This is a genomic window from uncultured Bradyrhizobium sp., assembly GCF_964252615.1.
Taxonomy (GTDB): domain Bacteria; phylum Pseudomonadota; class Alphaproteobacteria; order Rhizobiales; family Xanthobacteraceae; genus Bradyrhizobium.
On sequence record NZ_CAXUNQ010000001.1, the window covers coordinates 166,288 to 222,531 of the forward strand.

At 60.8% G+C, this 56,244-nt stretch carries 55 protein-coding genes (1 of these 55 only partly in view); 26 read left to right on the forward strand and 29 right to left on the reverse strand.

Features of this window, described 5'->3' with window-relative positions; genetic code table 11:
* The 7 genes from ACFE72_RS00760 to ACFE72_RS00790 all read left to right on the forward strand — a co-directional run.
* A partial coding sequence (locus ACFE72_RS00760; protein WP_375411237.1) for a peroxidase-related enzyme occupies positions 1-568 on the forward strand: 568 nt, incomplete at its 5' end.
* 233 nt (positions 569-801) lie between these two features.
* Complete coding sequence (locus tag ACFE72_RS00765; protein ID WP_375411129.1) at positions 802-1,149, forward strand: hypothetical protein; 348 nt, start codon at positions 802-804, stop codon at positions 1,147-1,149.
* Positions 1,150-1,327: 178 nt separating this feature from the next.
* Positions 1,328-1,630 (forward strand): acyl carrier protein, encoded by a 303-nt coding sequence (locus tag ACFE72_RS00770; protein WP_375411130.1) that lies wholly within the window; start codon positions 1,328-1,330, stop codon positions 1,628-1,630.
* A complete protein-coding gene (locus ACFE72_RS00775; RefSeq protein ID WP_375411131.1) occupies positions 1,620-2,093 on the forward strand; it encodes a 3-hydroxyacyl-ACP dehydratase FabZ family protein in 474 nt (157 codons plus the stop codon). Before ACFE72_RS00770 ends, ACFE72_RS00775 begins: the two co-directional genes overlap by 11 nt.
* A complete protein-coding gene (locus tag ACFE72_RS00780) occupies positions 2,086-3,294 on the forward strand; it encodes a beta-ketoacyl-ACP synthase (RefSeq protein ID WP_375411132.1) in 1,209 nt (402 codons plus the stop codon). Before ACFE72_RS00775 ends, ACFE72_RS00780 begins: the two co-directional genes overlap by 8 nt.
* 24 nt (positions 3,295-3,318) lie before the next feature.
* Complete coding sequence (locus ACFE72_RS00785) at positions 3,319-4,596, forward strand: beta-ketoacyl-ACP synthase (RefSeq protein WP_375411133.1); 1,278 nt, start codon at positions 3,319-3,321, stop codon at positions 4,594-4,596.
* Between the two features lie 21 nt (positions 4,597-4,617).
* The gene (locus tag ACFE72_RS00790) at positions 4,618-5,550 is read left to right on the forward strand and encodes a lipid A biosynthesis lauroyl acyltransferase (protein WP_375411134.1); all 933 of its coding nucleotides are present in this window, start codon (positions 4,618-4,620) and stop codon (positions 5,548-5,550) included.
* Positions 5,551-5,663: 113 nt separating this feature from the next.
* Here the strand turns inward: ACFE72_RS00790 and ACFE72_RS00795 are convergent, their stop codons facing one another.
* The 11 genes from ACFE72_RS00795 to ACFE72_RS00845 all read right to left on the reverse strand — a co-directional run bounded on the left by ACFE72_RS00795 (position 5,664) and on the right by ACFE72_RS00845 (position 17,937).
* Entirely contained in the window at positions 5,664-6,803 is a 1,140-nt protein-coding gene (locus ACFE72_RS00795) for a polyamine ABC transporter substrate-binding protein (RefSeq protein ID WP_375411135.1), read from the reverse strand.
* Entirely contained in the window at positions 6,784-7,947 is a 1,164-nt protein-coding gene (locus ACFE72_RS00800; RefSeq protein ID WP_375411136.1) for an aminotransferase, read from the reverse strand. Before ACFE72_RS00800 ends, ACFE72_RS00795 begins: the two co-directional genes overlap by 20 nt.
* 7 nt (positions 7,948-7,954) lie before the next feature.
* Complete coding sequence (locus ACFE72_RS00805; protein WP_375411137.1) at positions 7,955-8,287, reverse strand: rhodanese-like domain-containing protein; 333 nt, start codon at positions 8,285-8,287, stop codon at positions 7,955-7,957.
* Positions 8,288-8,410: 123 nt separating this feature from the next.
* On the reverse strand, positions 8,411-10,312 hold the full coding sequence (locus tag ACFE72_RS00810) for a potassium transporter Kup (RefSeq protein ID WP_375411138.1): 1,902 nt from the start codon (positions 10,310-10,312) through the stop codon (positions 8,411-8,413).
* A 150-nt stretch (positions 10,313-10,462) separates the two neighbouring features.
* Complete coding sequence (locus tag ACFE72_RS00815; protein ID WP_375411139.1) at positions 10,463-11,293, reverse strand: flagellar motor protein MotB; 831 nt, start codon at positions 11,291-11,293, stop codon at positions 10,463-10,465.
* Positions 11,294-11,323: 30 nt separating this feature from the next.
* Positions 11,324-12,097 carry a motility protein A gene (locus ACFE72_RS00820; RefSeq protein ID WP_375411140.1) on the reverse strand — a complete coding sequence of 258 codons (774 nt, stop codon included), beginning with the start codon at positions 12,095-12,097 and terminating at the stop codon, positions 11,324-11,326.
* Between the two features lie 368 nt (positions 12,098-12,465).
* A complete protein-coding gene (locus ACFE72_RS00825) occupies positions 12,466-13,434 on the reverse strand; it encodes a Bug family tripartite tricarboxylate transporter substrate binding protein (RefSeq protein ID WP_375411141.1) in 969 nt (322 codons plus the stop codon).
* A 16-nt stretch (positions 13,435-13,450) separates the two neighbouring features.
* Positions 13,451-14,170 carry an RraA family protein gene (locus ACFE72_RS00830; RefSeq protein WP_375411142.1) on the reverse strand — a complete coding sequence of 240 codons (720 nt, stop codon included), beginning with the start codon at positions 14,168-14,170 and terminating at the stop codon, positions 13,451-13,453.
* Between the two features lie 117 nt (positions 14,171-14,287).
* Positions 14,288-15,166 (reverse strand): CDP-diacylglycerol--serine O-phosphatidyltransferase, encoded by an 879-nt coding sequence (gene pssA / locus ACFE72_RS00835; protein WP_375411143.1) that lies wholly within the window; start codon positions 15,164-15,166, stop codon positions 14,288-14,290.
* 72 nt (positions 15,167-15,238) lie between these two features.
* Positions 15,239-15,937, reverse strand: a complete 699-nt coding sequence (locus ACFE72_RS00840) for a phosphatidylserine decarboxylase (protein ID WP_375411144.1) — start codon at positions 15,935-15,937, stop codon at positions 15,239-15,241.
* A 47-nt stretch (positions 15,938-15,984) separates the two neighbouring features.
* On the reverse strand, positions 15,985-17,937 hold the full coding sequence (locus tag ACFE72_RS00845) for an ABCB family ABC transporter ATP-binding protein/permease (protein WP_375411145.1): 1,953 nt from the start codon (positions 17,935-17,937) through the stop codon (positions 15,985-15,987).
* 208 nt (positions 17,938-18,145) lie between these two features.
* Here ACFE72_RS00845 and ACFE72_RS00850 point away from each other — a divergent pair, with 208 nt between their 5' ends.
* Positions 18,146-18,751, forward strand: coding sequence for a TIGR00730 family Rossman fold protein (locus tag ACFE72_RS00850; protein ID WP_375411146.1), 606 nt, complete (start codon positions 18,146-18,148; stop codon positions 18,749-18,751).
* An 18-nt stretch (positions 18,752-18,769) separates the two neighbouring features.
* Here the strand turns inward: ACFE72_RS00850 and ACFE72_RS00855 are convergent, their stop codons facing one another.
* The 4 genes from ACFE72_RS00855 to cysS all read right to left on the reverse strand — a co-directional run bounded on the left by ACFE72_RS00855 (position 18,770) and on the right by cysS (position 23,011).
* Complete coding sequence (locus ACFE72_RS00855; RefSeq protein ID WP_375411147.1) at positions 18,770-19,147, reverse strand: VOC family protein; 378 nt, start codon at positions 19,145-19,147, stop codon at positions 18,770-18,772.
* Positions 19,148-19,159: 12 nt separating this feature from the next.
* Positions 19,160-20,758: a citramalate synthase gene (gene cimA / locus ACFE72_RS00860; protein WP_375411148.1), complete on the reverse strand. Its 1,599-nt coding sequence runs from the start codon at positions 20,756-20,758 to the stop codon at positions 19,160-19,162.
* On the reverse strand, positions 20,755-21,267 hold the full coding sequence (locus ACFE72_RS00865) for a GNAT family N-acetyltransferase (RefSeq protein WP_375411149.1): 513 nt from the start codon (positions 21,265-21,267) through the stop codon (positions 20,755-20,757). Before ACFE72_RS00865 ends, cimA begins: the two co-directional genes overlap by 4 nt.
* Positions 21,268-21,382: 115 nt before the next feature.
* Positions 21,383-23,011: a cysteine--tRNA ligase gene (gene cysS / locus ACFE72_RS00870; RefSeq protein ID WP_375411150.1), complete on the reverse strand. Its 1,629-nt coding sequence runs from the start codon at positions 23,009-23,011 to the stop codon at positions 21,383-21,385.
* A 278-nt stretch (positions 23,012-23,289) separates the two neighbouring features.
* Here cysS and ACFE72_RS00875 point away from each other — a divergent pair, with 278 nt between their 5' ends.
* Positions 23,290-23,598, forward strand: a complete 309-nt coding sequence (locus ACFE72_RS00875) for a hypothetical protein (protein WP_375411151.1) — start codon at positions 23,290-23,292, stop codon at positions 23,596-23,598.
* A gap of 133 nt (positions 23,599-23,731) precedes the next feature.
* On the forward strand, positions 23,732-24,874 hold the full coding sequence (locus tag ACFE72_RS00880; protein WP_375411238.1) for a DUF2865 domain-containing protein: 1,143 nt from the start codon (positions 23,732-23,734) through the stop codon (positions 24,872-24,874).
* Between the two features lie 15 nt (positions 24,875-24,889).
* Here the strand turns inward: ACFE72_RS00880 and ACFE72_RS00885 are convergent, their stop codons facing one another.
* The 3 genes from ACFE72_RS00885 to ACFE72_RS00895 are packed head-to-tail and all read right to left on the reverse strand — an operon-like array spanning position 24,890 to position 28,429.
* A complete protein-coding gene (locus ACFE72_RS00885) occupies positions 24,890-26,641 on the reverse strand; it encodes an NAD+ synthase (RefSeq protein ID WP_375411152.1) in 1,752 nt (583 codons plus the stop codon).
* A gap of 44 nt (positions 26,642-26,685) precedes the next feature.
* A complete protein-coding gene (locus ACFE72_RS00890) occupies positions 26,686-27,039 on the reverse strand; it encodes a diacylglycerol kinase (protein WP_375411153.1) in 354 nt (117 codons plus the stop codon).
* 1 nt (position 27,040) lies between these two features.
* Entirely contained in the window at positions 27,041-28,429 is a 1,389-nt protein-coding gene (locus ACFE72_RS00895; RefSeq protein WP_375411154.1) for a class II 3-deoxy-7-phosphoheptulonate synthase, read from the reverse strand.
* Between the two features lie 169 nt (positions 28,430-28,598).
* Here ACFE72_RS00895 and ACFE72_RS00900 point away from each other — a divergent pair, with 169 nt between their 5' ends.
* A complete protein-coding gene (locus tag ACFE72_RS00900; protein WP_375411155.1) occupies positions 28,599-29,504 on the forward strand; it encodes an alpha/beta fold hydrolase in 906 nt (301 codons plus the stop codon).
* 9 nt (positions 29,505-29,513) lie between these two features.
* Here the strand turns inward: ACFE72_RS00900 and gor are convergent, their stop codons facing one another.
* The 3 genes from gor to rpiA are packed head-to-tail and all read right to left on the reverse strand — an operon-like array spanning position 29,514 to position 32,212.
* A complete protein-coding gene (gene gor / locus ACFE72_RS00905; protein ID WP_375411156.1) occupies positions 29,514-30,908 on the reverse strand; it encodes a glutathione-disulfide reductase in 1,395 nt (464 codons plus the stop codon).
* A gap of 29 nt (positions 30,909-30,937) precedes the next feature.
* On the reverse strand, positions 30,938-31,489 hold the full coding sequence (locus ACFE72_RS00910) for a DUF2059 domain-containing protein (protein WP_375411157.1): 552 nt from the start codon (positions 31,487-31,489) through the stop codon (positions 30,938-30,940).
* A gap of 24 nt (positions 31,490-31,513) precedes the next feature.
* Positions 31,514-32,212, reverse strand: a complete 699-nt coding sequence (gene rpiA, locus ACFE72_RS00915) for a ribose-5-phosphate isomerase RpiA (RefSeq protein WP_375411158.1) — start codon at positions 32,210-32,212, stop codon at positions 31,514-31,516.
* A gap of 177 nt (positions 32,213-32,389) precedes the next feature.
* Between rpiA and ACFE72_RS00920 the strand changes: the two genes are divergently transcribed.
* The 6 genes from ACFE72_RS00920 (at position 32,390) to nhaD (ending at position 38,580) form a co-directional block, all read left to right on the forward strand.
* Positions 32,390-33,085 (forward strand): HAD-IA family hydrolase, encoded by a 696-nt coding sequence (locus ACFE72_RS00920; protein ID WP_375411159.1) that lies wholly within the window; start codon positions 32,390-32,392, stop codon positions 33,083-33,085.
* A gap of 143 nt (positions 33,086-33,228) precedes the next feature.
* A complete protein-coding gene (locus ACFE72_RS00925; RefSeq protein ID WP_375411160.1) occupies positions 33,229-33,687 on the forward strand; it encodes a hypothetical protein in 459 nt (152 codons plus the stop codon).
* A gap of 117 nt (positions 33,688-33,804) precedes the next feature.
* Positions 33,805-34,839: a GTP 3',8-cyclase MoaA gene (moaA, locus tag ACFE72_RS00930; protein ID WP_375411161.1), complete on the forward strand. Its 1,035-nt coding sequence runs from the start codon at positions 33,805-33,807 to the stop codon at positions 34,837-34,839.
* A 298-nt stretch (positions 34,840-35,137) separates the two neighbouring features.
* A complete protein-coding gene (locus ACFE72_RS00935) occupies positions 35,138-35,677 on the forward strand; it encodes a TRAP transporter small permease subunit (RefSeq protein WP_375411162.1) in 540 nt (179 codons plus the stop codon).
* Positions 35,674-37,278, forward strand: a complete 1,605-nt coding sequence (locus ACFE72_RS00940) for a TRAP transporter large permease subunit (RefSeq protein ID WP_375411163.1) — start codon at positions 35,674-35,676, stop codon at positions 37,276-37,278. Before ACFE72_RS00935 ends, ACFE72_RS00940 begins: the two co-directional genes overlap by 4 nt.
* A gap of 21 nt (positions 37,279-37,299) precedes the next feature.
* Positions 37,300-38,580, forward strand: a complete 1,281-nt coding sequence (nhaD, locus tag ACFE72_RS00945; protein ID WP_375411164.1) for a sodium:proton antiporter NhaD — start codon at positions 37,300-37,302, stop codon at positions 38,578-38,580.
* A gap of 58 nt (positions 38,581-38,638) precedes the next feature.
* On the opposite strand, the gene ACFE72_RS00950 is transcribed toward nhaD, so the two are convergent.
* The 4 genes from ACFE72_RS00950 to ACFE72_RS00965 all read right to left on the reverse strand — a co-directional run bounded on the left by ACFE72_RS00950 (position 38,639) and on the right by ACFE72_RS00965 (position 42,756).
* A complete protein-coding gene (locus tag ACFE72_RS00950) occupies positions 38,639-39,724 on the reverse strand; it encodes a TRAP transporter substrate-binding protein (protein WP_375411165.1) in 1,086 nt (361 codons plus the stop codon).
* Between the two features lie 168 nt (positions 39,725-39,892).
* Complete coding sequence (locus tag ACFE72_RS00955) at positions 39,893-40,981, reverse strand: TRAP transporter substrate-binding protein (protein ID WP_375411166.1); 1,089 nt, start codon at positions 40,979-40,981, stop codon at positions 39,893-39,895.
* Between the two features lie 191 nt (positions 40,982-41,172).
* The gene (locus ACFE72_RS00960; RefSeq protein WP_375411167.1) at positions 41,173-42,297 is read right to left on the reverse strand and encodes an Mrp/NBP35 family ATP-binding protein; all 1,125 of its coding nucleotides are present in this window, start codon (positions 42,295-42,297) and stop codon (positions 41,173-41,175) included.
* 69 nt (positions 42,298-42,366) lie between these two features.
* Positions 42,367-42,756, reverse strand: coding sequence for a VOC family protein (locus tag ACFE72_RS00965; protein ID WP_375411168.1), 390 nt, complete (start codon positions 42,754-42,756; stop codon positions 42,367-42,369).
* Between the two features lie 192 nt (positions 42,757-42,948).
* Here ACFE72_RS00965 and ACFE72_RS00970 point away from each other — a divergent pair, with 192 nt between their 5' ends.
* From ACFE72_RS00970 to ACFE72_RS00985, 4 genes are all read left to right on the forward strand, one after another.
* Positions 42,949-43,818: an NAD(P)-dependent oxidoreductase gene (locus tag ACFE72_RS00970; RefSeq protein WP_375411169.1), complete on the forward strand. Its 870-nt coding sequence runs from the start codon at positions 42,949-42,951 to the stop codon at positions 43,816-43,818.
* Positions 43,819-44,001: 183 nt separating this feature from the next.
* Positions 44,002-45,609, forward strand: a complete 1,608-nt coding sequence (locus ACFE72_RS00975) for a sensor histidine kinase (protein ID WP_375411170.1) — start codon at positions 44,002-44,004, stop codon at positions 45,607-45,609.
* 45 nt (positions 45,610-45,654) lie between these two features.
* On the forward strand, positions 45,655-45,861 hold the full coding sequence (locus tag ACFE72_RS00980) for a DUF1289 domain-containing protein (protein ID WP_375411171.1): 207 nt from the start codon (positions 45,655-45,657) through the stop codon (positions 45,859-45,861).
* 25 nt (positions 45,862-45,886) lie between these two features.
* Entirely contained in the window at positions 45,887-46,399 is a 513-nt protein-coding gene (locus ACFE72_RS00985) for a TIGR02281 family clan AA aspartic protease (protein WP_375411172.1), read from the forward strand.
* Here ACFE72_RS00985 and dusA read toward each other — a convergent pair.
* A complete protein-coding gene (gene dusA, locus ACFE72_RS00990; protein ID WP_375411173.1) occupies positions 46,396-47,394 on the reverse strand; it encodes a tRNA dihydrouridine(20/20a) synthase DusA in 999 nt (332 codons plus the stop codon). The genes ACFE72_RS00985 and dusA overlap by 4 nt on opposite strands.
* A gap of 227 nt (positions 47,395-47,621) precedes the next feature.
* Here dusA and ACFE72_RS00995 point away from each other — a divergent pair, with 227 nt between their 5' ends.
* Genes ACFE72_RS00995 through ACFE72_RS01010 form a run of 4 tightly spaced genes read left to right on the forward strand, consistent with a single transcriptional unit; the run spans position 47,622 to position 52,323 of the window.
* Entirely contained in the window at positions 47,622-48,659 is a 1,038-nt protein-coding gene (locus tag ACFE72_RS00995) for a branched-chain amino acid ABC transporter permease (RefSeq protein WP_375411174.1), read from the forward strand.
* Positions 48,656-50,428, forward strand: a complete 1,773-nt coding sequence (locus tag ACFE72_RS01000; RefSeq protein WP_375411175.1) for an ATP-binding cassette domain-containing protein — start codon at positions 48,656-48,658, stop codon at positions 50,426-50,428. Before ACFE72_RS00995 ends, ACFE72_RS01000 begins: the two co-directional genes overlap by 4 nt.
* Complete coding sequence (locus tag ACFE72_RS01005) at positions 50,425-51,150, forward strand: ABC transporter ATP-binding protein (RefSeq protein ID WP_375411176.1); 726 nt, start codon at positions 50,425-50,427, stop codon at positions 51,148-51,150. The genes ACFE72_RS01000 and ACFE72_RS01005 overlap by 4 nt, the downstream gene beginning before the upstream one ends.
* Before the next feature lie 30 nt (positions 51,151-51,180).
* Positions 51,181-52,323 carry an ABC transporter substrate-binding protein gene (locus tag ACFE72_RS01010; RefSeq protein ID WP_375411177.1) on the forward strand — a complete coding sequence of 381 codons (1,143 nt, stop codon included), beginning with the start codon at positions 51,181-51,183 and terminating at the stop codon, positions 52,321-52,323.
* A gap of 138 nt (positions 52,324-52,461) precedes the next feature.
* On the opposite strand, the gene ACFE72_RS01015 is transcribed toward ACFE72_RS01010, so the two are convergent.
* The 3 genes from ACFE72_RS01015 to ACFE72_RS01025 form a co-directional block, all read right to left on the reverse strand.
* A complete protein-coding gene (locus ACFE72_RS01015) occupies positions 52,462-53,511 on the reverse strand; it encodes a hydroxyacid dehydrogenase (RefSeq protein WP_375411178.1) in 1,050 nt (349 codons plus the stop codon).
* Between the two features lie 116 nt (positions 53,512-53,627).
* Positions 53,628-54,512 (reverse strand): amidohydrolase family protein, encoded by an 885-nt coding sequence (locus ACFE72_RS01020; protein ID WP_375411179.1) that lies wholly within the window; start codon positions 54,510-54,512, stop codon positions 53,628-53,630.
* Positions 54,513-54,528: 16 nt separating this feature from the next.
* Positions 54,529-55,497 (reverse strand): Bug family tripartite tricarboxylate transporter substrate binding protein, encoded by a 969-nt coding sequence (locus ACFE72_RS01025; protein ID WP_375411180.1) that lies wholly within the window; start codon positions 55,495-55,497, stop codon positions 54,529-54,531.
* Between the two features lie 220 nt (positions 55,498-55,717).
* Here ACFE72_RS01025 and ACFE72_RS01030 point away from each other — a divergent pair, with 220 nt between their 5' ends.
* Positions 55,718-56,244, forward strand: partial view of a thiamine pyrophosphate-binding protein gene (locus ACFE72_RS01030; protein ID WP_375411181.1) — the 5' portion only. It continues 28 nt past the right edge of the window; the window shows 527 of its 555 coding nt (coding positions 1-527); its start codon is at positions 55,718-55,720; its stop codon lies off the right edge, out of view.

Below are 56,244 nucleotides of genomic sequence, written 5' to 3' on the forward strand. Positions count from 1 at the left end.
CCCAGCCAAGCGCTTCCCAACCCCCGCCCTTGATAAGCTGCCGGAAGATATCCGCAGCCGCATTCTCGCGGTGCAGGAAAAGTCTGGCTTCGTTCCCAATGTCTTTCTCACGCTGGCGTACCGTCCCGACGAATTTCGCGCATTCTTTGCCTATCATGATGCCCTGATGGACAGGGACGGCGGCCTGACCAAGGCGGAACGGGAGATGATCGTGGTCGCTACTTCCAGCGCCAACCAGTGCCATTATTGCGTCGTCGCGCATGGCGCTATCCTGCGTGTCCGCGCCAAGAACCCGCAAATCGCCGATCAGATCGCCATCAATTACCGGAAAGCGGATCTCACGCCTCGCCAGACCGCAATGCTTGATTTCGCCATGAAGGTGAGTGTCGCGGCCGAGAAAATCTCCGAGCAGGATTTCAGCGATATTGCCAGCCACGGTTTCAGTAACGACGACATCTGGGATATCGCCGCGATCTCGGCGTTCTTTGCGCTGTCCAACCGGATGGCCAACGTCACCGGTATGCGCCCGAACGACGAATTTTATATGATGGGGCGTCTGCCGAAATAAAGCCGTCGCTCGGGGGATATCGCTCTGGCGATTATAGTTACGGTGCTGGCCGTCTCGCGGATGCCCTCCGAGCGAGCCGCGCTCGACCCGGCCGCGCCGGTCCGGCTGGTAGACGGCCTGTTTGCTTTTGGCGAGCGCCAGCGCCTATCGCATTCGTGCCATGACGACTTTGTTCGTGAGACCCGGCCTGAAAGTGGTACAACACGGTCTCGAACGTCGCGGATCGGGCAGCCATGAAAAGCCAGCGACCAGTTATCAATGAAGATGAGCATCGCGTGCTCAAGTTCCGGCCGCGCACCCTGGGCCGGGCCCCCGGCCAGCAGAGCGAGCCGCGCCGGGATGCATTGCAAAACGACGTCCGGCACGAAGCGGACGATCTATCGCGCTATGAACGCAGCCGTGAGGAACCCGACGATTTTCGCCATCGCATGTTGGCGAATTTGGCGGCCTTCGCCTTTACCGTGGCGCTGACCGCCATCGGGATCTGGCTTGCCATGAGCATTGCCGATCTGCGCAATACCCAGGATTGTGTGCTTATGGGCCGGCGGGATTGCGCGCACATTTCGACACCGCGGACCTAGCGTTTTCAGGATTGACCCGAAATCCGGCTAAACCGGCGTCTTCCGCCGCCATTGAACTCGGCGCGGCGCTCCGATATACGGGCACTCGACACCGTATGGGGGACGGGGCGCTCCGGGGTACCTACCCCCCTTCCCGCGCGCCATCTCACATTACCTTCAATATATCAAAGGCTTAATGATGTCTTCTACATTCGATAAGATCGCCGACATTATCGCGGAAACCTGCGATATTCCGCGGGACACGATAACTCCCGAGAGTCACGCGATCGACGATCTGGGGATCGACAGCCTGGACTTTCTCGACATCGCCTTTGCAATCGACAAGGCGTTCGGCATCAAGCTGCCGCTGGAAAAATGGACGCAGGAAGTCAACGATGGCAAGGCCACGACCGAGCAGTATTTCGTCCTGAAAAACCTCAGCGAGCGCATCGACGAACTGGTCGCCGCTAAGGGCGCAGCATCGCCCGACCATGCAACTTGAATATTTTCACCTGATCGATCGCATCACCGACCTTAATATCGGCGAGAAAACCATCGCGGTCGAAGCGCAGGTTCCCCAGCACAACACCATTTTTGAGGGGCACTTCCCCGGCTATCCGCTGCTACCTGGCGTACTGCTGATCGAATCGATGGCGCAGACCTCCGGCTGGCTACTGATTGCACTGATGAAGTTCGAACGCATGCCGTTTCTCGCGATGGTCAAGGAAGCCAAGCTGCGGAGCTTCGTCACGCCGGGCGAACTGCTCAATGTCGATGCCAGCGTGGTTCACGAGGGTTCGGGTTTTGCCATCACTGAAGCCAAGGTCAGCGTCGGCGGCAAGCCAAGATGCAACGCGACGCTGACGTTTCGCCACATTCCTTTCCCCAATCCGGACCTGCGTGGACACATGGACATGGTGGCCGAGCGCATCGGCTTTCCGCAGCACGCAATGCCCCATGACTGAGCTGAAATCATCGAACCCGGGTCTGGTGGAAGTCTGGATCACGGGCATTGGCATCGCCACGTCGCTTGGCGAAGGGCTCGACGCGCATTGGGATGCGCTCAATGCACGGCGCGTCAATGTCGACGAACAACGCTTCGCGCCCTATATCGTCCATCCGTGGGCGCCCATCAAGCTTGACGCGCAGATCCCGAAAAAGGGCGATCAGCGTCAGATGGAGGCCTGGCAGCGCATCGGCACCTACGCCGCCGGCTTGGCGCTCGATTCGGCCGGCGTCAAGGGCAACCCGGAAATCCTCGGGCGGATGGACATGATCATCGCCGCCGGCGGCGGTGAGCGCGATGTCCCCGTCGATTTGGCCATTCTCAACGGCTACGTAAAAGGCAACTCTTCGCCGGCCTTTCTCAACGAGCGGCTGATGAACGATTTACGGCCGACGCTTTTTCTGGCTCAGCTCTCGAACCTGCTCGCCGGCAATATCGCCATCGTCCATGGCGTATCGGGATCGTCGCGCACCTTCATGGGCGAAGAAGCTGCAAGCATCGACGCGGCACGTATCGCGCTGGCACGCATCGCCTCTGGTCAGAGCGACATCGCGTTGATTGGTGCTGCGCACAATGGCGAACGGTCAGACCTGCTGATTCTTTACGAGTTCGGCGACTTCAACCTCAAAGACAAATTTGCTCCGGTGTGGGCGCGGGATAAGAACGGCGGTTTTGCGCTCGGCTCGGCCGGTGCCTTCCTTGTCATTGAGTCCCGAGCGCACGCCGAAGCGCGCGGCGCCAAACCGTATGCGCGGCTGACTAAAGTTGTTTCCGATCGGGCGCAGCGCAAGCAACCCGGCGAAGTCACGAAGGCGCTGGAGCGGCTTTGGTCCAGGCTTGGCATACTTGACGACGATGGCAACCTTCTCACTGGCGCGACCGGTGCCGAACCTGTCACGTCGGAGGAACGGGCCTTCCTGAATCAGCATCCCGGTTATGCGGTGCGCGCGACGGGAACGATGTTCGGCCACACGTTGGAAACCCAGTTTCCGCTGGGGCTTGCGCTGGCAGCGCTCTCGATCTCGCGCGGCGCGCTGTTTCCGCCCAACGATCCTACAGGGCTGGAGGTTGAAACATCCAAGCCTCCGACCCAGATTGTTGTCGTCGGGGCCGGCCACTGGCGGGGCGAAGGCATGGCTTTGGTCGAGGCGGTCAAGTAAACGTGGCGCGATCGGCGGGGAATCATGACGGCATCACGCGATAAATTCGGCAGGCCCATCGTTGTCGTTACCGGCATGGGTATCGTGACGTCGCTTGCGGCCGGCAAGGAAGACAACTGGGCGAAGCTGACCGCCGGCGAATCCGGCATTCGCACCATCACGCGTTTTCCGATCGACGGCCTGAAGACGACCATGGCCGGAACGATCGATTTCGTGACGGTCGAGCCCGCCTCGTCAACGGCCCTTACCGAAAAACTAGCGGATATGGCCACCGAAGAAGCCGTCGCGCAGTCGGGCGTCGGAAGCAAGGGCGATTTTCCCGGTCCATTGTTTCTTGCGGTCGCGCCCATTGAAGTCGAATGGCCGCAACGGATTGAAGTGGGGCGCGCGGTCGGAAAGACCGAGATCACCATCGACGACGTCTTGCGCATCAGCGGCGGCGGAAGGTTTGCTCAATATCATCATCGTTTCATGTTCGGCTCGGTCGCGGGTCATCTCGCGGAGACGTTTGGCACCAAGGGGTCGCCGATTTCGCTGTCGACCGCGTGTGCATCCGGTGCGACCGCGATCCAGCTCGGGGTCGAGGCGATCCGGCGCGGCGAGGCCGATGCGGCGCTCTGTGTTGCGACCGATGGCTCGGTCAACCTGGAAGCTTTGGTGCGGTTTTCCCTGCTTTCGGCGCTGTCGACGCAGAACGACACGCCGCAAGCCGCATCCAAACCGTTCTCGAAGAACCGCGACGGCTTTGTCATGGCGGAAGGCGCCGGCGCGCTGGTGCTGGAAAGCTACGAGGCGGCAACCGCGCGCGGCGCCACGATTCTCGGCGTCCTTGCCGGCTGCGGCGAACTGACCGATTCGTTTCATCGCACCCGCTCGAGCCCGGACGGCAAGCCGATCATCGGATGCGTGCGCAACGTTCTTGCCGATGCCGGAATGACCCCGGAGCAGATCGACTATATCAACGCTCACGGAACGGCGACCCCTGAAAACGACAAGATGGAATACCTGAGCATTTCCGCCGTGTTCGGCGAGCGCACGTCGAAGATTCCGGTTTCGTCCAACAAATCCATGGTCGGTCACACCATTTCCGCAGCCGGAGCGGTGGAGGCAATTTTTTCTCTTCTGACGCTCGAGCATCAGCGTATTCCACCAACCATCAACTATGAGATTCCCGACCCTGCGATCCTGTTCGACGTCGTGCCGAACAAGGCCCGCGACGCGCGGGTCACCGCGGTGATGTCGAACTCGTTCGGTTTCGGCGGTCAAAACGCTTCCCTGGTTCTTACCCGTGAACCGATCTAGCAAGCCAACCATTTTACGCTAATGCGCCGTCTCCTGCTTCGCACCAAAGCCGGCATTCGCGATGCCGCAAAACCGGTGAGCGAAGCCGCGGTCGGCGCGCTGACCGTCGGCCTGCTGCGCACGACGCGCTATTTCGACCCCATCAAGACCGCAAACCTGTTCGGCCGCGTCTCGCGCTTCATCGGCTCCAAACTCAGCGAGAACAAGATTGGCCGCGCCAATCTCACCGCCGCCTTTCCGGAAAAATCGCCCGAAGAGATCGACAGCATTCTCGCCGGCGTGTGGGATAATCTCGGTCGCGTCGGCGCCGAATTCGCCCATCTCGACCATATCTGGCGGCACGATCCAGCGCACCCCGAACACAGCCGCATCGAAATCGAGCCACGCACTCACGATTTGTTTGCGCAATTGCGGCTCGACGGCAAGCCGGCGCTGATTTTTGCGAGCCACCTCGGCAACTGGGAATTGCCCGCATTGGCCGCGGTAGCGCATGGACTCGACGCCGCGATCCTGTACCGCCGGCCCAATAGCGCCGCCGCCGACCGGGCCATCGAGAAGTTGCGCGCTGTCAACATGGGAACGTTAATTCCGGCCGGCCGTGATGCGCCGCTCAAACTCGCAGAGGCGCTGCAGAAAGGCCAACATGTCGCGATGCTGGTCGATCAGTACCTCACCAATGGCGTCGACGTGACGTTCTTCGGACGAATGACCAAGGCCAACCCGATGATGGCTCGCCTGCTGCGACAGGTTGAATGTCCGATCCATGGCGTGCGCATCATCCGCCTTCCCGGCCATCGTTTTCGCGCCGAATTGTCAGAGGAGGTGAAGCCGGTGCGGGACGCCGACGGGAAAATCGATATTCAGGGCACGATGCAGGCGATCACCTCCGTGGTCGAGGGTTGGATTCGCGAATATCCCGACCAGTGGCTGTGGCTGCACCGCCGCTGGCGGTGATCGCCTCGTTAGGTCGTGCCGACCTGCGCCGGATGACAGGATCGGCGAAGCAATCCGAAGCTGCAGGAAAGACCTGGAATGCTTGGTCCGCTACGCTTCCCACAGCGGCGTACTTATCGCCCGATCTTCACCTTGGTCCACAACCGGTTGATGACGCGCTGCGCCGCCGGGTCCCGCGCGGTAATGACGAAGAGCCGAAGCAGCGTTGTCTGGTCCGGATAGATGGTCCTGTCACTCGTCACTTTAGGATTGATGAACTTCTGACTCGCGAGATTGCCGTTGGCATAAGACAGAAAATCCGAATTGCGGGCGGCGACCTCCGGTCTGTACAGGTAGTTGATTAGTTCGTGAGCCTCCGCAACATTCTTGGCGTCCGCCGGGATCGCCAGATTGTCGAAAAACATCTCGGCGCCCTCTTTCGGAATAATAAATCCGATTTCGACGCCATTCTTTGCCTCCTCCGCGCGGCTGCGTGCCTGGATAACGTCGCCGGACCAGCCTATCACCAAACAAATCTCTCCCGTTGCCATTGCGTTGAGGTATTCTGACGAATGAAACTTCCGGACGAAGGGCCGGACTTTCATGATGAGGTCGGCGGCCCTTTCGAAATCAGCCTGCTTGGTCGAATTTGGATCGATGCCAAGATAATTCAGTGCGGTCGGGAAGATGTCGTCCGCGGAATCCAGCATGTGTATGCCGCAATCTTTGAATTTCGCCAGGTTCTCCGGTTTGAAAACGATATCCCAACTGTCGATTTCGGCGTCGGCACCGAGAATTTGCCGCACGGTCTTGACATTATACCCAATGCCGGTGGTCCCCCACATGTAGTTAGCGCCGTATTGGTTATCCGGATCATAGATGGCTAGACGGTTGGTCACCGCATCCCACGCGTTGGCAAGATTGGGCAGCTTGGACTTGTCGAGTTTCTGGAAGATGTTCGCCGATGCCTGGCGCTGCAGGAAGTAGGCCGATGGAACGACGACGTCATAGCCCGATTTGCCCGCAAGCAACCGGGTCTCGAGTGTCTCGTTGCCGTCGAAGGTATCGTAGACGACCTTGATGCCGGTTTCTTTGGTGAAATCTTCCAGCACTCCCGGCGCAATATAGTTCGACCAGTTGTAGAAATTGACAACCCTTTCCTGCGCCCGGGCCTGCAATAACGGCGCGACGAGGGCGGCGGCAGCAATTGCAAATCCGACGATGCAAATCCTGAAGCGCATGGCTAGCTCCGCTTTACGTGCGATGCACCGCATCCGACAGCCGCTCCAGCGCAGCGTCGAGAGTTGCATCTTTCTTGGCGAAACAAAACCTCACCACCGAGGTCACCGCCCCTTCCTCGTAAAATGCCGACACCGGAATGGCCGCGACCTTGTAATCGGTCACGATGCGCCTGCAGAACGCTTCGTCGGTTTCATTAAGGCCGAGCGGTGAAAGATCGACTGTGAGAAAATAGGTTCCCTGCGACTTCAAAACCGGGAAACCGATGCTCTGAAGGCCTTTGGTGAGCCGGTCCCTGCTTCGCGCAAGGTCCTTGCGCATGTCGAGGAAGTACTCGGGCGCCTTGCCAAGGCCGTAGGCGACCGCGGCCTGAAGATTGGGCGCGGTGGTAAAGGTGAGAAACTGGTGCACCTTCGCCGCCACCCGCAGCAAGGGCGGCGCGGCGCAGACAAAACCGACCTTCCATCCCGTCAGCGAAAAAATCTTGCCCGCCGAGCCCACCTTGATGGTGCGATCGCGCATGCCCGGAATCGTGATCAGCGGGATGTGCTCGCGGTCGTCGAAGATGACGTGCTCCCAGACTTCGTCGCAAATAGCAACGCTATCGAACTCCTGACAGAACCGCGCCAGCAATTCGAGGTCTTCACGCGGATACACCACCGCAGCGGGATTGAGCGGGTTGTTGAAGAGAACAGCCTTGGTCCTGTGATTGAAGACGCTACGCAGCATCTCGTCCGTCAATCGCCAATGCGGCGGCTCGAGGCGCACGAGACGGGGGATGCCGCCGGCCTGGCGTATGATCGGCAAATAGGAATCATACACCGGCTGGAACACGACGACCTCGTCGCCAGGCTCTACGAGGGCCAGAATGGCCGATGTCAGCGCCTCTGTACCGCCCGACGTCACCATCACTTCGGTCATCGGATCGAGCGTCAGGCCATGCCAGCGCCCATAATGCGCCGCGATTGCCTGACGTAATTCTGGAATACCCATCATCGACGGATACTGGTTATAGCCGTTCAGCACCGCGTCCGCGGCCGCGCGCCTGATATCCTCGGGCCCAGGATGGTCGGGAAACCCCTGGCCAAGGTTGATAGCGTCGTTGTCGCGCGCCAGTTGCGACATCGCCTCGAAAATGGTAACCGGGAGATCGGCGAAGACCTTATTCATCGACGTCATGAAGCGGTCAGCCGGTCTTGGTCGGCAGGCCCGAAGCCTTCCAGGCCAGCATGCCGCCAACCAGGTGCTTGTCATACGCATGGCCATCGGCTTGGGCCGCCAGTGATGCGGTAACCGACCTTTTTCCGGATCGGCAGGCGAAAACTACCTGTTTGCCTTCGGGGTCCGGAATGTCCTTGGAATCGAAACCCGAAAGCGGAACCACGACTGCATCCGGATAGGCTTCCGCCGCCACTTCGTTTGGCTCGCGGACGTCGATCAGGAGATAACGCCTTTCGGCAATCCCCCGCGACACCTCTTCCGGCGTCAAATCGTATACCTGATGACCCTGATCCGCCACCCGAATCCTCCGTATCACCGTGAGAGCAAATTCAGCAAACGGCTACAGCATTGCCTGCTCGTCGGACGCCAAAGTCGCCTCTGGCGCGCGGAAAATCAAGCGCCAGAAACGCTCAAGCCAAGACTAGATCGTGACCTGCGTACCGACCTCAACCACCCGCCCGGTCGGAATCTGGAAATAATCCGTCGCGTCGTTGGCCGACCGGCTCAGGGCGATGAACAGATGGTCCTGCCATTGCGGCATGCCCGATTGCGCCGACGGCTTCAGCGAGCGTCGCGAGACGAAGAACGACGTCGCCATGATGTCGAACTGCCACCCAAGCTTGCGCGCGATGACCAGCGCCTTGGGAACGTTCGGCGATTCCATGAAACCGAAGCGCAGCCGCACGGTGGCGAACTTGTCGCTGATGTTTTCCATGCGCACGCGATCGGCCGGATCGACCCGCGGCGTCTGCGCGGTTTCGATGGTCAGGATCACATTATGTTCGTGAAGGACCTTGTTATGCTTCAGGTTGTGCAACAGCGCCGTCGGCACGAAACTCGGATCGCTGGTAAGGAATACGGCCGTGCCCTTGACAAAATGGGGCGGGCGCTTTTCCAGGCTCTTGATCAGATCCTTAAGCGGCACCTCGGTACGCCGCGTCTTGCCGGTCAGGATCGCGGCGCCCCGGCGCCAGGTCCAGATCATGATCGCCATGGCGAAGCCGAACAGCAGTGGGACCCAAGCCCCCTCGAACAATTTCAGTAGATTGGCGCTGAAGAAGGTCATATCGACCACGACGAATGGGAGGATGACTGCGGCTGCGGTTGCAGCCTTCCAATTCCACAGTTTCCAGATCACGACAAACCCCATGATGCCGTCGGCGACCATGGTGGTGGAAACCGCAATGCCATAGGCGGAGGCCAGCCCGCTCGACGTGCGGAACAGCAATACCAGCAACAGCACGCCGATCAGCAGAAGCATGTTCACGCGCGGCAGATAGATTTGCCCGGCGTGGGTTTCCGACGTGAAGCGGACTTCGAAGCGCGGCAAAAGACCGAGCTGCACGGCCTGGCGGACCAGCGAATAGGCGCCGGTAATCACCGCTTGGCTCGCGATCACCGTTGCCGCGGTCGCGAGCACGATCAGCGGCAGCAGCATCGTCTCCGGAACCATTCGATAGAACGAATTCTCGATCGCCGCGGGATTGGACAGCACTAGCGCGCCCTGGCCGAAATAATTGATCAGCAGCGCCGGCAAGACCAGGAAGAACCAGCCCGACTGGATTGGCTTGCGTCCGAAATGACCGAGATCAGCATAAAGTGCTTCTCCGCCGGTCACCGCCAGAAATACCGCGCCCAACGTAACGAGTCCGATCGTGCCATGGGAGAGCAGAAACTGGATGCCGTACCAGGGATTGATTGCCGCGAGTACCGACGGATCGTCACTGATGTGGACGACGCCCATCACGGCCAGTACGCTGAACCACAGGACCATGACCGGCCCGAAGGCCGTTGCGACGCGGGCCGTGCCGCCGCTCTGTACCGAGAACAGCACCACCAAAATGAACACCGTCAGCGGCACCACATAGTGCTCCAGCGCCGGCGCGGCGAGCTTGAGGCCCTCGACCGCCGACAACACCGAAATCGCCGGCGTGATCATGGAATCGCCGATGAACATCGAGGCGCCGATCACGCCCAGCGCCAGGAGCGGCCAGCTTCGCCGCCCCAGCGCGCGTTGACCCAGCGCCATCAGCGAAAGTGTTCCGCCCTCGCCGTTATTGTCCGCACGCAGCAGTAGCAGCACATATTTGGCGGTCACGACAATAAAAAGCGCCCATAGGATCAACGACAAAACACCGAGCACAATGATCCGCGTTACAGGTTCGTGCCCGGCAGCACCCGCGACTGCCTCGCGAAACGCATACAGGGGCGAGGTTCCGATGTCGCCGAATACCACGCCGATGCTTCCGAGCGTCAGCGCCCAAAAACCAGTCGTGACCGGCACCTCAAGGGGCGCCTCGGTTGTTGTGTCGCTGATAGCCATGGTGCCTAGAGAACGCTCTGTCGGTTGTTTCGATCCGCGCTATCGTCGCTTAGCGAAGACCTGTCAACTACTCGACTATAGCACTCCCGGGAGGCCTGATTGCCGGAAACGACCGTCTGCGAACAAAAGGTAAAATAGTAAGCGGCGTACTCAGGGTCTAAGATTTGGCGGCAGCGGCGGGTCTTCACGCATCAACGTAATCGTCACCCTGCGATTTGCGGCCAGCGACGGGTCGTCAGGGAACAGCGGCAAGGTATCGGCCTTGCCTGAGACCGCAAAAACGTGGTTCGGCGGCAAGCCTTCCCGCTCCAGGATCTGACGTACCACATTGGCGCGGTCAGCCGACAGATCGAACGCATCGTAATTGCTGCGCGACGGCACAAAGCCCGCAGCGGTATGACCGACGATCAAAACCCGCAGCGGCGTTGCCTTGAGGGGCGCGGCCAATTTCTGAAGCAGCAATCGCGTGCGGTCGTAGGGGACTTTTGAACCGTCGGCGAACATCGACCGGCCATCCTGATCGACAATCTCAAGGTTGAGGCCCTGACTGGTTTCCTCGAACATGATGTGTTTGGAGACTTCGGTCAGTTCCGGCATATCCTGCAGCGCCTGGCGCAGCGACGCTGACGCAAGCGCGAACTCACGGTCGACTTTCAGGCGCGCTCCCGCGGTTCGGCTTCGATCCTGTTGGTCCGGCGTGGGCGTATTGGATGAATCCTCCGGAGCAATATGGGCGGTATTTTTGAGCTTCGGCCGGGTCGGCAGGCCATCGGACTCGATGATTCCGGAATAACGCACTTCGGTCGTGGTTCCGAAAGCGTCGCGCATCGAGCCGGCGACAATTTTCAGCTTGTTGTTATCCATCGTGGAGAACGCGACGAGCATCACGAAGAAGCTCATCATCAGGCCCATCAGGTCGGCGAAGGTCACGAACCATCCGTGTCCCCCGCCATGCGCGTCGCCCCGTTTCTTCTTGGCCATTGATGATTTCCCGGATCGCCGTCAGCCGTTTCAGGCAGCTACCGGCTCGCTTTCTTCGTGGCGATGCTTTTCGGGCAGGTACGCCAGCAGCATTTCGCGCACCAGCGTCGGGCTCTTGGAGTCCCGGATCATCAGGATGCCGTCGATGATCAGCGTGCGGTTGGTTTCCTCGTCGAGCAGCTTGCCATGCAGCTTGTCGGCAATCGGCAGGCAGAACAGGTTGGCGACCAGCGCGCCATACAGCGTCGCCAGCAGAGCCGTCGCCATGAACGGCCCGAGTTTTGAGGGATCGGTCATGTTGGCGAACATCTGCACCATGCCAATCAAGGTGCCGATCATGCCGAACGCCGGCGCGCAGTCGCCGATGGCGCGGTAGATTTTTCCGCCCTCGTCGAGATGCATGAGGAAATTGTCACGGTCGCGCTCCATGTTGTCGCGGATGAATTCGAGATCGTAGCCGTCGGCTACATAGCGTATACCCTTGGCGAGGAACGGCTCGTCGGTTTCAACCTTTTCGAGGCCGACCGGTCCCTGCTTGCGGGCGATTTCCGCAATGCGCGCCAGTTCGTCCACGAGATCGCGTGCCGACAGCCGGCTCATGGTAAACGCGAATTTGGCGCCGAGCGGAAGGCCGTGAAGGATCGCGCTGAGCGGGAAGCGGATCATGGTAGCAGCGATGGAGCCGCCGAAGATGATGATCATCGCATGTTCGGAAACGAACATATGAAGATCGCCGCCCATGAACACCATCACCGCCACGACAACAATGCCGGACACCAGCCCAACGCTCGTCATGATATCCATAAGGTACTCCACGCAACCACGAACGCCGGCCGTGTCGCACGGCAGGACGGCCCGTTCTGCGCCGCCTTCCGACCCTACGTCTGCGCCATTAAAGACCGGTAAAGGTTAAGCCGCGTGCCGCGGATAGATGGCTGAAACGCGGTTTTCGGATATATTGAAGTCGGGCGCCGCTGGCTGGACCAGCAGACCTCGCAACGCATTCTCCATACTCTGTTAACCACGCGCGGCGCCTCCCCGCAGCCTGCGGTGAGAGGCCGCCCTGATGAAGATGGCGTCGCCGCATCCTCACTAAATTTACCGGCAAGAAGCGTCGTCCGGTCCAGGTTGCGCTGCGGATCAGAACTTTAAAGGTTGCAGCCTGCGAGATCTCACTGCGCCTGCGCGCCGATGCCTGCAGCCTTGATGATGGGCCACCATGTGTCGATTTCGGCCTTCTGGAACGCAGCCAGCCCTTCCGGCGTCTGCTGCTCGCGCGAAGCGATATCGAGGCCGAACTCGCTGAAACGCTTCTGCACGGTGAGGTCGGCCAGCGCCTCGACCATCGCGGCGTTGAGCCGGGCGATAATGTCCTTCGGCGTTCCCTTCGGCGCGAAAAAGCCGAACCAGCCCGACATATGCAATCCCGGCACGCCGGTTTCATCGGCGGTCGGAATGTCGGGCATCGAGGCCGAGCGCTGCGGCGAGAGGTTCGCCAGCGCCTTGATCTTGCCGCCACGGATTTGCGGCAGTGCCACGGCGCCCTGCACGACAAGCAGGTCCATGGTGCCGGAAACCAAGTCCGTCATTGCCGGACCCGCGCCGCGATAGGGAATGAACTGCACTTTCTGTCCGGTAAGCTTTTCGAACAACACGCCACTGACATTGGCCGCCGCATTCTGGTTGACGAAATTGATCTTGCCGGGGTTCGTCTTCATCCAGGCAACGAGTTCGGCAAGCGTGTTGGCCTGAAGATTATTCCTGGCGACCATGAGTTGTGGATTGTTGGAGATAAGGCCGATCGGCTCGAAGTCCTTTTCAAGATCGTAATCGAGCTTGTAGATGATGCTGCCGACATGGGTATCCCATTGGCCGATGTCGAAGGTGTAGCCATCCGGCGCCGAGCGCGCCACGCGCCCGACGGCGATGCTGCCGCCGGCGCCGCCGACGTTTTCGATCACGATCGGCTGTCCGAGCGACCCGCGCATGTGCTCCGCCATGATGCGCGCGGCAGCATCGGTCGATCCGCCCGGCGGGAACGGGACCACCAGCGTGATCGAACGCGAGGGATAGGTTTGCGCCTGCGCACCGGCGATTCCAGAGAGAAATGTCAATGCCAGCGCAACCAAACGTTTTCTCATGACCAGCCCTCGACTGTCAGTGAATCTCGGCGGAGCGCTTCAGCGCCTCTTTCAGTTTCTCCAGGGTAAAATCCTTGCTGCGGGCGATCTCGAGAATGGGCGTCTCGCGGCGTGCGCAGAGCTCGCAGGCATCCGGCACCTTGGCAGCGATATCGTGCGGGATCACGATCGCACCGTGGCTGTCGGCGTGAATGAGGTCATCGGAACGCACCGTCATGCCGGCGACGCGAACCTCGGCGCCGAAACTTTCGGCGTGCACCCATGCATGAGACGGACCGATCGAGCCTGCGAGGGCCTGGAATCCCGACGCCCATTGCGGAATGTCGCGGATCGATCCGTCGGTCACGACCCCGAGACAGCCGAGAGCTTTATGCACGTTGCTTTGCACCTCGCCCCAGAACGCGCCGAATCCGACATCAGGGCCGTCGATATCCTGGATCACGCAAATGCGCGGACCGAAGCCGCTGCCGACATATTCGTAATAATCGATGCGCCGCTTTGCCTGCTCGGCGGCGGGAAGGCCGGATTGAAGGACGGAGCGGATCGTCACCGTGCGCGCATAGCCGACGATCGGCGGCAGATCGGGAAACGGGCACACCAGCGGCTTGGTCGTATAACCGATCAACCGGCGATGGGGCGCAACGATTTCCATGGCATTGCAGATGGTCGGCGTGTCGTACCGCGCCAGCGCTTCGAGAACGGAGGCGGGCAGCGGCGCGGTCGCAGGTCCAGTCACGGCGTTTCTCCTGATTTTCTTGGAATGCATTGTATGCCGTATACCCGACATCGGGAACAGACCCAACCCGGCGATCCTCTCACGGCAGATATCAAGGGGAAAGCTGACAATGGTCGATCAATTCAACCGGGTCGGGCGGGAATCCTGTTCGGGTTTTTCCTGCGGAAACGGCGGCACCGAATCCGAAGCTACGACATCCACCGACGTTGCGGCTCGCGCCGCGGCAGCGCGTTCGTGATTGCGGGAGGACTTCCATCCGGCAGGCAGGCTCAGGAGATACAGCACCGAGCCTGCGGAGAGAATATGCCAGGGATAGCCGATCAACAGCGCGATGAAGAATACCACGGAAACAAAAACCGGCAGCACCATTTCCGGCGGCACCCGCATCCGGATCGTCTTGCCCGAAAAAACCGGCAGCCGTGAAACCATCAGAATTGCGATGAGGAGCGTGTAGAACATGGTCAAGGTGGCCGGCGGCGTCGGCATGCCGAGGAACGCAAGGTAGATCGGCAACAGCACAGTAATCGCGCCGGCGGGTGCGGGTACGCCGGTGAAGAAATTGGCGGCGAATGCGGGCTTGTTCGGATCGTCCATGGTGGCATTGAAGCGCGCCAGCCGCAGGCCGCCGCTGATGGCGAAGATCATCGAGGCGATCCAGCCGACATTATTCAGGTCATGCAACTGCCAGAAGTACAGGATCAGCCCCGGCGCCACGCCGAAATTGACAAAGTCCGCAAGGCTGTCGAGTTCCGCTCCGAATTTCGATTGGCCCTTGATCATGCGCGCCACGCGGCCGTCGAGGCCGTCAAGCACCGCGGCGAACACGATGGCGGCGACCGCTAGTTCCATCCGCCCTTCGGTTGACAGACGGATCGCCGTCAGGCCGGCGCAGATCGCGAGCAGTGTGATGAAATTCGGCACCAGCATTCGCACCGGGATCGGGCGAAACCGGCGCCGGCGCATTTCCGGATATTTGGGATCGATGGGGGTTTGCATGGCACACCTATAGCAAATGCCGGCCTGCTCCGCCATTGCGGCCCCCAGCGGCCAGCCGCATCGCCGGAATGGTTAATCGGCGCGATAGGTGCGGCCGCCGTCGCCGAACTTGAAATCTGCCAATATGGTTTCGCCGGCTACCGCGGTCTGGCCCTCGGAAACCAGAGATTTGGTGCCTTCGGGAAGGAATACATCGAGCCGGGACCCGAAGCGGATCAGCCCGAACCGCTCGCCCGCGCCGATGGTCTGCCCTTCCCGCACAAACGACACGATCCGCCGCGCCACCAGCCCGGCGATCTGGATGACGCCGACGCGCCCGTTCGCCGTCGAGATCACCAGAGAGTTGCGCTCGTTGTCCTCGCTCGCCTTGTCGAGATCGGCGTTGACGAATGTACCCGGGCGGTACGCGATCCGATCGATCCGGCCGGTCACTGGGCTGCGGTTCACGTGGCAATTGAACACGCTCATGAAGATCGAAATGCGCGGCAGCGGCCTGTCGCCGAGACCGAGTTCAGCCGGCGGCATCACCTCCCTCACCATCGACACCCGCCCATCGGCGGGTGCGACGACGATGCCGTCGCGCACCGGCGTCACTCGCACCGGATCGCGGAAGAACAGCGCGCACCAAACCGTGAGCAGCGTGCCGATCCAGCCCAGCGGCGTCCAGATCCAGAACAGGATCAGGCTCGCCAGCGCAAAGCCGCCAATGAACGGATAGCCGTCCGGGTGAACAGGCGGAATTTGCGCGCGGATGGAATTGGTGACGGACATGAATTACTGATCTTTCTTCCCCTATGCAGGGGGCGGTTATCTTTCAATCATTCCGCCGCAGCCGGTGTAACCAGCGGATCGTCGACGGGCGGAGGCGTCCGGTTCGGCGCTTCGTTTTCATCCGACATCAACGCCAGCCTCTCCCGCGCTTCCTGCGCCTCTCGTTGCCTGTTCCACATACTGGCATAAAGGCCGCCAGCCGCCAAAAGCTGGGCGTGGGTACCCCGCTCGGCAATGCGACCCTGGTCTAGCACGATGATCTCGTCGGCACCCACGATGGTCGACAGCCGGTGCGCGATCACCAGCGAGGTGCGGTTGCGCGACACCCGCTCCAGCGCATCCTGGATTTCCTGCTCGGTATGGCTGTCGAGCGCCGAGGTCGCCTCGTCGAGCACGAGAATCGACGGGCCTTTCAGAACCGTGCGCGCGATCGCGACCCGCTGCTTCTCACCTCCGGACAATTTCAGACCTCGCTCGCCGACCTCGGTCTCATATCCGTTGGGCGACATCCTGATGAATCCGTCGATCTGCGCCATCTGCGCGGCCTCTTCGACTTCGGCATCGGTGGCATCCCAGCGGCCGTAGCGAATATTATACCGGATAGTATCGTTGAACAGCACCGTGTCCTGCGGCACCATGCCGATCGACGCGCGCAACGAGGCCTGCGTGACGTTGCGGATGTCCTGGCCGTCGATCAGGATATGGCCGCCGGAGACATCGTAGAGCCGGAACAGCAGGCGCGAGATGGTTGATTTGCCGGCGCCGGATGGCCCGACGATAGCGACCGTCTTGCCGGCGGGCACCTCGAAGCTCAGGCCTTTGAGGATTTGGCGTTCCGGATCGTAGGAGAATCGTACGTCCTCGAACCGCACACTGCCGGCGGTCACGTTCAGCTGTCTGGCGCCAGGACGATCCTTGACTTCCGGATTTCGCGACAGAACGCCGAACATCTTTTCGATGTCGATCACCGCCTGCTTGATCTCGCGGTAGACCATGCCCATGAAATTCAGCGGCTGATACAGCTGGATCATCATAGCATTGATCATGACGAAATCGCCGACCGTATTGGCGCCGCTGCGGACGCCGATGGCGCACATCAGCATGGTCACGGTCAACCCCATCGTAAAAATGATGGCCTGCCCGGTGTTGAGCAGCGCGAGCGAGGTATAGGTTTTTACACTGGCACGCTCGTAGCGCTCCATCGAACGGTCATAGCGCGTCGCCTCGCGCTGCTCGGCGCTGAAATATTTGACGGTTTCGTAGTTCAGCAGCGAATCGATTGCCTTGGTGTTGGCTTCGGTATCGGAATCGTTCATCTTGCGGCGAATCTCGATCCGCCATTCGGTCGCGAGGTAGGTGTAGTACATATAGACGACGACCGTAATCATGGTCACCAGCACGTAGCGCCAGTCGAACTGCCACAGCAGCACGCCCATCAGCAGCGTGACCTCGACGATGGTCGGCACCAGTTGCAGGATCACCATCCGCACGATGACTTCGATGCCGAGCCGGCCACGCTCCAGCACACGCGTCAAACCGCCGGTCTTGCGCTCGAGGTGAAAGCGCAGCGACAATTCGTGCATGTGAACGAAGGTAAGATAAGCGAGCTTGCGAACCGCATGCATCGCGACCTTGGCGAAGATGCCGTCGCGCCATTGCGTCAGCACCGCCATCAGCACGCGCACAGCGCCATAGCTCAAGGTCATGATCAGCGGCGATGCGATCAGCCACAACGGCCAGTTCGACGCGTGCACCGGGGCCGTGTCGGCGCCGGTCAGCGCGTCGATCGCCCATTTGAACGTGAACGGCACCGACAGCGTCGCCAGCTTGGCGACCAGCAGCAGCACCATCGACCACACCACGCGCATCTTGAGATCGGCGCGATCGCCGGGCCAAATATATGGCCACAGGTGGGCAAGCGTTCCGATCAGCGTCGCGCGTTGTGCGGTATTGTCCTGAGCCTGCGCGTCGGCAGCCGGCGTCGGTTTGGTATGAGCCATCAAGCCTGCCCGAACGGCGCGCCGGGATGCGGTCGCAATTGTTTCTTCATCAAGTGCATGTTCCGGTCGTCATATAGAGCGTTTGAACGCGCCGTGCACCCTCGGGCGCCGATTCTTTTCATTTTGGCGGCATTTCCCCGAGAATCGCATACGCTGCGCGTGGCCCGGAAGGCTTGACGACCTCATTTCGCAGTGCCACATCGCCTTAATGAACAAGATCAAAACCGTCTGTGTCTATTGCGGCTCGGGCCCCGGCACAAATCCCCGTTTTATCGAAGCCGCGACGGCGTTCGGAAAGGCGCTTGCCGAAAATGGCGTCGGTCTCGTCTATGGCGGCGGTTCGATCGGACTGATGGGAGCCGTGGCGAAATCAACGCTCGACCATGGTGGAACCGTCACCGGCATCATTCCGGACTTTCTCACCAAGCGCGAGAATGCGCTCGGTGGTGCTCAGGAACTGATCGTCACCCATGACATGCATGAACGCAAGCGGCTGATGTTCGAACGCTCGGATGCGTTTGTCGCCCTGCCCGGCGGCATCGGCACGCTGGAGGAACTGGTCGAGCAGTTGACTTGGCAGCAGCTCGGGCGTCACAGCAAACCGATCCTGATCGCCGATATCGAAGGCTTCTGGGAGCCGTTGCTGGCGCTGCTCAGCCACATGCGTGCGACGCAGTTCATCCGGCCGACCTTGAATGTCGATATTCTCAGAGCGGAGCGGGTCGAAGATATCCTGCCGCGATTGCGCGCCGCCGCGGCCCGCGCGCCGGAAGAAACCAAAGAAATGGCACCGGAAGTGGCCAGCAGGCTCTAGCGTCCCGAGGCGTTTCCGTCACGGGTCCGGAAACGTCACCGCTTCGATTCGATTACCATCGGGATCAACGATGAACGCCGCGTAATAGCTGACGCGATCGTGCGGGCGCAGGCCCGGCGCGCCATCGGAGCGGCCACCGGCCGCCAGCGCCGCAACGTGAAACGCATCGACCTCGCCGGTCGATTTCGCCCGAAGACAGACATGAACGCCGCTCCGGCGCGGCTCCGGCGGCATATCGGCGCGAAGATTAATCCAGAACTCAGGGTAGCTCTTGCCGAAGCCGATTGTGGCAGATCGCGTCACCAGCCGCAAAAGACCAAGCGGCGCCAGCGTCGAGTCATAAAACCGCGCCGCGCGCTGCAGATTGCCGACGCCGACGGAAACGTGATCGATCATCGAAACGCTCCGTCACGCCGGCGCGCCGGATTTCACCAGCTTGTAGATCACCGAATCCATCAGCGCCTGGAATGACGCATCGATGATATTGGGCGATACGCCGATAGTGGTCCAGCGTTCGCCGGCCTCGTCCTCGCTCTCGATCAGCACCCGCGTCACGGCCTCGGTGCCGCCGTTGAGGATGCGGACGCGATAGTCGATCAATTTGAGGCCTTCGATGTACTTCTGGTATTTTCCGAGATCCTTGCGCAAGGCGACGTCGAGCGCATTGACCGGGCCATTGCCTTCCGCCGCAGATATCAGAGTTTCGCCGGCGACATCAACCTTCACCACCGCCATCGCCACGGTGACGCGCTGGCCATTGGCATTGTACCGCTGCTCGACATTGACATCGAACTGCTCGACCCGGAAATATTCCGGCACCTTGCCAAGCGTCCGCCGCGCCAGCAGGTCGAATGACGCGCTGGCGTTTTCGTATGCATAGCCCGCAGCTTCGCGTTCCTTCATCTCATTGACCAGCCGGACCAGTTTTGGATCGTTCTTGTCGTAAGGAATGCCGGCACGGTCCAATTCGGCGACGACATTGGAACGGCCGGCCTGATCGGACACCAGCACCTTGCGGTGATTGCCGATCGCCTCGGGCGGCACATGCTCGTAACTCTGCGGATCCTTCATCATGGCCGAGGCATGAATTCCGGCCTTGGTCACGAACGCGCTTTCGCCGACATAGGGCGCGTGCCGGTTCGGGGCGCGATTGAGCATGTCGTCCAGCGTCCGCGAAACCTTCATCAAGGTCGTCATCTTTTCCGCCGACACGCCGATATCGAAGGCCTCGGCGAACTCGGTCTTCAGCCGCAACGTCGGGATTAGCGAACACAGATTAGCGTTGCCGCAGCGCTCGCCAAGCCCATTCAACGTGCCCTGGATCTGGCGAACGCCGGCGCGGACCGCAGCCAGCGAATTGGCGACCGCCTGCTCGGTATCGTTATGGGCGTGGATGCCGACGTGATCGCCGGGAATATGTTTCACAACTTCACCGACGATCGCTTCGACCTCGTACGGCATGGCGCCGCCATTGGTGTCGCACAGCACCACCCAGCGCGCGCCGGATTCATACGCCGCCTTCGCGCAGGCCAGCGCGAATTGCGCATTCTCCTTGTAGCCGTCGAAGAAATGCTCGCAGTCCAGCAGGACCTCGCGGCCTGCGGCTTTGGCTGCCTTGATGCTGTCCCGGATCGAGGCGAGGTTTTCCTCGTTGGTGGTCTCCAGCGCGACGCGCACCTGGTACGCTGACGATTTCGCGACGAAGCAGATGGCGTCGGCCTTGGCTTCCAGCAGTCCTGCCAAACCCGGGTCGTTCGAAACCGAGCGTCCGGGACGGCGCGTCATGCCGAACGCGGTGAAGGCGGCGTGCTGGAGCCTCGGCCTGCTTGAAAAGAATTCGGTATCGGTCGGGTTGGCGCCGGGATAGCCGCCCTCGACATAGTCGATACCGAGGTCGTCCAGCATCTCCGCGATAAGCCGCTTGTCGTGCAGCGTAAAGTCGATGCCATTGGTCTGCGCGCCGTCGCGCAGCGTGGTATCGAACAGATAGAGACGTTCGCGGCTCATTGTGTCGCCCCCTTCGGCGCGTCGCTGGCAAGGGACTTCTGCATCGTGGTGTTGGCGAGCCATTCGCCGTTGACGGCCACGGTATTGCGTTGCTTGGCGACATAGCCGCGTTTAAGGAAAAAACCTTCCGCGTTGTCGCTGGCATCTACCGTAAGGCTTTTTGCACCGCGGCCGCCGGCGAGTTTTTCCAGCGCATCGCACAGCACCGACGCCGCCCCCTGCCCGGTGGCGCTGGGATGCACATAGAGCATGTCAAGTCGATCGGCACCCTTCAGCGATGCGAACCCGACCGGCGAGTTCTGCAATGTCGCGATCAGCGTGAGTTCGGAAGCCAGGCGCCTGGCGAATTGTTCTTCGTCATCCGCCGCGCTGGCCCAGGCTTCCCGCTGCGCCTCGCTGTAATCGTCGGCGGCCAATTCCTCGATGGCCGCAATAAAAATCGCCGCCAGTATCGGCGTATCCGCCGCAAGGAACGGCCGCAGCGCGGGTTTGGGCAGCGTCTGTCCCATCACGCCACGACGCCCCAGACCAGCCTGGCCGCGAGCAGGATCGCACCGATGATCAACGCCCATTTGATGAAGATGTAATAGCGCCAATGTTTCGGGAACGGCGTATCGGGCTTGGTCATTGCGCGATACTCCATTCCGTGCCGTTCTTTGAATCCTTGAGAGCGATTCCCATAGCGGCGAGTTGATCTCGAATGCGGTCAGATTTCGCCCAATCTTTTTGACTACGTGCCACCAAGCGATCCTCAATCATAGTTTGTATTTTTTTGTTGAAAGCGTCTGCTGCAGGGCCGCCAGCTTGGACCGTCCAACAACTCTCCACGACTTCATCAACTTTGGCACCTCTTTCCCTTAAATCTGAGATGATTTTCTCAATCCTTACTGCATCTCTGTTGGCACTGGCTGTACCAAGGGCATTCATCTCTGACCGGAAAAGCGCAAGCGCTTGAACATTTTCGTTTATAAACCGCGTATATATTCGAAGCGTACGTTCTGAAAGCACACCTAGAAACTTCAAATCTGAAAGCAGTTGCAATGCGTCGGAGATTGAACACGAGCAGTTTAGTTTTCGCTTTCGCAAAGCTGTGAGTGCAGCTGGCGTGTTTAGGTCGTCCTTCAGGGCAGCAATTACTTCCGATGATGGATTAAACCCAACTAGATTGGGCGTTTCAAATTTTAAAAGCTGCTTCTTAATAGGCTCATCTAGCTGCAGGATCGCTAAAATTTGTAATGCCCATTCGCGGATTTCACGCCAACTTTCACCCAACCCTTTTATGGTCCAATCGACCGGCGATCGGTAATGCGTCTTCAGCATGTTGAGGCGCAGCACTTCGCCCGGCCAATCGGCCAGCAGTTCCCTGATCGTCACGAAGTTGCCTTCGCTCTTCGACATCTTCGCGCCTTCGACCTGCAGAAATCCGTTATGCATCCAGACATCCGCCATGCGCGCTTGGTGAAACGCGCAGCAGGTCTGAGCGAGTTCGTTCTCATGATGCGGAAACACCAGGTCAATGCCGCCGCCGTGGATATCGAATTGCTCGCCGAGATGTTTCCACGCCATCGCCGAGCATTCGATGTGCCAGCCCGGACGGCCCTGAACTTCGATTCCGGCCGGTGACGGCCATGACGGCTCGCCGGCTTTCGCCGGCTTCCAGAGCACAAAGTCGGTCGCATCACGCTTGTAAGGCGCGACATCGACCCGCGCGCCAGCGATCATCTCGTCCAGCGAGCGGTTGGCCAGGATGCCGTAACGCGGCAGTATCGAATTTGCGCCGTTCATTGCCTGCGGCGAGAACAATACGTGATCTTCGGCGACATATGCAAAGCCGCCCTGCACCAGCCTTTCGATCAGCATGCGCATTTCGGCGATGTGTTCGGTGGCCCGCGGCTCTACGGTCGGGCGCAGGCAACCCAGCGCGTCGACATCGTCATGAAACTGCTTTTCGGTCAACTGGGTGACCTTGCCGATGGCCTCGTTCAGCGGCAATCCGGGAAAATCCCGCGCCGCCCGCGCGTTGATCTTGTCATCGACATCGGTGATGTTGCGGACGTATTTGACATGGCTCTCGCCGTAGAGATGCCGCAGCAGCCGGAACAGCACGTCGAACACGATAACCGGGCGCGCGTTGCCGATATGTGCAAAATCGTACACCGTCGGTCCGCAGACATACATGCGCACGTTGTCGGGATCGAGCGGCACGAAGGCGCGCTTTTCCTTGGTCAACGTATCGTAGAGTTTCAAATCCATGGATATCCCGTGCCTTGTGGCCGGGCGTCCAGTGATCTCGTATGAGAAAAGACGGCCTCAGCCAGCGAATCGCTAGCGAATAATCTCGCGGCAAATGCCGCAGATGGCGAGGAAACCGTTCATTCCGGCACCATGGAGCAGCCAATGGCGTGGCGTCAAGGCCCGAGGGGGCGAATTCGCCGGTGCTTGGGGCCGCCAACCGGCGCCGGCCATGGTTAATCATTGTTAACCCTTTGGGCTTATTGAATGAGGGTGATTCTCTCCTTTGCCGGTGTGACATGCGGTCGATACCAGCCCTTCTGGCCTGTGCGTTTGTCCTGACGGCTTCGGCGGCCTCGGCCGATAGCCGCGTATTCATTATCGCCAACCAGGCCGACGGCTACGGCATCGACCGGTGCCTTGCCAAAGGCGAGAAATGCGGCGCGCACGCCGCGCGGTCCTATTGTCAGTCGCGCGATTTCGCCCAGGCCACGTCCTATCGGCGTGTCGATCCCGATGAAATCACGGGGTCGGTTCCTAAATCCCCGGGCGATGCCTGCACGCAAGCCGGTTGCCACGAATACGTCGCCATCACCTGTCAACGCTAGGAGCGCTGGTGAACGCCGCCGTAATGGCGCCCCGGAAACGACGTGACGCTGCCTGGAGAAGCGGGTATGTGATGCCGGCGTTGCCTGCGCCGCGCCGGTTTCCACCTTGCCCGCAATCGCTCTATGGCTGGACATGCCCGAAACGCCGATACTCTTGTACTCCAGATCGATTTTGGCCGGTGCGGCCCTGCTCAGCGCGCTAAGCATCGATGCCTTGGCGCAGGTTAACCCGGCGGCCCCGGCCTCCCCGGGAACCGCTGTCAATCCAATGTGTCCGCGGCTGGAAGCGCAGCTTGCGACAATCGATCGCGGCGGCAGTGGTGACCCCGCCAGGGCCGAGCAAATCCGCCGCTATGAAGAGGCTGCGAGCAAACAGCAGGGCGAGCTCGACCGCGTCACCTTGCAGGCCAAGCGCATGGGTTGCGACAGTTCGGGGTTCTTCTCGCTGTTCAGCGGTCAGTCGGCGCAATGCGGTCCCGTCAACGGCCAGATCCAGCAGATGCGCGGCAATCTGGATCAGATCACCACCAGCCTCGAGCGGCTCCGTGGCAGTGGCGGCTTCAACCCGGAGCGCGACAATCAGCGTCGCTCGGTATTGACGGCGCTCGCGCAGAACAATTGCGGCCCGCAATATGCCAACGCCACGCGAGGCGGCAATTTTCTCGATAACCTGTTCGGCAATAATAATAGTCCCGCCGTGGCCCCTTCCGATCTCGGCCCGCAATCCGGGACGTTCCGCACCGTCTGCGCGCGTACCTGCGACGGCGCCTATTTCCCGATCTCGTTCGCGACGGTGCCGAGCCGGTTTCCCGATGACGAGAAAACCTGCAAGAACCTTTGCCCCGGAACCGAGGCCAACCTTTTCGCCTACCGGAATCCCGGTGAAGACATGAATCAGGCGGTGTCCGTCAGCGGACAGCCTTATTCGTCAATGCCCAATGCGTTCCGGTATCGAAATGAATTCGTCCCATCCTGCGCTTGCAAGGCCGCGGGCCAAACCTGGTCGGATGCGCTGAAATCAATCGACGACAAGGCCGCCGCCGAACAACAGGGCGACATCATCGTCACCGAAGAGAGCGCCAAGAAAATGTCGCAACCGCTGCCGAAGACGGCCGCCCCCGCCAAGAAGAAGGGCGGGGCTGCGCCGGCGACGGCCAGCACGCCGGCACCCGCGGCTGAACCTGCCCCGGCGCCGGCGGCGGCGCCACCGGACCCAGAACCGGCGAAAGACAAACCGATCCGCTCGGTCGGCCCCACCTTCATCCCCGCGCGCTAGACATCGGGAGTTGAATTACCCCTCGAACGCCTCCGCCGATCCGCTGCCCGGGCGCGACACCAGCGTCTCGTCGGGCTCGGGCAGCGGATTGCCGAGGTCGCGGAATTTGTTGGTGATCGGATAGCGCCGGTCGCGTCCGAAATTCCGGCGCGTTACCTTGACGCCCGGCGCCGCCTGCCGCCGCTTGTACTCGGCAATATTAAGCAGGCGATCGATCCGCGCCACCACGTCGCGGTCGAATCCGGCGGCGACGATCGACGCCAGCGGTTCCTCGCGTTCGACCAGCCGCTCCAGAATGGCGTCGAGCATGTCGTAAGGCGGCAGCGAATCCTGGTCGGTCTGGTTTTCACGCAGCTCTGCGGTTGGCGGGCGGGTGATGATACTGACCGGAATGACCTCACCCGGGGGACCGAGCGCGCCGTCGGGCCTCCATACGTTGCGCAAAGCCGAGAGCCGAAATACTTCGGTCTTGTAAATATCCTTGATCGGGTTGAAGCCGCCGTTCATGTCGCCATAGAGCGTGGCGTAGCCGACCGACATTTCGGACTTGTTGCCGGTGGTGACCACCATCGCGCCGGTCTTGTTGGAAATCGCCATCAGCAACGTGCCGCGCGCGCGTGCCTGCAGATTCTCTTCGGTGATGTCGCGGGGCAGGCCTGCGAAGGTGCCTGACAGAATGTCTTCAAAGCCGTTGACGGCGGGCGCGATCGGCAGCACCTCATAGCGAAAGCCGAGCGCGCCGGCGAGCTTGGCGGCGTCGTCGAGCGAAACCTGGGCGGTAAAGCGAAAAGGCAGCATCACGCCGCGCACGCGTTCGGCGCCCAGTGCATCGACCGCAATCGCCGCGCACAAGGCCGAATCGATACCGCCGGATACGCCGAGCAGCACACCGGGGAAGCCGGTCTTGTTGACGTAATCGCGCAGGCCCAGCACGCAGGCGGCATAATCGCCCTTGTCACCCTCCATGACCGGCGCAATCGGACCGTCGCAGCGCCAGCCGCCGTCGTCTCTGGTCCAGCGCAACGTGGTTACGCTCTCGGCGCACGCCGGAAGTTGCGCGGCCAGCGAACGATCGGCGTTCAGCGCGAACGACGAACCGTCGAACACGAGTTCATCCTGACCCCCGACCTGGTTGAGGTAGATCAAGGGAAGATCGCTCTCGGTGACGCGCGCAACCGCGATCGACAGCCGCAGATCGTTCTTGTCGCGCGCGTAGGGCGAGCCGTTCGGCACGATCAGGATCTCGGCGCCGGTTTCCGCAAGACACTCGACGACGTTCTCATAGTCCTCGGATTCCTCTAGCCAGGTATCCTCGCAAATCGGTACGCCAACGCGGATGCCGCGGATGGTCATCGGACCCGCGACCGGCCCGCGCGCGAACACGCGCTTTTCGTCGAACACCCCGTAATTCGGCAGATTGACCTTGAAGCGGATCGCCGCGATTCGCCCGCCATCCAACAGCACGCAGGCGTTATAGAGCTTGCCGTTATCCACCCATGGACTGCCGATCAGCACGGCCGGACCGTCCGCAGTCTCCCGCGCCAGATCCTCGATTGCCGAACGGCATGCCGATTGAAACGCCGGTTTCAATACCAGATCTTCCGGCGGGTAGCCGGCAATGAACAATTCGGGGAAGACAACAAGGTCGGCGCCGTCCGCCGTGGCCTGCCTGCGCGCGGCACGGGCCTTGGCGGCATTGCCGGCGACATCGCCCACGATCGGGTTCAGTTGGGCCAGCGTGATCGTAAAACGGTCGGTCTCGGTCATGAAGTGATGGTGCCTCGCGGGCAAACGAACTGCAATTGCCGGCTTCAGATGGCGCCAATGCGTTCGGCGATGGCAAACAGCCAGAACATCCCAGCCATGACCAGCGCGACACCGACCGCCGCGGAACCTACGTCCTTGACCCGGCCGATCTGCGGATCATGGTCGGTGGTCACGCGGTCGGCCAATTTCTCGATGGCGGTATTGAGTAATTCAACCACGATCAATAGCACGACGACGGCAATCAGTTCGACCCGCCGCATTCCGGTCGTCCCAATCAGCGACGCCAAAGGCAGGGCGAGCGCCAGCGCGACCACCTCTTCCCGAAAAGCCCGCTCGGAGCGGAACGCAAAGGCGAGGCCGTTCCTCGAGTTGAGCGTGGCGCGCCAAAATCGCAGCAATTCACAGTCCCGCCGCGGTTGGCATCGGCTGCATCTTGTCGCCGCGCTCCCGCTTGAGCAGTTCGGCGATCAGGAAAGCCATGTCAATCGACTGCTCGGCATTGAGACGCGGATCGCACACCGTATGATAACGGTCGTTGAGATCTTCGTCCGTGATGGCGCGCGCACCGCCGATGCATTCGGTCACGTCCTGCCCGGTCATCTCCAGATGGACGCCGCCGGCGTGGGTGCCTTCTGCCGCATGAACGGTGAAGAACGATTTTACCTCCGACAATATGCGATCGAACGGCCGGGTCTTGTAGCCGGAGGTCGAGGTGATGGTGTTGCCGTGCATGGGATCGCACGACCACACCACGGTATGGCCTTCGCGCTTCACGGCCCGGACCAACTGCGGAAGATGATCGCCGACCTTGTCTGCCCCGAAACGGCTGATGAGCGTGAGGCGCCCGGGCTCATTTTCGGGATTGAGCACATCAATCAGCTTCAGCAATTCGTCCGCCTTCAGCGAAGGTCCGCATTTCAATCCAATCGGATTTTTGATGCCGCGGAAATATTCGACATGGCCGTGATCGAGCTGTCGGGTACGGTCGCCGATCCAGATCATGTGGCCGGACGTCGCGTAGTAGCTGCCGCTCGTGGAATCGACCCGGGTGAAGGCCTGCTCGTAGCCCAGCAGCAGCGCTTCGTGGCTGGTGTAGAAATCGGTGACGCCCAAGTTCGAATCGACGGCGAAGTTCAGGCCGCAGGCACGCATGAAGTCGAGCGCCTCCGAAATCCGATCCGCCAAATCCATGTAGCGCCTGGACTGCGGCGAGCCCTTTACCGATTCGAGCATCCATTGATGGACATTGTCGACCGATGCATAGCCTCCCTTGGCGAAGGCGCGCAGCAGGTTCAGAGTCGCTGCGGACTGCCGGTAGGCTTCGATCTGACGCCGTGGATCAGGCGTGCGCGCTTCCGGCGTGAACGCGATATCGTTGACGATATCGCCGCGATAGCTCGGCAGTTCGACGCCATTGAACTTTTCCATCGGCGACGAGCGCGGTTTGGCAAACTGGCCGGCAATGCGGCCGACTTTCACCACGGGCAGCGCGCCGGCATAGGTCAGAACGATGGCCATCTGCAGGAAAACGCGGAAGAAGTCGCGGATGTTGTTGGCGCCGTGCTCGGCGAAACTCTCGGAGCAGTCGCCGCCCTGCAGCAGGAAAGCCTCGCCTTTGGCGACGCGCCCAAGCGCCTTTTTCAGATTGCGCGCTTCACCTGCAAAAACCAGCGGCGGAAACGTTGCAAGCTGCGCCTCGACATCGGCCAACGCCTTGGCATCGGGATAATCGGGTACCTGCAGCACGGGCTTGGCGCGCCAGCCGTCGGGTGTCCACCGCTCGGACATGACATCAACTCCTGAGCAAAAACCGCTACTTATGTGACAGAAGCGCCGGTTTATACACAGACCGGCGGCGGACCGCCAGTTGCAATTCCGCTTTTCGAACCAAGCCCTTGCGGATAAAGCCAAATTCGCCTTTGCTGCGCGCCGCGAAGAACCCGGGGGCAAAATCGCGGTGACCGAGGCTGGACTGGACGACGTTTTTATCGATGACATTACGTTTCCCGCCGCGGACCGGTATCTGCTTGGGGCGACGCTCTATCTGCCGCGCGGAGCCAAGCGGCATGCCGTCCTGATCAATTCAGCCGCAGCCGTGCCGCGCAAGCTATACAGGGGATTAGCCAGTTATCTGGCCCGGCGCGGCTGTGCGGTCCTAACCTATGATTACCGCGGCACCGGGGATTCCCGGCGAAAATCGCTCAACAACTTTAGCCAGCCTCGATCGCTGGTCGGCTTCAAGGCGTCGATGTCGGAATGGGCTGCGCTCGATGTCACCGCGGCGGTGGCCTGGATGCGCGAGCGGTACAACGCCCTGCCGCTCAATTATATCGGTCATTCGTTCGGCGGCCAGGCGTTGGGTCTGCTTTCCAATAATGCGGAAGTGTCGCGGGCGCTGTTCGTCGCAGCCCAGGCCGCAACATGGCGGCTGATGGCCTCTCCGGAACGATATCGCGTCTACGCGATGATGAATTTTGCCGGCGTGCCGCTGACCCACCTGCTGGGCTACGCGCCGGGCTGGGCCGGGCTTGGCCTCGATTTGCCAAAAGGCGTGTTTCTGGAATGGGCCAACTGGGTCAGAAACGAACGCTACATGTTCGACGATCCCAATCTCGAGGCGCTCGCGAATTTTCCGAAATACCAGGGAGCGCTGATGGCACTATGCATTTCCGACGACCCTTGGGCGACGCGGCCCGCGGTCGAACTGTTGTGCCGGGAATTTACCTCGATCGAGCCTGACGTCCAGACCATCACGCCGGCCGACGCAGGAACCGCCCGCATCGGCCATTTCGGTTTTTTCAAGCCAGAACATCGCGACACGCTGTGGCGGGGTGCCGCGGAATGGATCCAGACCGCGGATTAATGACCGACGCTATTCCGCCGCTTGCCGCACATAGCGCGCGGTTGGGGTGCGCATGGTCACCAGTTCTTCCGCCGCAGTGGGGTGCAACGCCATGGTGGCATCGAAGTCGGCTTTGGTCGCCTTCATTTTAACGGCGATGCCAAGGACCTGGACGATTTCAGCGGCGCCGTCCCCGACCACGTGGCAGCCGACGACGCGATCGCTGGTGCCGTCGACCACCAGTTTCATCAGGATGCGGGTATCGCGGCCCGACATCGTCGACTTGATCGGCCTGAAATCGGTTTTGTAGATATCGACATGGCTGAAATGCGCCCTCGCCTGCGCTTCGGTCAATCCCACCGTGCCAACCTCCGGTTGGCAGAACACCGCGGTCGGAATATTGCTATGATCGACCTCGACCGGCCGCTTGCCGAACACCGTATCCGCAAAGGCGTGTCCTTCGCGGATCGCGACCGGAGTAAGGTTGGTGCGATGGGTGACATCGCCGATCGCGTAAATGTTCGGCACCGATGTCCGGGAGAAGCCGTCCACCGCGATCCCGCCGTTGCGCGGATTGATGGCAACGCCGGCTTTTTCCAGGCCGAGATTGGCGACATTCGGATGCCGTCCTATCGCGAACATCACCTGGTCGGAAGCAATGCTGGAACCGTTGGACAAATGCGTGGTGAATTCCTCGCCCCGCTTGTCCACCCGTTCGATCCTGTTGATCGTGCAACCAGTCAGGATAGTGATGCCTTCCTTTTCCATCTCGGCCCGTACATGTGCGCGGACGTCGTCATCGAAGCCACGCAGGATGTTGTCGCCGCGATAGGTCAGCGTCACGTTGGAGCCAAAGCCTGCGAAAATACAGGCGAACTCCAGCGCGATGTAGCCCCCTCCCTGAATTACGATGCGCTTGGGCAGGTCCGGCAGATGAAACACCTCGTCGGAGGAAATCACATGCTCGATGCCGGGTATGGCCGGTCCGTGATTGGGCGCACCTCCCGTGGCGATCATGATGTACTTTGCCCGGACGGTTTCGCCGCTGCCGAGACGGAGCGTGTGCGAGTCCTCGAATACTGCGCGGGATTTGACGATGCGCGCCCCGGATTTCTCGACATTCGCGGTGTAAATGCCTTCGAGCCGCGCGATCTCCTTGTCCTTGTTGGCGATCAGCGTCGGCCAGTCGAATGTGGCCTGAGGAATCGTCCAGCCGAAGCCTGCCGCGTCTTCGATTTCGTGATGGATGTGGGAGGCAATCACCATGAGTTTTTTCGGCACGCAGCCGCGGATCACGCAGGTGCCGCCCATCCGATATTCTTCGGCCACCATGACCCGCGCGCCATATCCGGCGGCGATTCGCGCCGCGCGTACGCCTCCGGACCCGCCGCCGATGACGAACAGGTCGACGTCGAAATCAGCCATTTGCTTCCCCTACGCGCGGCCAGGTTCTGCTAAATCTCCTTGCCGCGTTTTTTCATCTCGACCCGGAACTGTTCATTGACGGTTTGGGCAAAGACCTGTCCCCATTGATTCATGTAGGACATGCTGAACTGAATCGCCCGCGGCTCCGTTGCCAGCAGTTTTTGGCCGAGCGGAGACTTGTAGAAGGTCACCAGGTCCTTCAACTCCTGCTCGGTAAACTCGTTGGCGTAGATCTTGGCCATGCCTTCGCCGATTTCCTGCTCTTTGCCGGCGAGATTTTTAGCGACAATTACCGCGACTTCGTTGAGGTCTCGCTGATAATTAAGATTGCTTTGCAGCAGCGCGTTCTTGGTCTGATCAACGATGTTGGGAACTGCAGCCTGATACATCGCACTGGCATTCTTCATGGCCAGAATTTCTTTTGCAGCTGCCAGCGCTGCCGGCGAAGCTTGCTTGAGCGCCGGCGCCGGCGCGGGTGCCGCCTGCTTGGGCGCAGGTTGCTGCGCATGGACCGAAGCGCCCGCCGAAGCCAGTCCGATTACAACGCCTGCGGCAGCCACGACGTGCGAACGATATTTCATTGCGATTCTCCTCAATTGCGGCGCTTACGGCCGTTCAACAACCCGAATTCCCTGAGAGCCTGCCAAGACCACCATGCCGGCGAGACCAATGAACAGCCCGTGCTCGACAACGCCTGGTATCGAATTCAACAATTCAGCCAGGCGCGGCGCATCGGCTATGCGACCGAGATGGGCATCGATAATCCAGTGGCCGCCATCGGTGACAAAAGCATGGCTATTCCCGGCTTTCCGGATCACCATTTGCCCGGAACCGCCGGTTTCCGCAAACACCTGCGCCATCGCGCGCCGCGTCGCCGACAGGCCGAACGGAATCACCTCCACCGGCAGCGGAAAGCGGCCGAGGGTTTCGACAAATTTGGAATCGTCGGCGATCACGATCATGCGATCCGACGCCGCCGCAACGATCTTTTCACGCAGCAATGCGCCGCCGCCGCCCTTGATGACGTTGAAAAAGGGATCAATTTCATCCGCGCCATCGACCGTCAGATCGAGCCGGTCGATGTCGTCCAGCGAGGTCAGCGGGATGCCCCAACGCTGAGCATCGGCACGTGTTGCCTCGGAGGTCGGCACGCCAATGATATTCAGGCCGCCGCGGACCCGCTCGCCCAGGAGTTCGACGAAGTGCTTCGCGGTCGAGCCGGAACCGAGGCCCAGTTTCATGCCGTCGCGCACATGTTCGAGCGCCCGCGCCGCGGCCTGTCTTTTCAGTTCGTCCATGGTCACGCGCGACGATGCTCCAAAAACCCTGCCGATCGTCCTGCCAGCACGCCGGCGCGCGGCATGTCTAGCGTCGTTTTGCGATGAGGAACAGGGTTATACGCCTATTTTCAACGGAACTACCGGTGCTCAGCCGGCAACCTCCCACTTGCAAGATTGCTCGGAGGCCGGTAGCGATCCACTATGGAGCTTTCGCGCACCATTGTATTCGACCTGGATGGCACGCTGGTAGATACGGCGCCGGATCTCATCAATGCGCTGAATTTTGTTCTTGACCGCGAAGGTCTGCCTGCGGTGCCCATGAAATCGGCTCGTAACATGATCGGTGCCGGCGCCCGCAAACTATTGGAGCGCGGATTGGAGGTGGACGGGCGCCACGTCGATCCAGGGGATCTCGACCGGCTGACCGGCATTTTTATAGATTATTACGCGGCGCATATTGCCGACGAGTCTCGTCCGTTCGAAGGTCTGGAAGACGCACTCGACAAACTTTCCGCGCGTGGATGCCGATTTGCGGTCTGCACAAACAAGCTGGAGTGGCTGTCGAAGCTGCTTCTCGACAAGCTGAATTTGAGCTCGCGCTTTTCCGCGATCTGCGGGGCCGATACTTTTGGAGTTTCCAAACCCGATCCGGCCATCCTGCAACAGACCGTCCTGCGTGCCGGCGGGCATCTTTCCTCGACCATCATGGTAGGCGACGCCGGGACCGACGTCGGCGTCGCCCGGCGCGCGAATGTGCCGGTGGTCGGCGTCGATTTCGGCTATACGGAGGTTCCCATGGCGGACCTCAAACCTGACCGCCTGATCGGCCATATGAGGGACCTGCCGGCGGCGGTGGATAATCTGGCAGCCGAACGGCAGCCTCAATCAAACTATTGATAAATCTATATAATTAGCAGGTGACGATTACCGTATTAACCATCAGTTAACGATTCCCGTCCGCGCGGTTGCGCCGATGTCATGACACTCCTATGGTCCCGTCCGGGATCGTGCGGTAAGCCGCAATAAATGACGGATGGATCATGCATCGTGTCATCGTGAGTGCTGTGGCAGGGCTTGGTTTGGCCGGTTGTTCTTCGTTCTCCATGGATGCCTTCAAGGCCGCGCCGCCTCTGGTAAACGTCCAGCTTGAATCCGCGCCGCAGGGAGCCAACGCGGTCACGTCCCTCGGACCGGGCTGCAAGACGCCTTGCTCGGTTTCCGTGCCTGCGGCGGATAGCTTCACCGTCACCTACACGCTGAACAAATATCAGCCGTTGACCGTCCCGGTGCAGGTGATCCGTATTCCCGGCGACTTCTCGACTCCAGCCTCGACGACAGTCGATCCGGATCCGGTCGTTGCCGAGCTGCAGCCGGCCGGGCCACCGCCCAGGGCGATACGAAAGCCGATGAGGCCGAAAAAACCGAAGTCCGCGGCCGCCGCACCCGCTGCATCGCCATTCCCGACACCGGCAGCTCCCGCCGCGGCACCTACCCGTTAGGTGATACGCCGCAATCGGCCTTTGCCCCGATTGCATGCGCGGCGCGTCATGCCTAGATGAAACCGGAGCGCCTGCCCCGCTGTCGCAACTGCTGCGACAGTGCTATAGGCTTATCAGATGACCCTCGACGCGTTGAATCATCCCGGATCGCCGCCTTCGGCCATGACCGACCCGTTTGGCCGGACCATCAGCTATTTGCGGGTGTCCGTCACGGACCGCTGCGATCTGCGCTGCTTTTATTGCATGTCCGAAGACATGACCTTCTTGCCAAAAGCCGATCTGCTCACGCTGGAAGAACTCGACCGGTTGTGTTCGGCGTTCATTGCCAAGGGTGTCCGGAAGTTACGGCTCACCGGCGGCGAGCCGTTGGTCCGTCGCAACGTGATGTTGCTGGTGCGTTCGCTGTCGCGCCATCTCGATAATGGCGGGCTGCGCGAATTGACCCTGACGACCAACGGATCGCAACTCGCGCGGTTTGCGAGCGAGTTGCGGGACTGCGGTATCCGGCGGATCAACGTCTCGCTGGATACGCTCGATCCCGCGAAATTCCGGGCCATCACCCGCTGGGGCGATCTTGCCAAGGTTCTGGCCGGCATCGAGGCTGCGCGCGCCGCAGGTCTCGCGGTCAAGATCAACACCGTCGCGTTGAAGAACATGAACGAGGAAGAGATACCGGCGCTGATGAAATGGGCGCATGGCAACGGCATGGCGCTGACGCTGATCGAGGTGATGCCGATGGGCGACATCGGCGAGGGCCGCGTCGACCAATATGTGCCGCTGTCCATGCTGCGCGCGCGCCTCGCCACCCAATATACGCTGACCGATCTGAAGGACGATACCGGGGGTCCGGCGCGCTACGTCCATGTCAGCGAAACCGGCGGCCAACTCGGTTTCATCACGCCGATGACCCATAATTTCTGCGAATCCTGCAACCGCGTGCGGATCACCTGCACCGGCACGTTGCACACCTGCCTCGGCCACGAGGATGCCGCCGATTTGCGCAAGCCGTTGCGCGCTTCCGCCGATAATGACCTGCTCAGCGCCGCGATCGATCGCGCCATCGGCCTCAAGCCCAAGGGCCACGACTTCATCATCGACCGCCGGCACAACCGCCCCAGTGTCAGCCGCCATATGAGCGTAACCGGCGGCTGAGCTTTCGGGCGCGGTCTACGAAAGACGCACAACCGTTTGATCCCACGTCAACTTGTCCATTTTCCAATTGACGCCGTCACGAGGCGCTGAAATGGTGCGGTCGCTTTCATGCTTGCTGGCTGGACAAGCCGCTGCGCCTGACGGGTGCGGTCAAGACGGCAAAAGCGCAAATGGGGGGACTATTGTTGCAATCGCTCCTGCAGATGAGCCATGGCTCTGCGCGTTCACCGCGCTGCGGCGACGCGATGCGCGTTGAAGCTTTTGGCGTGCTTTGATGGCGAGCGCCGGGGAGAATGCGATGCGCCCACTATTGGCCGTTAGCTCGGCGATCGACCAGCTCAATGAAAAGATCGGTTACGTTTGCAATTGGCTGGTGTTGGCCGCCTGTATCGTGAGCGCGGGCAACGCCATGATACGCTACGCGTTCGGTTATAGTTCGAACGGCTGGCTGGAACTGCAGTGGTACATGTTCGCCATTCTGGTCATGTTCGGCGCCGCCTACACGTTTAAACGCAATGAGCATGTCCGGGTCGAGATTTTCTACCTGTTCCTCTCCGAGCGCGGCCAGCTCTGGCTCGATCTGATCGGCACGCTGTTTTTCCTGATCCCTGCCTGTCTGCTGCTCAGCTATCTGTCCTGGCCGTTTTTCTATCAGGCCTATGCGGTCGGCGAAATGTCCGGCAATGCCGGCGGCCTGCTCCGCTGGCCGATCAAGCTCGTCGTTCCCTTCGGGTTCGTGATGCTGGCACTTCAGGGCGTCTCCGAAGTGATCAAACGCATCGCGGCACTTCAAGGCCAAGTGACGATCGATGCGAAATATGAGAGGCCTACCCAATGATCACGCTGGAGATGATGCCGCCGCTGATGTTCGGCGGCCTGGTTCTGGCGATGCTGATCGGCTATCCGGTGGCCTTTACGCTGGCCGCAGTCGGGCTCTTGTTTGGCTTTCTTTCGATCCATCTAGGCTTTTTTGACCTTAACTTTCTGCAGGCGATTCCGGGCCGCGTATTCGGAAGCGTGCTTTCGAACGAGCTGTTGCTGGCGATCCCGTTTTTCACCTTCATGGGAGCGATTCTGGAGCGCTGCGGTCTTGCCGAAGACATGCTGGATTCGATGGGGCAGCTGTTCGGCCCGATCCGGGGTGGCCTCGGCTATTCGGTCATCATCGTCGGCTTTATCCTCGGCGCCATCACCGGCACCGTGGCGGCGCAAGTCATCGCTATGGCCATGATCTCGATGCCGGTGATGATGCGCTATGGTTACAACATCCGTTACATCACCGGGGTGCTGGCGGCATCCGGGACGATCACGCAATTGGTGCCGCCGTCGCTGGTGCTCATCGTGCTGGCCGACCAGCTCGGCAAGTCGGTCGGCGACATGTATCTGGGCGCCTGGGGGCCGTCGGTTTTTCAGATCGTCCTGTTTGCTGGCTACACCTTCGCGCTCGGCATCGTAAAGCCGGATCACGTGCCGGCGGTGCCGGTCACCGAACTGACGCTGACCGGCTGGCCGCTCTGGCGCAAATGTCTGATGGGCATCATTCCCTCTGCGGTTCTGATCTTCGTCGTGCTTGGCACGATGATGATGGGACTGGCGACGCCGACCGAAGCCGGCGCCATGGGCGCGGTCGGGGCGATCGTGCTGGCGGCGATACACAGCAAGGATTTCAGCAGCGCAGGCCGCAAGGTTCTGATCGTCGGTATCATCGCCTGCGGTATCGGCACCATCATCGGTATCTTCCTGACCGAGGGGCTGATCTTCAAGCTCGCCTTTGCCATCACCTATGCCGCGGTGGTGTGGATCTGCCTTGAGGCCGTGCGTATTCCCGAACTGCGCGATCTGATCAAACAGGGCTACGAGACGACCATGCGCATTACCACCATGGTCACCTTCATCCTGATCGGGTCGACCTGTTTCTCGGTGGTGTTCCTCGGCGTCTCCGGCGGCGTATGGCTGGAACACCTGCTGACATCCCTGCCCGGCGGCGTTTGGGGCTTCCTGATCTTCATCAATCTGTTCATCTTCTTCCTGGCGTTCTTCCTCGACTTCTTCGAGATCGCCTTCATCATCCTGCCGATGATCGCCCCGATCGCGCAGAAAATCCTGGCGCCGGTCGTTGGCCCGGATGCCGCACTGATCTGGTTCGGAGTCATGCTTTGCGTGAACATGCAGACATCGTTCCTGCATCCGCCATTCGGATTTGCGCTGTTCTATCTGCGCGGCGTTGCGCCGAAAGAGGTCAAGAGCTCCGATATCTATTGGGGCGCGATGCCCTGGATCGGACTTCAAGTGATCATGGTCGTGCTGGTGATCGCTTTTCCGGTTACGGTAACCGGCCTGCTCGACAAGCCGCTGAGTGTCGATCTTAACAAGATCAAGATCGAGGTTCCGCAAATGGAGCTTCCGCCGCTGGATTTTGGTCCGCCGCCGAAAAACTAGTCTGCTTTCGAGGAGGCTGGATTGTCAGGCGTGATTGTGACCGTTTTCGTTGTCGCTTACACTGCCGTCGCGCTGGAACAGGCCATTAAAATCAACAAGTCCGCATCCGCACTGGTCGGCGCCGGACTGCTGTGGACGGTTTACGCAGCATTGAGCGGCGATCACGCCCTGTTGGAGCGACAGCTCAACGGGTCGGTTTCCTCAACCGCTCAAATCGTATTCTTCCTGATTGGAGCAATGACGATCGTCGAGGTGATCGATGCTCACAACGGTTTCGAAGTAATCACATCGATCATTCGAACCAAGAAACAAGTCACGTTGATGTGGCTCGTCGGCTTCGTAACCTTTTTCCTGAGCGCGATACTGGACAATCTGACGACGACGATCGTCATGATCTCGCTGATGAAAAAGCTGTTGGGAAACCAGAGCGACCGCTTGTTCTTCGCCGCGATGATTGTAATTGCCGCCAATGCCGGCGGGGCCTGGTCGGCCATCGGCGATGTAACCACGACCATGCTTTGGATCGGAGGACAGATCACGCCGCTTGCCATCATCAAGGGGGTCTTTGTGGCCTCGCTGATCAACCTCGTCGTTCCGCTGTTTGTCGTAAGTTATCTGCTGCGAGGCAAAGCCATTGTTTCACCGAGCGATGCGCAAAGCGACCTGCCGCGGATCAGGATCTTCGAGCGCAATCTGATATTCTATCTGGGGTTGGGCATCCTGGTGATGGTGCCGGCGTTCAAGACCGTCACCCATCTACCTCCCTTTATCGGAATATTATTCGGGCTGGGAATCCTCTGGACGGCCGGGGAACTGATCCATCGGAATAAAGAAGAAGATGAAAAACAGCATTTGACGCTTGTTCACGCGTTGACGCGGATCGACATGAGTTCGATCATTTTCTTCATCGGAATCTTGCTGGCCGTCGCTACCCTGGAACACAGTCGTGTTCTCGACATGCTCGCGAAATGGCTGGATGTGCACGTCGGGCGCCAAGACGTTATCGTGGTCTTGCTCGGTTTGCTCAGCGCGTTTGTGGATAACGTTCCCCTGGTGGCGGCGTCCATGGGCATGTACAGCTTGACCCAATATCCAGCCGACAGTTTCTTGTGGGAATTTATCGCCTACTGCGCCGGTACCGGCGGATCGATCCTGATCATCGGTTCGGCAGCGGGCGTGGCCGCCATGGGTCTCGAAAAAATTTCCTTTTTCTGGTACGTGAGACGTATCAGCGGCTTGGCACTGCTGGGTTATTTCAGCGGAGCGGCCGTCTACATCGTCCAGTACAGCCTGCTTCACTGACCAACCAGGTCGAAACCCCAAAGCATTGCTCCGGGTTTCGACCGTTGCGCGCGGAGGCTCAACTTTGCGAGCGACGCGCCATGAAGTTGTCGTAACCGGCCTCCGCGACCTGGAACCATTGATAGCCGGTGTTGGAAAAGGCGGTCAGCGACTCGTAGACCTTTTTGAAGTTTGCGTTGCCCGCGGCGACTTCGCTGTGCAATTCCTTCGCCGCCTTGAAACTCGCTTCCATGATGACGGGTGAAAAGGCATGCAACTTGGTCCCGCCGGCCAGCAGCTTCTTCAACGCCGTCGGATTTACGGCATCATATTTTGCCATCATCCAGTTGTTGGCGTAGTGGCCGGCCTGCTCGAGAACATTCTGGTAATATTTCGGCAGCGCATTCCACTTGTCGAGGTTGACCATGGCAAGGAGCATGGGGCCGCCCTCCCACCATCCCGGGTAATAGTAGTGCGGAGCGACCTTATAGAGGCCTAGTTTTTCGTCATCATAGGGACCGACCCATTCCGCCGCGTCGATGGTGCCCTTCTCCAACGCCGGATAGATGTCGCCGCCGGCAAGCTGCTGCGGGACGCAGCCGAGCTTCTGCATCACCCGGCCGGCAAAACCGCCGATGCGAAATTTCAATCCTTTGAGGTCGTCGACGGTATTGATTTCCCTGCGGAACCAGCCACCCATCTGACAGGTGGTATTGCCGGCGAGCAGGGAGGTGACGTTGTACCCCTTGTAAAATTCGTTCAAGAGTTCCTTGCCGCCACCAAGCATGTACCAGGCTTGATTGAGGCGCGCGTTCGGCCCGAAGGGCACCGACGAACCAAACGTAAAAGTCGGATCCTTGCCGAAGTAGTAGTATGACGCCGTGTGGCCCATCTCGACGGTGCCATTTTGTACGGCATCGAGCACCTGGAGGCCGGGAACGATTTCGCCTGCAGCGAAGGTCTGGATCTGGAATTTGTTGTCGGTGGCTTCGCCCACCATCTTCGCCATCTGATCGGCGGCGCCATGCAGGGTATCGAGCGACTTCGGCCAACTGGTGGTCATGCGCCATTTGATCTCCGGCATCGATTGCGCGATTGCCGGTGCGGCGATGGCGGCGCCGGTAACGCCCAAGCCTGTCACCTTGATAAAGTCTCGTCGCTTCATTGAGCTCTCCCTCTGATAATCGGCGTTTGATGCAGCCTTCTTGTTGAGGCCTGAGCGGAGCATGGAACATCCTGGCCGGGATTTCCATCACGAACTGCCGGTTGCACGTGCAAAAAAACCCGGCGTTCTTGCGAACGCCGGATTTTTGCCACGCTACTTAAGACGTAATCAGCCGCGGGTGCGCGAGCGGATCATGAAACTGTCGAAGGTGTATTCTGCAACCTGCCACCATAGGTACTCGTCGGAGCGGTAGGCCTGCATCGCATCGACGGATTTCTTGAAGTCGGCATTCTTTGCGGAGATTTCGGCCCACAATTCGTTGGTCGCCTTCAAGCATGCATCGAGCACTTCGTTGGTAAACGGCCGAAGCTGCGTTCCGCCGGCAACCAGACGCTTCAACGCGGTCGGGTTCTGCATGTCGTAACGCGCGGCCATCCAGGTATTGGCGTTTGCGGTCGCGTTGGTGACGATGGCCTGATAATTCTTCGGCAGCGAATTCCATTTCTCCAGATTGCAGAAAGCATGGATGGTCGGGCCGCCTTCCCAGAAGCCTGGATAGTAGTAATACTTCGCAACTTTCTGGAATCCGAGCTTCTCGTCGTCGTAAGGTCCGACCCATTCGGCCGCGTCGATCGTGCCCTTCTCCAGCGCCGGGTAGATGTCGCCACCGGCGAGCTGCTGCGGTACGACGCCGACTTTCTGCAGGACCTGGCCAGCGATGCCGCCGATGCGCATCTTCGTTCCTGAAAGATCGGCGACCGTCTTGATTTCCTTGCGGAACCAGCCGCCCATCTGGGTGCCCGTGTTGCCGCAGGGAAAACCGATTACGCCGTGCTTGGCGAAGAATTCGTTGCCAAGCTCCATGCCGCCGCCCTGGTACCACCATGAATTCTGCTGGCGCGCGTTGAGGCCGAAGGGCACCGATGCATAGATCGCAAAGGTCGGGTCCTTGCCGACGTAATAATATGAGACGGTGTGGCACATCTCGACGGTGCCATTGGCGGCTGCGTCGAGCGCCTGCAGGCCGGGTACGACTTCACCCGCCGCGAAGACTTGAATCTGAAACTTGTTGTCGGTCATTTCAGCGACGTATTTCGAAAACTGCTCGGCGCAGCCATAAATCGTATCGAGCGACTTCGGGAAGCTCGAGGTCAGGCGCCACTTGATCTCTGGCGACGATTGCGCGATCGCCGGCGAGGCGACCGCCGCCGCCGCGGCGCCGGTTGCGGTAACTTTCAAAAAATCACGACGCTTCATTCAGGCATCTCCTTTGCGGTTTTTTTGGATTTCCTGGAGCGCGTTCCAGCGACGACGCGAATCCGCGTCAACCGACGGCGCTCCGGTGCAGGCGTCTTTAACATGGATATCTCGTTGCGGAAACGAAACCAAGGAATGACGGCAGATTAAACGAAAGTCGAATGCCGCGAATGCAGCGCTTTCGGGAGCCTTTACGCTGCCGCAATGACGCCCTGGAGCTGATCGCGAACCTTGGCCCCGATTGCGCGGTAGATCGCCGCATGAGGTCCATCCGGCTCGCTTTCCACCACCGGCGTTCCCGAATCGGAGGTGGCTCTGATCGACATGTGCAGCGGGATTTCGCCCAGAAAAGGCACCGCAAGCCGCTCCGCCTCATGCCGCGCGCCGCCATGGCCGAAAATATCCGATCGCGTGCCGCAATGCGGGCATTGGAAATAGCTCATGTTCTCGACAATGCCGAGTACGGGAACATTGACCTTCTTGAACATCGCAAGCCCGCGGCGGGCATCGATCAGCGAGAGGTCCTGCGGCGTCGAGATGATGATTGCACCCTTAAGCGGCACGTTCTGCGCCAGGGTCAACTGGGCGTCGCCGGTGCCGGGCGGCATGTCCACCACAAGGATGTCGAGCGTGCCCCACACCACGTCGCGAAGCATCTGGGTGATCGCCGACATCACCATCGGGCCGCGCCAGATCATCGCGGTCTCTTCCTCGACCAGAAAACCGATCGACATCACGGCAAGACCGAACCGCTTAATCGGAAGCATTTTCTTGGCGTCGTTGAGTTGCGGCTTCTCGCGAATACCGGTCAGCCTCGGCACCGACGGCCCATAGATATCGGCATCGAGCAGGCCGACGCGCAATCCGAGGTCGCGCAGGCCCAATGCCAGATTGAGCGCGGTGGTGGATTTTCCGACGCCGCCCTTGCCCGACGCCACCGCGATGACCGCGGAAATACCGGGAATATCCGACTGTTTCGACATCGGCGAACCCGATGCCGACTGCGGACGGTGCGAGGAGACGTGCGGCACGCCTTGCGCATGCCGATGCGGCGGCGGTACCGCTCCCGCCTTGCGTTCGGCGGTCAGCGCGATCATCGCCGCGGTGACACCGGGAATAGCGCGCACGGCGGCTTCGACCTCGGCCCGGACGTTTTCCCAGGCGTGAGCCTCGGCGGCGTCGACATTGATTGAGAAAAACACCTTGCCGTCGTTGACGGTGATCTCGGACAGAACATTCGCGTCCGTCAAAGCGGCGCCGCGCGGCGACATCACCTTGGCCAGGGCTTCATGAACCTGCTGCTGCGTCACACTCAAACCAAATCTCCAGGAATCCCGGTGCTTCGACCGGACACATAGAGCGAACCAGCAAGAAAGGATACCGCGTCAGGCCTTTTCGTTGGCCATTTCATAATTGAGTTCTAGCATCACGCCGTTGGGATCGGTGACAAAAATCTGCCAGACGGCGACGCCCGGCACCTCACGGACGTCGAACGGCAGATCTTTGGACTTGAGCCGCTGTTTCATGTCGGCAAAGCCGCGGCTTGCGAAGGCGACATGGTGCACCACGCCTGAATCCGGTTTCTGCTGCTCGTCCGTCTTCGAAATATCGACGAGATGAACCACCGGCTTGCCGTCGCTGTACATCCACGCTCCCGGGAAGTTGAAGTTCGGCCGGTCGCCGCTCTTGAGATCCAGCACATCCTCATAGAATCTGACGGTGTCGGCGAGTTTTCGGGTCCGGATGTTGAAATGATCGAGCAGGCCTACGCTCATATCTATCGCTCCCTTGTTTTGAAGTCTTGTCTGTCTTCCGCCACTTCTAGCACAAAACAGGGCATGCTCAGCAATCGAGCCCGTTGCCCTTCGCGACGCAGCGTTTATGCTGCGGCTTCCGCCTCTACCTCCCTTTAAAGACACCGTTCGGCAGTTCCGCAGCAATGCCGGCGCAACCCTCAAGGTTCTGACATGGCCAAAGTCGCTTTTCTCGGTCTCGGCGTCATGGGTTTCCCCATGGCAGGGCATCTCATGGCAAAAGGTGGCCATGACGTCACCGTGTTCAACCGCTCAACGGCCAAGGCGCAGGCGTGGGCGGAGAAATTCAGGGGAAAAACCGCTTCGACGCCGCAGGCCGCCGCCGAAGGCCAGGATTTCGTCATGTGCTGCGTCGGCAACGACCACGACCTGCGCGCGGTGACGACCGGCGCCGGGGGCGCCTTCGCCGGGATGAAGGCCGGAGCGGTTTTCGTCGACCACACCACGGCGTCAGCCGAAGTCGCCCGCGAGCTCGACGCCGAGGCGGCCAAGCGCGGTTTCAACTTCATCGACGCGCCAGTATCGGGTGGCCAGGCCGGCGCGGAAAACGGCGCGCTGACCGTGATGTGCGGCGGCAGCCCGGACGCATACGCAAAAGCCGAACCCGTGATCGCGGCCTATGCGAGAATGTGCAAACTGCTGGGAACCGCGGGCTCGGGCCAGTTGACCAAGATGGTCAACCAGATCTGCATCGCCGGTCTGGTCGAAGGCCTGTCCGAAGGAATTCATTTCGCCAAGAAAGCCGGCCTGGATGTTCATGCCGTGATCGACACCATCTCGAAGGGAGCGGCCCAGTCCTGGCAGATGGAAAACCGATATAAGACGATGAACGACGGAAAGTTCGATTTCGGCTTTGCGGTCGAATGGATGCGCAAGGATTTGTCGATCTGCCTCGCCGAAGCGCGGCGCAACGGCGCCAGCCTTCCGGTTACGGCCCTCTGCGATGCGTTTTATGCGGAGGTCGAGAAGATGGGCGGCAAGCGCTGGGATACGTCGAGCCTGCTGGCCCGTCTGGAGCGGTGATTCTTGTCGAAAGGCGCGGCTGGATCGGTGCATCGGCCGCGTGCGAATGATATCGCGCAAGAGGTTAATTTAACCTCTTGTTAACGCGATTCTTTGGCTGTTTAAGGCAGCTCTTAATGATTTAGCGCCAGAGATAGCAGGAGTAAAAGCGCGCGCGGCTGCGCGTAGGATTGTTGTTGTCTGATGAGTAAACCCGCCGATAGACCTGAAGTTGTCCAGCTTCCGGTCGAACAGCCGATCGCAGCGCCGCCACGCAACCGCCGCGCCGCCGCCCAACGGGTGCGTGAGGCCCGCGACCGGTTAACGTCGAGCAGTGGAACCCGTCCCGCGTTCGACCGCGAATTGCTTCGACAATATGCGCAAACCCGGATGTCGGCGTCATATGTGGTGATGCTGCTGGTGGTGGCGACCGGCCTGCTGTTCGGCCTCTGGCTGGAGCCGATCTCGGCAGCGGCCTGGACCTGCGGGATATTTTGCATTCACGCCGTGATCATCCGTAACTGCGCCAAGTTTCTAAACGAAGCGCCCTCGCCCACCGATACACGCAGATGGCGGAGACGATTTGTTCTGCTCGATTTGCTTTATGGTCTGTGCTGGATGGCAATCCTGATTCATCCCGCCGGCGGCGATATCATCTCCAACACACTACTGATGTTCTTGATGCTGCTGGTGGTGGCGGTATCGAGCATGCTGGCCGCCAGCCTGCCGATCGCAGCGCTTGCGTCGACCACGCCGGTGACCTGCGCGATTGCGTTGAATTTCGTGCTCGGTGGCACGTTCGACAACTACGTTCTGGCCCTGCTCGCGGTCGCGGCGGAGGGCTATTTCGCCCTGCTGGCGCACCAGCTGCATTCGACGACGCTGGCCACGCTGGAGGCCCGCGCAGAAAAAGACGCGCTGATCGGCGAACTCGAACAGGCCAAGGCGATCTCCGACGAGGCCCGGCATCGCGCGGAATCCGCCAACGTCGCGAAGTCGCGTTTTCTGGCGCAGATGAGCCACGAACTGCGCACCCCGCTCAACGCGATCCTCGGCTTCTCCGAAGTGATGAAGAGCGAGATCTTTGGCGGCCATGCGGTGCCGGTCTACAAGGATTATTCCGCGGACATCCACAATTCCGGGGTGCATCTGTTGAATCTGATCAATGAAATTCTCGATTTGTCGCGAATCGAGGCTGGGCGTTACGAACTCAACGAAGAGGCGGTTTCACTGGTGCATGTCGTCGCCGACTGCCACCATTTGCTGAAGCTGCGCGCATCCAGCCGCGGCATTACCATCCACGAAGTGTTCGAGCACGGCATGCCGCGAATCTGGGCCGACGAGCGCGCCTCGCGCCAAATCGTGCTTAACCTGTTGTCGAACTCAATCAAGTTCACGCCGCAAGGCGGCGAGATCTGGCTGAAAGTCGGATGGACCGCGTCGGGCGGACAGTATCTCAGCGTCAAGGATACCGGGTCCGGCATCGCCGAAGAAGAAATTCCGATTGTGCTGGCATCGTTCGGCCAGGGTTCCAACTCGATCAAATCGGCTGAACAGGGCGCGGGCCTTGGTTTACCGATTGCAAAAAGCCTGATCGACATGCACGGCGGCACGTTCACATTGAGATCGAAGCTCCGCATCGGCACTGAGGTCATCATCACATTCCCGCCGGAGCGCGTGATGTCGGCGCTGGCGCCGATGGCCGAGGAAGCGCCTCCTCTGCAACCCGACTCGTTGGATACCCATCCGCCGGCCGATGACAAGCGCCGGCCGCGCAACAAGCCGATCATGAGCGCGGGAACAGGGTTGTGATGCCGGCGCTTGCGCAAACCATCGAAACCGCATCAAACTCGCTGAATGAGCATCGAGACGCCGTGCATTGCGGTCTGCATGATCGATCCGAGCACCGGCCTTTGTCATGGCTGCGGACGCACGTTGCCGGAGATTGCGCGGTGGCATCGCATCGACAGTGCGGAGCGGCTCGCGATCATGCAACGCTTGCCCGCGCGGATGGCCGAGGCGGGCCTGCCTGCGCTTGCTCCGCGCCCCGCAAAGGACGGCTGACCGTCGCATTCCGCGGGAGCCTGTCGTGAGCCGCTTTCTGCTTGTTCTTCTTATGCTGGCGGCTACGGCAGGCGCCGTAGTGGCCTATGGCGACCCCGAACGGATCGAGCAGGCGAGCAATACCGTCTCGGAGATGCTGCGCAAACGCGCCGCCCAGCCAACGCGCGCCGTGCAAGTCGCACGCGGGCTGACCGGCGAATTCGCTTTGCGCGCGCAGATCAACGGAGTCAATGCGCCGATGGTGATCGATACCGGGGCGACCTCGGTTGTTCTTACTTACGAAACTGCGAAGGCCGCCGGACTTCCGCTCGAACTGCTCGACTACAACGTCGACGTCGAAACTGCCGGCGGTCACACCAGGGCGGCACGGCTGACGCTCGATCGTCTCGCGATCGGCAAGCTTGTGGAGCGTTCGGTCCCGGCGCTGGTGGTCCCGCGCGGCCAGATGAAAACCAACCTCCTCGGCATGAGCTTTCTGGACCGGCTGGAAAGCTGGGAAGTGCGTGCCGACCGGTTGATGCTGCGCGGCTATCCCTAAGCGGCCATCGAAACCGGAGCGCGATCGTCGACCCGCGCAATCGCGTCACGCAGGACACTGACGCCGGCGCCGGGCTTCACGCCATTCTCGGCCAGGTGGCGACGGAACGCGCGCGCGCCCGGCACGCCGTGAAAGGCGCCGACGAAATGCCGCGTCATTGAATGCAGTCGAATGCCGCGCGCGAGTTGATCCTCGATATAGGGCATCATGGCTTCAAACACGTGTTTCATGGTCGGGTACGGCGCGGGTTCTCCGAACAACTCAGGATCCGCCGCCAGCAACCGCCACGGCTCCTGATAGGCCGCACGTCCCAGCATCACGCCATCGACATGCTTCAGATGCCGCTTCGCCGCGGCGATGCCGGTGATGCCGCCGTTGATGATGACGGGCACGCTCGGCAAGGCCGCTTTCAATCGGTACACCCGGTCGTAATCGAGCGGCGGGATGTCGCGGTTTTGCTTCGGCGACAATCCGTTCAGCCAGGCCTTGCGGGCGTGAACGATCAGAGCATCGACACCCGCCGCCATGGCGCGCCGCGCCAGCGTATCGAGCGCCAGTTCCGGATCCTGGTCGTCGATGCCTATCCGGCATTTCACCGTGACGGGAATGCGTACCGCCTGCTTCATGGCGGCAACGCCCTCCGCGACAAGGTCCGGCTCCGCCATCAGGCAGGCGCCGAAACGCCCATCCTTTACGCGATCCGACGGGCAGCCGACATTCAGATTGATCTCGTCGTAGCCAAAATCCTCGCCGATTTTCGCTGCTGCTGCGAGGTCAGGCGGATTCGAACCGCCAAGCTGAAGCGCCACCGGATGTTCGCTGGCGTCAAATCCGAGCAGACGCGCGCGATCGCCATGGATGATGGCGGCGGTGGTCAGCATCTCGGTGTAAAGTGTTGCACGCCGCGTCGTCAGGCGATGGAAGACGCGGCAATGCCGGTCGGTCCAGTCCATCATCGGAGCGACTGAGAAGCGATAGTCCTGTAATTTCAACAATTTACGTTCTGCTCAATTTCATTCAAAGCTGGAAGACGTGGCGCGCGATGACAACCCTTCTCTACGCCCGGCCGCACGATAAGTCAGCTTGTAATCCTGCAGCGTGTTCGACCGCGCCAGCCAACTAAGCACTTGAATTGACCGAGCGGTCAGTTAATTTCAGCCGGAAGCCTAAGAGCGTCGGTCCGGGAAGCGGGCTAAAAGGACGTTGGCCCCGGGGGACGCGCGTGGACGCAACCATTTTCCTGTTCCTGCTGCAGGACGGCATCATCAACGGCGCAGTCTATGCGCTGGTGGCGATTGCGACGGTGCTGGTGTTCGCGGTGACGCGGGTTATCCTGGTGCCGCAGGGCGAATTTGTCGCGTTCACGGCACTGACCATCGCCGCACTCGAAAACGGAAAAATGCCGTCAACGCCCTGGCTGTTGCTGGCGCTGGGAGGCCTCGCGGCGGCGTCCGAACTGATAAGACATTTCCGGGAACTGACCGTCCGCCGCGTCTTGAGAATTGTTCTGTTCGATCTGGCGCTGCCGATTGTGCTACTCCTGCTCACGCGAACGGTGGCGCCGCTCAAACTCGGCCAAGCGTCCAACATTCTGCTTGCGATTGCGCTGATCGCGCCGATGGGCCCGATGATCTATCGCATCGCGTTCGAACCGATCGCTCATTCCAGCGTGCTGGTTCTACTGATGGCTGCCTTCGGCGTGCATTTTTCGCTGATGGGGCTTGGTCTGTTGTTTTTCGGACCTGAGGGCACCGGCACCGCCCCGCTCTCTTCGGTTTCCTTTGCGCTCGGCGATCTCGTCGTCACCGGCCAGAGCGTAGCGGTGCTGATCGTCACCTCGCTGCTGCTGGTGATATTTGCGCTGTTTTTCGGAAGCACGCTGCTTGGCAAAGCGCTGCGGGCCTGCTCGTCGAACCGCATCGGCGCGCGCCTTGTCGGAATCCCGACCTCGGCCGCCGGGCAGATCGCATTCGCATTGGCCGCCCTTCTGGGCGCCGTGTCGGGCGCCATGGTCGGCCCGTTGATGACCGTCTTCTATGACAGCGGCTTTCTGATCGGATTGAAAGCGTTTGTTGCAGCGATATTGGGCGGTCTTGTGAGCTATCCGCTGACCGTGCTCGCAGCCCTGGCGGTCGGATTTGCCGAAGCACTGTTTTCGTTCTGGGCCAGCAGTTTTAAGGAAGTGCTGGTGTTCACGCTGATCATTCCGGTGCTGGCATGGCGCTCGGTGTACGCGCCGCATGCCGAGGAGACGGAATGAAGCTGTCCTGGCGGCCGTTGATCCCGATTATCTGTGCGCTGGGAATCCTGATCGCGCCTTTCACCGGGCTGATGCCGGATTATTGGGTCACGCTGTTCAACTACATCGGCATCTCGAGCCTGGTCGCGATCGGTCTCGTGCTGCTGACCGGCGTCGGGGGCATGACGTCGTTCGGACAAGCCGCCTTTGTCGGCTTCGGCGCCTACACCACCGGGGCTTTGACCGTGCATTTCGGCGTCTCGCCATGGCTGACGCTGCCCGCCTCTCTGGCCGTGACCATGATCGCCGCAGGCTTGATCGGGGCGATCACGGTTCGGCTGTCCGGCCATTATTTGCCGCTCGGCACCATCGCATGGGGCATTGCATTCTTTTATTTGTTCGGAAATATCGGCTGGCTCGGCGCCCATGACGGACTTCCCGGAATCCCGCCATTGCGGATTGGCGCGCATGCGCTGTTCGATCCCAGTGAATATTTTGTGGTGGTGTGGCTCGCCGTCGTGCTTGCGGTGACCGCCACCCAGAACCTGCTCGGCAGCCGGATCGGCCGGGCGATCCGCGCGCTGCGGCGCTCTACCCGCGCTGCCGAAGCCTTCGGCGTCAATACCGCGGGCGCCAAGCTGATGGTGTTCGTCTACGCCGCGATGCTCGCGGGCCTTGCCGGATGGCTCTACGCGCACTTCCAGCGCTCGGTGTCGCCAGGGCCGTTCGGCATCAGCGCCGGCACCGAATATCTGTTGATGGCGGTGCTGGGCGGCGCCGGGCGCGTCTATGGCGCCATTCTCGGCGCCGCCGGGATTACGGTATTGCGCGACCAGTTGCAGAATTTCCTGCCATGGCTGGTCGGCAATACCGGCAATTTCGAAGCCATCGCATTCGGTGCGGTGCTGGTGCTGATCCTGCAATTCGCATCCAATGGATTGTGGCCGATCCTGTTTGGGCCGCCACCGGCGCCAACGCCCCCGGCGCCGCGCGACGATCGGCGCCTGCCCGATCGTCCGCTGCCGGAACCGGGAACGCCGCTGCTGCAGGCACAATCCGCACGCAAGGCATTTGGTGGATTGGTCGCGGTCAACGACGTGAGTTTCGAGGTGCAAAGCAGCCGGATTATCGGTCTGATTGGGCCGAACGGCGCCGGAAAAAGCACCACCTTCAACCTGATTACCGGCGTGCTGCCGCTTACCTCGGGGCATATTCAATTCGAGGGCCACGCATTGCAGGCACAAACCCCGCAGCGCGCCGCAATGCTCGGGCTCGGACGCACTTTTCAGCATGTGGAAATCGTCGCCGACATGAGCGTGATCGAGAACGTCGCGCTCGGCGCGCACCTGCGCGGCAGCGCAGGCCTGGTGCGCGCGATCCTCAATCTCGATCGTGCCGAGGAAGCGCTGCTGTTTGCCAATGCGCGGCGCCAGCTCGACCGCGTCGGTCTTGCCGATGTTGCGTTCAAGCCGGCAGGCACGCTGGCGCTGGGCCAATTGCGGCTGGTCGAAGTCGCACGCGCATTGTGTCTCAATCCGGTACTGCTGTTGCTCGACGAGCCGGCCGCAGGTCTGCGCGTCGGCGAGAAGAAAGCATTGGCCCGGCTGCTACGGGAAGTCCGTAGCGAAGGCATCAGCGTGCTGCTGGTCGAGCACGACATGGACTTTGTAATGAGCCTCGCCGACCGGTTGGTGGTGCTGGATTTCGGTACCAAGATCGCCGAAGGCATTGCCTCCGCGATCCGCCAGGATCCCGTCGTGCTCGAAGCTTACCTCGGAGGCGTGTCGTGACAGCAGCGCTGCTCGATGTCCGTGATCTCTGCGTGTCCTACGGGCGGGCGCAGGTGGTGCATGACGTCTCCATCGCCGTGACCAAGGGTGCGCTGGTCACGGTGATCGGCTCCAACGGCGCCGGCAAGACCACGCTGCTCAATGCCGTCATGGGACTTTTAAGCGCGCGCGGCCATATCAAATTCCGCGGCGGAGAAATCAATTCGGTGCCGCTGGAGAGCCGCGTGCAGGCTGGCCTCTGCCTTGTGCCGGAACGCCGCGAACTGTTCGCCGACATGCCGGTCGAGGACAATCTGCTGCTGGGCGGCTTCCGGCGGCCGCGTGCCGAACGCAAGCAGACGCTGGACGAGGTTTATGCACGCCTGCCGCGGCTGCAGGAGCGGCGGCACCAACTGGCCGGTACGCTGTCCGGCGGCGAACGCCAGATGCTGGCGATGGGGCGCGCACTGATGGCGCGGCCAACGCTGCTGATGCTTGATGAACCCAGCCTGGGGCTGGCGCCGAAAATCGTGCGCGATGTCTTCCATATCCTGACGGATCTGCGCAAAACCGGCGTCTCGATTCTGCTGGTCGAGCAAAATGCGCGGGCCGCGCTCGAGGTCGCCGATTATGCTTACGTGATGGAATTGGGCGCGATCACCACGCAGGGGTCGCCGGCAGAAATCTCCAGGGATTCGCGATTGGTCGAAAGTTATCTCGGCCTCGGCGGCAACGAGTACTAACGTTACAACAACCAGAAGGGAGAACGTCGAATGTTACGCAAGAGTTGGATGATCGTGCTGGCCACCCTGGTCGGCCTCGGCAGCGCGCAAGCGCAGATCAAAGTGGGCATCACCATGAGCGCATCCGGACCGGGTGCGGCCCTTGGGCAGCCGCAGAGCAAAACGGTGGCGGCGTTGCCCAAGGAAATCGCCGGACAGAAGATTACCTATTTCGCGCTTGACGATGAATCCGATCCGACCAAGGGCGCGCAGAACGCGCGCAAGCTCATTACCGAGGAAAAGGTCGACGTGCTGATCGGCTCGTCGCTGACCCCGGTCAGCCTGCCGCTGATCGATATCGCTGCCGAATCCAAAACTCCGCTGATGTCGCTGGCCGCCGCCGCCATCCTGGTTTCGCCGATGGATGACAAGCGCAAATGGGTGTTCAAGGTGGTACCCAACGACGATATCATGGCCAACGCGATCCTGAAATATATTGCCAGGACCGGGGTCAAGACCCTCGGCTATATCGGCGTTTCCGACGCTTATGGCGAAGGCTATTACAAGGTGCTGAATGAGGCTGCGCCGAAACTCGGCATCACCCTGACCGGGCACGAGGTCTACGCCCGCAGCGACGCCAGCGTCACCGGACAGGTGCTGAAGGTCCTCGCGACCAAACCCGATGCGGTGTTCGTCGCTTCGGCCGGCACGCCGGCGGTGCTGCCGCAGAAAGCGTTGCGCGAACGCGGCTACAAAGGGCCGATCTTCCAGACCCACGGCGTCGCCACCGAAGAATTCATCAAGCTCGGCGGCAAGGATGTCGACGGCGCTATTTTTACGGGCGAGGCATTCACGGTCGTCAACGACCTGCCGGCGGACAGTCCGTTCCGAAAACCTACGACGGCCTTCATCGATGCCTACAAGGCCGCGAACGGCAACATCCCGTCGATTTTTGGCGCGCACCTGTGGGATTCGGTGTCGCACGTGGAACGCGCGATCCCGGCCGCGCTGAAGGCCGCAAAACCCGGTACGCCGGAGTTTCGCGCCGCGTTGCGCGACGAAATCGAGAAGACAAGGGACTTTGCGCTGAACAACGGCTTATCGAACATGACGCCGGATAATCACAACGGCTATGACGAGCGCTCGGCCTTTGTGATCGAAGTAAAGGACGGCGCGTTCCATCTGGTAAAGTAGAAACGAAAAAATCGGATATCGTCATGCCCGGCCTTGTGCCGGGCATCCGCGTCTTGGCGATTGGCAAAAAAGACGTGGGTGGCCGGCACAAGCCCGGCCATGACGAAAAGCACTTCGTTTTCGAGCAGACGTCCGCATTTATCCCGGCACGAACCCAAACGCCCGCTCGAACCGCTTCGAATATTCCGGCCACACTTCCGGATTGATTATCCGCGGCGGCCGCTGGCCATCGAGCGTGCCGAGCATCTGCTCGGCGGCGATACGGCCCATGTTGGCGCGAGCCTCCTTGGTCACACCCGCGGTATGAGGACTAGCCAGCACGTTGTCGAACTGCAGCAGCGGATGGTCCGGCGGCGGCGGCTCTTTTGCCCAGACGTCGAGGCCCGCGCCGGCAATTTTCTTGTCACGCAACGCATCGAACAACGCCGCTTCATCATGAATAAAGCCGCGTGCGGTGGTGATGAAGTACGCCTGCGGCTGCATCAGTGCGAATTCGCGTGCGCCGATCATGCCGCGATTGTCCTTGGTCAGCGGGCAGCTGATGGAGACGTAGTCTGCACGGCGCAGCAGTTCATCGAGTTCGACCATTTCGCCGCCGCGCGCAGCAATTTCCGCCATTGAAAGATATGGATCATAAGCCAGCACCTTCATGCCGAGCAGGCCGCTGCACAATTCGGCGATACGTCGGCCGACATTGCCGATGCCGATAATACCGACGGTCTTGCCCTGCACTTCGGTGCCGATCAACGCGTTGCGGTTGACATTCGGATCGCGGCGCAAGGCGCGGTCCGCTTCGGTGATGCGCTTCGAAAGCGTCAGCATCATCCCCAGCGCATGTTCGGCCACCGAATGCGCATTGCCGCCGGACTGGTTGACCACTACAACGCCCGCCGCCGTGCAGGCATCGACGTCGACAGGATCGAATCCCGCGCCATTGCTGGAAACGATCAGCAGGTTTGGCGCCCGCTTCAGCAGGTCACGATCGACATGGAAATGTCCGGCAAGTTCGTCGCGCGCCGCACCGATCTGATAGGCATGCGCCGCAGCCACAATGGGTGCCGCAACGTCGTCGGGACTTTCATTTTCGAGCCGGTCGAGCCGCACGTCGGGACGCGCCTGCAATATTTCGGTGTAGATCGGGTGCGCCAGATATTTGACGTAAAACACGCGCTTGCTGTTGGCGGACATTCTCTCTGAACCTTTTTATGCGTCATGGCCGACTTGTCCCGGCCATCCGCGTCTTTGCTTCTGCACGACCTACAAGACGTGGATGCCCGGCACAAGGCCGGGCATGACAGAGGGGGTCAGTTGGGAAATCCATAGAGTTTTGCCGGGTTACTGACGAGGATACGGTGCTGCGTCGCCTGGTCCGGCGTCCACGCCTGAAACAATTCGAACAGATGCCCGACATCGGGCATCGCGCCCTCGACGCGCGGGTGCGGCCAGTCGCCGCCCCACACCAGCCGCTCCGGATTGGCCGCGACCAGCGCCTCGTGAAACGGCCGAGCATCGGGATAGTCGGGCGCGTTCCGGCTGATGCGATGCGCACCCGACAGCTTGGCCCAGCACCAGCCCTCGCTGAGCGCGCGCAGCAGGCTTTGGAAGCCGTCGGTTGCGGTACCGGCGCGGGCATCGGTACGGCCCATGTGATCGATCACCACGGCCATGCCGATTGATTTCAGGACCGGAATCGTTTCCGGCAGATCCTTGACGTCGATCCAGAGCTGCAGATGCCATCCGAGTTCAGTCATGACAGGCGCGAGTGTCCGCGCCGCGCCGAGCGGCACCCCACCGCGATAGTGCAACTGCCCGTCGCGAAAGAAATGATTGAAGCGCAAGCCACGAACGCCGAGCTCGTTCCACCGCCGCAACGTCTCGGACGAAACGGTTTCGTCGGCCACCGCGACGCCGCGCAGCCGGTCGGGGTGTTGCGCCAGCGCATCCAGCATCGCCGAATTGTCGCGGCCGTGCGCGCTGCCCTGCACCAGCACGCCGCGATCGAATCCGAGCAGGTCCAGCATCGCCAGATATCTTTCCAGCGGCGCATCCGGCGGCGTGTAGCTGCGATCGTCCGCGTAGGCAAACCGCGCCGCCGGCCCAAACACATGCGCGTGCGTATCACAGGCGTTCGGCGGTGGCGGCACCTTCGGCCGGGTCGGCTGCAGCGGCGGCAGGCAGGCGGGAATCATCGGATCATCAGCCGCGTCATTCAGCCTTCATTCCTGCTGCCTTGATGATCGGTCCCCATTTGTCGTAGTCGGCATGGATCACCGCGTCGAATTCCTTCGGCGAACTGCCGATCGGCGTCGCACCGAGCGTGTTGAGTCGGTCTCTCACGGCCGGCGCCTTCAACGCGGCGACGAAATCGCTCGACAATTGCGCCACGACATTGGCCGGCATCCCGGCCGGCCCCGCCAGGCCCCACCACACGCCGGTATCGTAGCCGGCCACGCCGGCTACGGCCATGGTGGGAACATCGGGCAGGAATGGCGCGCGTCTCGCGGTCGTGACGCCAAGCGCACGGACCGTGCCTGCGCTGATCTGCCCGACCGACTCCGGCCCGTTGTTGAACGACATCGGAATCTGTCCCCCCAACAGATCGTTCATCGCGGGACCGCCGCCCTTGTAGGGAATCGCGAGAATGTCGACCTTGGCGAGATTCTTCAGCAACTCGCCGGCAAGATGGGTCGAAGTGCCGTTGCCGGCCATTCCGTACGACAGGCTTCCGGGTTTGGCTCGCGCCTGCGCCAGAAGATCGGCCAGCGTCCTGAACGGGGAGTCCGCGCGCACCAGCAGGATGTTCGGCGACGATGCCAGCAGACAGATCGGCGTGAAATCCTTGAAAGTGTCATAGGGAATTTTCGGATAGAGAAACGGATTGGTGGCGTGGCCGCTGGCGACCACGATCAGGGTGTAGCCGTCCGGCGCCGACGTGGCGAGCGCCTGGGAAGCGACCACGCCGCCCGCACCCGGGCGGTTTTCGACAACGACCGGCTGGCCCCAATTCTTCGACAGTTCATCGCCGAGCGTGCGCGCCAGGATGTCGACCGCTCCGCCTGCCGGATAGGGCACGAATAGATGCACGGCCTTCGTGGGAAATCCTGTCTGGGCCGAGGCAACATTTGTGACGGCGACCACGCCGGCCGCAAAGGCAAGCGTCCGAACCCATCTCATGGCATCTCTCCCAAGATCTTATCGTTGCCGGTTTATCGCATGCCGGCATGCCGCTGACATGGTCACAGCACGCAGATCACCGCACCGCCACGGCATGTTGACAATCCCGTTAATCGCGTCAAGTTCGGCGATACCATGAGGTGTTCGTGCCGCCATCCTTCGAGGCACGCGCAAAAGCGCGCTCCTTAGGATGAGGGTTGTAGTGGGCAGGGAGAATTCGATGGCGGCCGCCGAGGGACAAGCGTCCCTTCAATCTGAACCGGAAACCTGGCACGGGGTGGTGCAGCGGACGCTGAAGCGCAACGAGGTCCGGCTGGTGCCCTACGTGCCAGACCGGGTGCTGACCACCCTGATCAAAAATCTTCACGCCGATTCCTTCTTTACCACCTTCCCCACCGCGCGCGAGGAAGAGGCGGTCGGAATCGCCGCGGGCGCGTGGATGGGCGGCATGCGCAGCGCCGTGCTGATGCAGACCTCGGGCTTTGCGACGCTGGCGAACGCGCTGGCGTCGATGGCGATCCCGTACCAGATTCCGCTTGTCATGTTCGTATCGGAACGCGGCACGCTGGGCGAATTCAATTACGGACAGTCGCTGGTTTGCCGCACCATGCGGCCGGTGCTGGATTCGCTGGCGATGGTGCATCACACCGCAACCCGGCTCGACGAGTTCGAATTTATCTGCGATCGCTCGATCAAGCAGGCGATCGCCACCCAGGCTCCGGTGGCGCTGATCCTGTCGCCGTTGTT

What these genes read in the sequence shown, in the direction of transcription:
- ACFE72_RS00765 (WP_375411129.1), top strand. Translation starts at nt 802, where the DNA reads ATGAAAAGCCAGCGACCAGTTATCAATGAAGATGAGCATCGCGTGCTC.
- ACFE72_RS00770 (WP_375411130.1), top strand. Translation starts at nt 1,328, where the DNA reads ATGTCTTCTACATTCGATAAGATCGCCGACATTATCGCGGAAACCTGC.
- ACFE72_RS00775 (WP_375411131.1), top strand. Translation starts at nt 1,620, where the DNA reads ATGCAACTTGAATATTTTCACCTGATCGATCGCATCACCGACCTTAAT.
- ACFE72_RS00780 (WP_375411132.1), top strand. Translation starts at nt 2,086, where the DNA reads ATGACTGAGCTGAAATCATCGAACCCGGGTCTGGTGGAAGTCTGGATC.
- ACFE72_RS00785 (WP_375411133.1), top strand. Translation starts at nt 3,319, where the DNA reads ATGACGGCATCACGCGATAAATTCGGCAGGCCCATCGTTGTCGTTACC.
- ACFE72_RS00790 (WP_375411134.1), top strand. Translation starts at nt 4,618, where the DNA reads ATGCGCCGTCTCCTGCTTCGCACCAAAGCCGGCATTCGCGATGCCGCA.
- ACFE72_RS00795 (WP_375411135.1), bottom strand. Translation starts at nt 6,803, where the DNA reads ATGCGGTGCATCGCACGTAAAGCGGAGCTAGCCATGCGCTTCAGGATT.
- ACFE72_RS00800 (WP_375411136.1), bottom strand. Translation starts at nt 7,947, where the DNA reads ATGACGTCGATGAATAAGGTCTTCGCCGATCTCCCGGTTACCATTTTC.
- ACFE72_RS00810 (WP_375411138.1), bottom strand. Translation starts at nt 10,312, where the DNA reads ATGGCTATCAGCGACACAACAACCGAGGCGCCCCTTGAGGTGCCGGTC.
- ACFE72_RS00815 (WP_375411139.1), bottom strand. Translation starts at nt 11,293, where the DNA reads ATGGCCAAGAAGAAACGGGGCGACGCGCATGGCGGGGGACACGGATGG.
- ACFE72_RS00820 (WP_375411140.1), bottom strand. Translation starts at nt 12,097, where the DNA reads ATGGATATCATGACGAGCGTTGGGCTGGTGTCCGGCATTGTTGTCGTG.
- ACFE72_RS00825 (WP_375411141.1), bottom strand. Translation starts at nt 13,434, where the DNA reads ATGAGAAAACGTTTGGTTGCGCTGGCATTGACATTTCTCTCTGGAATC.
- pssA (WP_375411143.1), bottom strand. Translation starts at nt 15,166, where the DNA reads ATGCAAACCCCCATCGATCCCAAATATCCGGAAATGCGCCGGCGCCGG.
- ACFE72_RS00840 (WP_375411144.1), bottom strand. Translation starts at nt 15,937, where the DNA reads ATGTCCGTCACCAATTCCATCCGCGCGCAAATTCCGCCTGTTCACCCG.
- ACFE72_RS00845 (WP_375411145.1), bottom strand. Translation starts at nt 17,937, where the DNA reads ATGGCTCATACCAAACCGACGCCGGCTGCCGACGCGCAGGCTCAGGAC.
- ACFE72_RS00850 (WP_375411146.1), top strand. Translation starts at nt 18,146, where the DNA reads ATGAACAAGATCAAAACCGTCTGTGTCTATTGCGGCTCGGGCCCCGGC.
- ACFE72_RS00855 (WP_375411147.1), bottom strand. Translation starts at nt 19,147, where the DNA reads ATGATCGATCACGTTTCCGTCGGCGTCGGCAATCTGCAGCGCGCGGCG.
- cimA (WP_375411148.1), bottom strand. Translation starts at nt 20,758, where the DNA reads ATGAGCCGCGAACGTCTCTATCTGTTCGATACCACGCTGCGCGACGGC.
- ACFE72_RS00865 (WP_375411149.1), bottom strand. Translation starts at nt 21,267, where the DNA reads ATGGGACAGACGCTGCCCAAACCCGCGCTGCGGCCGTTCCTTGCGGCG.
- cysS (WP_375411150.1), bottom strand. Translation starts at nt 23,011, where the DNA reads ATGGATTTGAAACTCTACGATACGTTGACCAAGGAAAAGCGCGCCTTC.
- ACFE72_RS00875 (WP_375411151.1), top strand. Translation starts at nt 23,290, where the DNA reads ATGCGGTCGATACCAGCCCTTCTGGCCTGTGCGTTTGTCCTGACGGCT.
- ACFE72_RS00880 (WP_375411238.1), top strand. Translation starts at nt 23,732, where the DNA reads ATGCCCGAAACGCCGATACTCTTGTACTCCAGATCGATTTTGGCCGGT.
- ACFE72_RS00885 (WP_375411152.1), bottom strand. Translation starts at nt 26,641, where the DNA reads ATGACCGAGACCGACCGTTTTACGATCACGCTGGCCCAACTGAACCCG.
- ACFE72_RS00895 (WP_375411154.1), bottom strand. Translation starts at nt 28,429, where the DNA reads ATGTCCGAGCGGTGGACACCCGACGGCTGGCGCGCCAAGCCCGTGCTG.
- gor (WP_375411156.1), bottom strand. Translation starts at nt 30,908, where the DNA reads ATGGCTGATTTCGACGTCGACCTGTTCGTCATCGGCGGCGGGTCCGGA.
- ACFE72_RS00910 (WP_375411157.1), bottom strand. Translation starts at nt 31,489, where the DNA reads ATGAAATATCGTTCGCACGTCGTGGCTGCCGCAGGCGTTGTAATCGGA.
- ACFE72_RS00920 (WP_375411159.1), top strand. Translation starts at nt 32,390, where the DNA reads ATGGAGCTTTCGCGCACCATTGTATTCGACCTGGATGGCACGCTGGTA.
- ACFE72_RS00925 (WP_375411160.1), top strand. Translation starts at nt 33,229, where the DNA reads ATGCATCGTGTCATCGTGAGTGCTGTGGCAGGGCTTGGTTTGGCCGGT.
- moaA (WP_375411161.1), top strand. Translation starts at nt 33,805, where the DNA reads ATGACCCTCGACGCGTTGAATCATCCCGGATCGCCGCCTTCGGCCATG.
- ACFE72_RS00935 (WP_375411162.1), top strand. Translation starts at nt 35,138, where the DNA reads ATGCGCCCACTATTGGCCGTTAGCTCGGCGATCGACCAGCTCAATGAA.
- ACFE72_RS00940 (WP_375411163.1), top strand. Translation starts at nt 35,674, where the DNA reads ATGATCACGCTGGAGATGATGCCGCCGCTGATGTTCGGCGGCCTGGTT.
- ACFE72_RS00950 (WP_375411165.1), bottom strand. Translation starts at nt 39,724, where the DNA reads ATGAAGCGACGAGACTTTATCAAGGTGACAGGCTTGGGCGTTACCGGC.
- ACFE72_RS00955 (WP_375411166.1), bottom strand. Translation starts at nt 40,981, where the DNA reads ATGAAGCGTCGTGATTTTTTGAAAGTTACCGCAACCGGCGCCGCGGCG.
- ACFE72_RS00965 (WP_375411168.1), bottom strand. Translation starts at nt 42,756, where the DNA reads ATGAGCGTAGGCCTGCTCGATCATTTCAACATCCGGACCCGAAAACTC.
- ACFE72_RS00970 (WP_375411169.1), top strand. Translation starts at nt 42,949, where the DNA reads ATGGCCAAAGTCGCTTTTCTCGGTCTCGGCGTCATGGGTTTCCCCATG.
- ACFE72_RS00975 (WP_375411170.1), top strand. Translation starts at nt 44,002, where the DNA reads ATGAGTAAACCCGCCGATAGACCTGAAGTTGTCCAGCTTCCGGTCGAA.
- ACFE72_RS00980 (WP_375411171.1), top strand. Translation starts at nt 45,655, where the DNA reads ATGAGCATCGAGACGCCGTGCATTGCGGTCTGCATGATCGATCCGAGC.
- ACFE72_RS01000 (WP_375411175.1), top strand. Translation starts at nt 48,656, where the DNA reads ATGAAGCTGTCCTGGCGGCCGTTGATCCCGATTATCTGTGCGCTGGGA.
- ACFE72_RS01010 (WP_375411177.1), top strand. Translation starts at nt 51,181, where the DNA reads ATGTTACGCAAGAGTTGGATGATCGTGCTGGCCACCCTGGTCGGCCTC.
- ACFE72_RS01015 (WP_375411178.1), bottom strand. Translation starts at nt 53,511, where the DNA reads ATGTCCGCCAACAGCAAGCGCGTGTTTTACGTCAAATATCTGGCGCAC.
- ACFE72_RS01020 (WP_375411179.1), bottom strand. Translation starts at nt 54,512, where the DNA reads ATGATTCCCGCCTGCCTGCCGCCGCTGCAGCCGACCCGGCCGAAGGTG.
- ACFE72_RS01025 (WP_375411180.1), bottom strand. Translation starts at nt 55,497, where the DNA reads ATGAGATGGGTTCGGACGCTTGCCTTTGCGGCCGGCGTGGTCGCCGTC.